58 protein-coding genes and 1 riboswitch (2 of these 59 cut by a window edge) are annotated in these 57,671 nt (G+C 46.8%); of the genes, 52 read left to right on the forward strand and 6 right to left on the reverse strand.

Annotated elements, in window-relative coordinates; genetic code table 11:
• On the reverse strand, positions 1 to 214 hold the start of the coding sequence (locus tag ACIFO6_RS21515) for an amino acid permease (protein WP_430043725.1). Its footprint begins 1,097 nt before the window's first position; only the first 214 of its 1,311 coding nucleotides appear in the window; it begins with the start codon at positions 212 to 214; its stop codon lies off the left edge, out of view.
• Between the two features lie 115 nt (positions 215 to 329).
• On the opposite strand from ACIFO6_RS21515, the gene ACIFO6_RS21520 reads away from it, so the two are divergent.
• The 21 genes from ACIFO6_RS21520 (at position 330) to ACIFO6_RS21620 (ending at position 23,105) form a co-directional block, all read left to right on the forward strand.
• A complete protein-coding gene (locus ACIFO6_RS21520) occupies positions 330 to 1,226 on the forward strand; it encodes a LysR family transcriptional regulator (RefSeq protein WP_430043727.1) in 897 nt (298 codons plus the stop codon).
• Positions 1,227 to 1,356: 130 nt separating this feature from the next.
• On the forward strand, positions 1,357 to 1,914 hold the full coding sequence (locus ACIFO6_RS21525) for an outer spore coat protein CotE (protein WP_014281435.1): 558 nt from the start codon (positions 1,357 to 1,359) through the stop codon (positions 1,912 to 1,914).
• A gap of 132 nt (positions 1,915 to 2,046) precedes the next feature.
• The gene (locus ACIFO6_RS21530; RefSeq protein WP_430043730.1) at positions 2,047 to 3,282 is read left to right on the forward strand and encodes a putative amidoligase domain-containing protein; all 1,236 of its coding nucleotides are present in this window, start codon (positions 2,047 to 2,049) and stop codon (positions 3,280 to 3,282) included.
• A 108-nt stretch (positions 3,283 to 3,390) separates the two neighbouring features.
• Entirely contained in the window at positions 3,391 to 6,174 is a 2,784-nt protein-coding gene (gene mutS / locus ACIFO6_RS21535) for a DNA mismatch repair protein MutS (protein ID WP_430043732.1), read from the forward strand.
• A gap of 73 nt (positions 6,175 to 6,247) precedes the next feature.
• The gene (gene mutL / locus ACIFO6_RS21540; protein WP_430043734.1) at positions 6,248 to 8,359 is read left to right on the forward strand and encodes a DNA mismatch repair endonuclease MutL; all 2,112 of its coding nucleotides are present in this window, start codon (positions 6,248 to 6,250) and stop codon (positions 8,357 to 8,359) included.
• Positions 8,360 to 8,371: 12 nt separating this feature from the next.
• Positions 8,372 to 9,223 (forward strand): class I SAM-dependent methyltransferase, encoded by an 852-nt coding sequence (locus tag ACIFO6_RS21545; RefSeq protein ID WP_430043737.1) that lies wholly within the window; start codon positions 8,372 to 8,374, stop codon positions 9,221 to 9,223.
• The gene (miaA, locus tag ACIFO6_RS21550) at positions 9,207 to 10,187 is read left to right on the forward strand and encodes a tRNA (adenosine(37)-N6)-dimethylallyltransferase MiaA (RefSeq protein ID WP_430043739.1); all 981 of its coding nucleotides are present in this window, start codon (positions 9,207 to 9,209) and stop codon (positions 10,185 to 10,187) included. The genes ACIFO6_RS21545 and miaA overlap by 17 nt, the downstream gene beginning before the upstream one ends.
• Positions 10,188 to 10,207: 20 nt before the next feature.
• Positions 10,208 to 10,453: an RNA chaperone Hfq gene (hfq, locus tag ACIFO6_RS21555; RefSeq protein ID WP_023989043.1), complete on the forward strand. Its 246-nt coding sequence runs from the start codon at positions 10,208 to 10,210 to the stop codon at positions 10,451 to 10,453.
• Positions 10,454 to 10,641: 188 nt separating this feature from the next.
• A complete protein-coding gene (locus tag ACIFO6_RS21560; protein ID WP_430043741.1) occupies positions 10,642 to 13,302 on the forward strand; it encodes a PBP1A family penicillin-binding protein in 2,661 nt (886 codons plus the stop codon).
• Between the two features lie 164 nt (positions 13,303 to 13,466).
• Positions 13,467 to 14,024 carry a DUF402 domain-containing protein gene (locus tag ACIFO6_RS21565; protein ID WP_430043743.1) on the forward strand — a complete coding sequence of 186 codons (558 nt, stop codon included), beginning with the start codon at positions 13,467 to 13,469 and terminating at the stop codon, positions 14,022 to 14,024.
• Positions 14,021 to 14,716 (forward strand): YdcF family protein, encoded by a 696-nt coding sequence (locus ACIFO6_RS21570; protein ID WP_430043745.1) that lies wholly within the window; start codon positions 14,021 to 14,023, stop codon positions 14,714 to 14,716. The genes ACIFO6_RS21565 and ACIFO6_RS21570 overlap by 4 nt, the downstream gene beginning before the upstream one ends.
• A gap of 149 nt (positions 14,717 to 14,865) precedes the next feature.
• Complete coding sequence (locus ACIFO6_RS21575; RefSeq protein WP_430043747.1) at positions 14,866 to 15,849, forward strand: AAA family ATPase; 984 nt, start codon at positions 14,866 to 14,868, stop codon at positions 15,847 to 15,849.
• Positions 15,850 to 15,963: 114 nt separating this feature from the next.
• A complete protein-coding gene (gene hflX, locus ACIFO6_RS21580) occupies positions 15,964 to 17,250 on the forward strand; it encodes a GTPase HflX (RefSeq protein WP_430043749.1) in 1,287 nt (428 codons plus the stop codon).
• A 114-nt stretch (positions 17,251 to 17,364) separates the two neighbouring features.
• The gene (locus ACIFO6_RS21585) at positions 17,365 to 18,618 is read left to right on the forward strand and encodes an aminotransferase class I/II-fold pyridoxal phosphate-dependent enzyme (RefSeq protein WP_430043751.1); all 1,254 of its coding nucleotides are present in this window, start codon (positions 17,365 to 17,367) and stop codon (positions 18,616 to 18,618) included.
• A gap of 83 nt (positions 18,619 to 18,701) precedes the next feature.
• Complete coding sequence (locus ACIFO6_RS21590) at positions 18,702 to 19,115, forward strand: MerR family transcriptional regulator (RefSeq protein ID WP_007430683.1); 414 nt, start codon at positions 18,702 to 18,704, stop codon at positions 19,113 to 19,115.
• Between the two features lie 115 nt (positions 19,116 to 19,230).
• On the forward strand, positions 19,231 to 20,559 hold the full coding sequence (gene glnA / locus ACIFO6_RS21595; RefSeq protein WP_430043752.1) for a type I glutamate--ammonia ligase: 1,329 nt from the start codon (positions 19,231 to 19,233) through the stop codon (positions 20,557 to 20,559).
• Between the two features lie 534 nt (positions 20,560 to 21,093).
• Positions 21,094 to 21,726: a hypothetical protein gene (locus ACIFO6_RS21600; protein ID WP_430043754.1), complete on the forward strand. Its 633-nt coding sequence runs from the start codon at positions 21,094 to 21,096 to the stop codon at positions 21,724 to 21,726.
• Entirely contained in the window at positions 21,704 to 22,240 is a 537-nt protein-coding gene (locus tag ACIFO6_RS21605; RefSeq protein WP_430043756.1) for an accessory gene regulator ArgB-like protein, read from the forward strand. The genes ACIFO6_RS21600 and ACIFO6_RS21605 overlap by 23 nt, the downstream gene beginning before the upstream one ends.
• A complete protein-coding gene (locus ACIFO6_RS21610; protein ID WP_014281452.1) occupies positions 22,237 to 22,383 on the forward strand; it encodes a cyclic lactone autoinducer peptide in 147 nt (48 codons plus the stop codon). Before ACIFO6_RS21605 ends, ACIFO6_RS21610 begins: the two co-directional genes overlap by 4 nt.
• Before the next feature lie 56 nt (positions 22,384 to 22,439).
• Positions 22,440 to 22,799: a LytTR family transcriptional regulator DNA-binding domain-containing protein gene (locus tag ACIFO6_RS21615; protein WP_430043826.1), complete on the forward strand. Its 360-nt coding sequence runs from the start codon at positions 22,440 to 22,442 to the stop codon at positions 22,797 to 22,799.
• Positions 22,800 to 22,934: 135 nt separating this feature from the next.
• The gene (locus tag ACIFO6_RS21620; RefSeq protein ID WP_430043758.1) at positions 22,935 to 23,105 is read left to right on the forward strand and encodes a hypothetical protein; all 171 of its coding nucleotides are present in this window, start codon (positions 22,935 to 22,937) and stop codon (positions 23,103 to 23,105) included.
• Between the two features lie 151 nt (positions 23,106 to 23,256).
• Here ACIFO6_RS21620 and ACIFO6_RS21625 read toward each other — a convergent pair whose 3' ends face one another.
• Together ACIFO6_RS21625 and lexA are read right to left on the reverse strand one after the other, a co-directional pair.
• On the reverse strand, positions 23,257 to 23,427 hold the full coding sequence (locus ACIFO6_RS21625; protein WP_430043760.1) for a hypothetical protein: 171 nt from the start codon (positions 23,425 to 23,427) through the stop codon (positions 23,257 to 23,259).
• A 394-nt stretch (positions 23,428 to 23,821) separates the two neighbouring features.
• A complete protein-coding gene (lexA, locus tag ACIFO6_RS21630) occupies positions 23,822 to 24,448 on the reverse strand; it encodes a transcriptional repressor LexA (protein ID WP_013310545.1) in 627 nt (208 codons plus the stop codon).
• Between the two features lie 190 nt (positions 24,449 to 24,638).
• Here lexA and ACIFO6_RS21635 point away from each other — a divergent pair, with 190 nt between their 5' ends.
• From ACIFO6_RS21635 to ACIFO6_RS21650, 4 genes are all read left to right on the forward strand, one after another.
• Positions 24,639 to 25,007, forward strand: a complete 369-nt coding sequence (locus tag ACIFO6_RS21635) for a LysM peptidoglycan-binding domain-containing protein (protein ID WP_430043828.1) — start codon at positions 24,639 to 24,641, stop codon at positions 25,005 to 25,007.
• Positions 25,008 to 25,118: 111 nt separating this feature from the next.
• A complete protein-coding gene (locus tag ACIFO6_RS21640; RefSeq protein WP_044648282.1) occupies positions 25,119 to 25,325 on the forward strand; it encodes a DUF896 domain-containing protein in 207 nt (68 codons plus the stop codon).
• 128 nt (positions 25,326 to 25,453) lie between these two features.
• On the forward strand, positions 25,454 to 25,963 hold the full coding sequence (locus ACIFO6_RS21645; protein WP_430043762.1) for a hypothetical protein: 510 nt from the start codon (positions 25,454 to 25,456) through the stop codon (positions 25,961 to 25,963).
• A gap of 193 nt (positions 25,964 to 26,156) precedes the next feature.
• Positions 26,157 to 26,951, forward strand: coding sequence for an HAD family hydrolase (locus ACIFO6_RS21650; RefSeq protein ID WP_430043765.1), 795 nt, complete (start codon positions 26,157 to 26,159; stop codon positions 26,949 to 26,951).
• Positions 26,952 to 27,061: 110 nt separating this feature from the next.
• Here ACIFO6_RS21650 and ACIFO6_RS21655 read toward each other — a convergent pair whose 3' ends face one another.
• Positions 27,062 to 27,604 (reverse strand): cupin domain-containing protein, encoded by a 543-nt coding sequence (locus tag ACIFO6_RS21655; protein WP_430043767.1) that lies wholly within the window; start codon positions 27,602 to 27,604, stop codon positions 27,062 to 27,064.
• 294 nt (positions 27,605 to 27,898) lie between these two features.
• Here ACIFO6_RS21655 and metH point away from each other — a divergent pair, with 294 nt between their 5' ends.
• The 26 genes from metH (at position 27,899) to ACIFO6_RS21785 (ending at position 55,578) form a co-directional block, all read left to right on the forward strand.
• The gene (gene metH, locus ACIFO6_RS21660; RefSeq protein ID WP_430043769.1) at positions 27,899 to 31,339 is read left to right on the forward strand and encodes a methionine synthase; all 3,441 of its coding nucleotides are present in this window, start codon (positions 27,899 to 27,901) and stop codon (positions 31,337 to 31,339) included.
• Positions 31,340 to 31,418: 79 nt separating this feature from the next.
• Positions 31,419 to 32,351, forward strand: coding sequence for a ribonuclease Z (gene rnz / locus ACIFO6_RS21665; protein WP_430043771.1), 933 nt, complete (start codon positions 31,419 to 31,421; stop codon positions 32,349 to 32,351).
• A gap of 506 nt (positions 32,352 to 32,857) precedes the next feature.
• Positions 32,858 to 33,664: a TIGR01457 family HAD-type hydrolase gene (locus ACIFO6_RS21670; RefSeq protein ID WP_430043774.1), complete on the forward strand. Its 807-nt coding sequence runs from the start codon at positions 32,858 to 32,860 to the stop codon at positions 33,662 to 33,664.
• A gap of 73 nt (positions 33,665 to 33,737) precedes the next feature.
• The gene (locus ACIFO6_RS21675; RefSeq protein WP_430043776.1) at positions 33,738 to 34,556 is read left to right on the forward strand and encodes an Fpg/Nei family DNA glycosylase; all 819 of its coding nucleotides are present in this window, start codon (positions 33,738 to 33,740) and stop codon (positions 34,554 to 34,556) included.
• Positions 34,546 to 35,424, forward strand: a complete 879-nt coding sequence (locus tag ACIFO6_RS21680) for a deoxyribonuclease IV (protein WP_430043831.1) — start codon at positions 34,546 to 34,548, stop codon at positions 35,422 to 35,424. Before ACIFO6_RS21675 ends, ACIFO6_RS21680 begins: the two co-directional genes overlap by 11 nt.
• A 43-nt stretch (positions 35,425 to 35,467) precedes the next feature.
• On the forward strand, positions 35,468 to 35,806 hold the full coding sequence (locus ACIFO6_RS21685; protein ID WP_430043778.1) for a cyclic-phosphate processing receiver domain-containing protein: 339 nt from the start codon (positions 35,468 to 35,470) through the stop codon (positions 35,804 to 35,806).
• Positions 35,803 to 36,117 carry a thioredoxin family protein gene (locus ACIFO6_RS21690; protein WP_430043780.1) on the forward strand — a complete coding sequence of 105 codons (315 nt, stop codon included), beginning with the start codon at positions 35,803 to 35,805 and terminating at the stop codon, positions 36,115 to 36,117. The genes ACIFO6_RS21685 and ACIFO6_RS21690 overlap by 4 nt, the downstream gene beginning before the upstream one ends.
• Positions 36,114 to 36,887, forward strand: a complete 774-nt coding sequence (locus ACIFO6_RS21695; protein ID WP_430043781.1) for an ABC transporter ATP-binding protein — start codon at positions 36,114 to 36,116, stop codon at positions 36,885 to 36,887. The genes ACIFO6_RS21690 and ACIFO6_RS21695 overlap by 4 nt, the downstream gene beginning before the upstream one ends.
• A 22-nt stretch (positions 36,888 to 36,909) precedes the next feature.
• Positions 36,910 to 37,968 carry an SAM-dependent methyltransferase gene (locus tag ACIFO6_RS21700; RefSeq protein WP_430043783.1) on the forward strand — a complete coding sequence of 353 codons (1,059 nt, stop codon included), beginning with the start codon at positions 36,910 to 36,912 and terminating at the stop codon, positions 37,966 to 37,968.
• 188 nt (positions 37,969 to 38,156) lie between these two features.
• Positions 38,157 to 39,650, forward strand: a complete 1,494-nt coding sequence (locus ACIFO6_RS21705; protein WP_430043785.1) for a serine/threonine protein kinase — start codon at positions 38,157 to 38,159, stop codon at positions 39,648 to 39,650.
• A 38-nt stretch (positions 39,651 to 39,688) separates the two neighbouring features.
• On the forward strand, positions 39,689 to 40,675 hold the full coding sequence (locus ACIFO6_RS21710) for an SAF domain-containing protein (protein ID WP_430043787.1): 987 nt from the start codon (positions 39,689 to 39,691) through the stop codon (positions 40,673 to 40,675).
• A 22-nt stretch (positions 40,676 to 40,697) separates the two neighbouring features.
• On the forward strand, positions 40,698 to 41,411 hold the full coding sequence (locus ACIFO6_RS21715) for a hypothetical protein (protein ID WP_430043788.1): 714 nt from the start codon (positions 40,698 to 40,700) through the stop codon (positions 41,409 to 41,411).
• Positions 41,408 to 42,265 (forward strand): hypothetical protein, encoded by an 858-nt coding sequence (locus ACIFO6_RS21720; RefSeq protein WP_430043790.1) that lies wholly within the window; start codon positions 41,408 to 41,410, stop codon positions 42,263 to 42,265. The genes ACIFO6_RS21715 and ACIFO6_RS21720 overlap by 4 nt, the downstream gene beginning before the upstream one ends.
• Complete coding sequence (locus ACIFO6_RS21725; protein ID WP_430043792.1) at positions 42,266 to 44,101, forward strand: ATPase, T2SS/T4P/T4SS family; 1,836 nt, start codon at positions 42,266 to 42,268, stop codon at positions 44,099 to 44,101.
• Positions 44,091 to 46,175 carry a hypothetical protein gene (locus ACIFO6_RS21730; protein WP_430043794.1) on the forward strand — a complete coding sequence of 695 codons (2,085 nt, stop codon included), beginning with the start codon at positions 44,091 to 44,093 and terminating at the stop codon, positions 46,173 to 46,175. The genes ACIFO6_RS21725 and ACIFO6_RS21730 overlap by 11 nt, the downstream gene beginning before the upstream one ends.
• A gap of 40 nt (positions 46,176 to 46,215) precedes the next feature.
• Complete coding sequence (locus ACIFO6_RS21735) at positions 46,216 to 46,695, forward strand: ABC transporter permease (RefSeq protein WP_137063305.1); 480 nt, start codon at positions 46,216 to 46,218, stop codon at positions 46,693 to 46,695.
• Positions 46,696 to 46,736: 41 nt separating this feature from the next.
• The gene (locus tag ACIFO6_RS21740; RefSeq protein ID WP_430043796.1) at positions 46,737 to 47,132 is read left to right on the forward strand and encodes a hypothetical protein; all 396 of its coding nucleotides are present in this window, start codon (positions 46,737 to 46,739) and stop codon (positions 47,130 to 47,132) included.
• A 1-nt stretch (position 47,133) separates the two neighbouring features.
• Positions 47,134 to 47,688 carry a hypothetical protein gene (locus ACIFO6_RS21745; RefSeq protein ID WP_430043798.1) on the forward strand — a complete coding sequence of 185 codons (555 nt, stop codon included), beginning with the start codon at positions 47,134 to 47,136 and terminating at the stop codon, positions 47,686 to 47,688.
• Complete coding sequence (locus tag ACIFO6_RS21750; protein ID WP_430043800.1) at positions 47,675 to 48,664, forward strand: hypothetical protein; 990 nt, start codon at positions 47,675 to 47,677, stop codon at positions 48,662 to 48,664. Before ACIFO6_RS21745 ends, ACIFO6_RS21750 begins: the two co-directional genes overlap by 14 nt.
• A gap of 204 nt (positions 48,665 to 48,868) precedes the next feature.
• Positions 48,869 to 50,422: a ribosomal protection-like ABC-F family protein gene (gene abc-f, locus ACIFO6_RS21755; protein WP_430043801.1), complete on the forward strand. Its 1,554-nt coding sequence runs from the start codon at positions 48,869 to 48,871 to the stop codon at positions 50,420 to 50,422.
• Positions 50,423 to 50,510: 88 nt separating this feature from the next.
• A riboswitch (TPP riboswitch) is annotated at positions 50,511 to 50,619 on the forward strand.
• 267 nt (positions 50,620 to 50,886) lie between these two features.
• The gene (locus ACIFO6_RS21760) at positions 50,887 to 51,501 is read left to right on the forward strand and encodes a thiamine phosphate synthase (protein WP_430043803.1); all 615 of its coding nucleotides are present in this window, start codon (positions 50,887 to 50,889) and stop codon (positions 51,499 to 51,501) included.
• A gap of 64 nt (positions 51,502 to 51,565) precedes the next feature.
• Positions 51,566 to 52,714, forward strand: coding sequence for a glycine oxidase ThiO (thiO, locus tag ACIFO6_RS21765; RefSeq protein ID WP_430043805.1), 1,149 nt, complete (start codon positions 51,566 to 51,568; stop codon positions 52,712 to 52,714).
• A complete protein-coding gene (thiS, locus tag ACIFO6_RS21770) occupies positions 52,711 to 52,914 on the forward strand; it encodes a sulfur carrier protein ThiS (RefSeq protein ID WP_430043806.1) in 204 nt (67 codons plus the stop codon). Before thiO ends, thiS begins: the two co-directional genes overlap by 4 nt.
• Positions 52,915 to 52,916: 2 nt before the next feature.
• Entirely contained in the window at positions 52,917 to 53,684 is a 768-nt protein-coding gene (locus ACIFO6_RS21775) for a thiazole synthase (RefSeq protein WP_430043833.1), read from the forward strand.
• Positions 53,681 to 54,739 carry a ThiF family adenylyltransferase gene (locus ACIFO6_RS21780; RefSeq protein WP_430043808.1) on the forward strand — a complete coding sequence of 353 codons (1,059 nt, stop codon included), beginning with the start codon at positions 53,681 to 53,683 and terminating at the stop codon, positions 54,737 to 54,739. The genes ACIFO6_RS21775 and ACIFO6_RS21780 overlap by 4 nt, the downstream gene beginning before the upstream one ends.
• A gap of 143 nt (positions 54,740 to 54,882) precedes the next feature.
• The gene (locus tag ACIFO6_RS21785) at positions 54,883 to 55,578 is read left to right on the forward strand and encodes a response regulator transcription factor (protein WP_430043810.1); all 696 of its coding nucleotides are present in this window, start codon (positions 54,883 to 54,885) and stop codon (positions 55,576 to 55,578) included.
• 70 nt (positions 55,579 to 55,648) lie between these two features.
• Here the strand turns inward: ACIFO6_RS21785 and ACIFO6_RS21790 are convergent, their stop codons facing one another.
• Both ACIFO6_RS21790 and ACIFO6_RS21795 read right to left on the reverse strand, forming a co-directional pair.
• Positions 55,649 to 56,149 (reverse strand): C40 family peptidase, encoded by a 501-nt coding sequence (locus ACIFO6_RS21790; protein ID WP_430043812.1) that lies wholly within the window; start codon positions 56,147 to 56,149, stop codon positions 55,649 to 55,651.
• Positions 56,150 to 56,429: 280 nt separating this feature from the next.
• Positions 56,430 to 57,071 carry a thiamine diphosphokinase gene (locus tag ACIFO6_RS21795; RefSeq protein ID WP_430043814.1) on the reverse strand — a complete coding sequence of 214 codons (642 nt, stop codon included), beginning with the start codon at positions 57,069 to 57,071 and terminating at the stop codon, positions 56,430 to 56,432.
• Between the two features lie 149 nt (positions 57,072 to 57,220).
• Between ACIFO6_RS21795 and ACIFO6_RS21800 the strand changes: the two genes are divergently transcribed.
• Positions 57,221 to 57,671: the 5' portion of a low molecular weight protein-tyrosine-phosphatase gene (locus tag ACIFO6_RS21800; RefSeq protein WP_430043815.1), read on the forward strand. It continues 14 nt past the right edge of the window; 451 of the gene's 465 nt are visible here — the first part of the coding sequence; the start codon lies at positions 57,221 to 57,223; its stop codon lies beyond the right edge, outside the window.

Consider the following 57,671-nt stretch of genomic DNA (forward strand, 5'->3'; position numbering starts at 1 on the left):
CGTTCGGGAATTTGGCGGACAGCAGTCCCATGGACAGGGCCATTGGCAAGATGAGCAGGGTCATAAAGCCCCACGCCAGTAGTGATGCCGGACCCGCCATTTCGGCAGCAAGACCGGGCACAATCAATATTCCCGAACCCAGCACCGCCCCGATATATAGTGCAATGGCCTGTGGAAGACCAATGGTGGATTGTAGTTTATGTTCATTTGTCATGCAGGTAAGCCTTCTTTCTCTTGTCATTTCTTTCAGCTTATCAGATAATCAATCTATCGGAAAAACGGAATATAACGATGGCTTGCATCGAAAAAAACGATTGAAGGAGCAACTTATGGAATCACGGCATTTGTTTACGTTTTTAAATGTGGTTGAGGCAGGCAGTTTTACCCGGGCGGCGCGTATACTGGACTATGCACAATCAAGTATAACTGCTCAAATTCAGACGCTGGAGACAGAGCTGGGCACACCTCTTTTTGACCGCATAGGTAAGAAAATCATGCTCACAGATGCCGGACGACGCTTGTTGCCCTATGCGCAGGAGATTTCCAAGATGCACGCCCTTGCCAAGGATGCGCTACGTTCAGAAACGGTGCTGACGGGCACACTGAAAATCGGAGCGCCAGAGTCGCTGGCCGCTTTCCGCCTGCCGAGCCTGATCCGTGAGTACAGGGAGCGATATCCGAAGGTAAAAATCGTGCTTAAACCCGGTGAATGCTGGGAATTGCGTGATATGACCCGCTCAGGTGAGCTGGATTTGGCTTTTTTGCTTCAGCCGGAAACAGAGGATAGAGAACTGCATGTTACTACGCTCATTCATGAGCCGATGGCATTGGTCGCACCATTGGGTCATCGACTGGCTTCCTATAATAAAGTAGAGCCAGCTGATTTGAAGGACGAAACCATTTTGCACACAGAGACGGGCTGCACCTATCGTATCCTTTTTGAACGGTATTTGAACAGACACGGAATTTTTGCAGACCCAAGTCTGGAGTTTTGGAGTATTGAAGCGATCAAGCAATGTGTCATGGTCGGATTGGGCGTTGCGCTGCTTCCGCTGGTTACGGTGCAAAATGAGCTGCGTGAAGGGAAGATGATGCGTTTAAGCTGGGATGACAGCGAACAGCAGGTGGCTACCCAGGTCGCCTATCACACGAAAAAGTGGAAATCCCCGGCGCTCAGCGAATTTTTACGGATTGTCGAGCAGCATGTAATACATTGGCGTGCATGAGTTCAAGCCATTAGGGCATAAGCTTATACAAATAATATTTTTTCCTTTTCGCCTATTCACTCAACATTCGCCCACAACCTGCATACATATGTATGGAATGATTGATTGATTGTATGGAGGAGGTTCAAGTATGGCATTAAGTCATAAAAATCGTAGAGAGATTATTACAAAAGCGATCTGCGGTAAAGGTCGCAAATTCTCTACCGTAACCCATACCGTAACTCCGCCTAATAATCCGACCAGCATTTTGGGGGCGTGGATTATTAACCACCAGTATGAGGCTGTGGCGGCTGGAGACGGCATTGAGGTCGTGGGGACGTATGATATCAATATCTGGTACTCATACGATAAAAACTCGCAGACCGATGTGGCTAAGGAAACGGTGTCGTACGTGGAAAATGTGCCGCTCTCGTATCTTGATCCGAAACATCGGGCGTCTACAGTGGAAGTATCCGCCGAGGCGACACAGGAGCCAAGCTGCGTTGAGGCCAGTGTGTCTTCAGGGGGCGGCAGCGTAATTATCCGGGTCGAGCGGGAATTTGCGGTGGAACTGGTGGCAGAAACGAAGATTGTTGTAGAAGTATTCCCGAATGGCAGCAGTGACGATTTTGACAAGGACTATGATTTTGGAGCGGAAGAAGGGGACTATGAGGAGCTCGACCCCGACCTCATCGACGACGAGCTCTGACGGAAGTAACCCAAAAGAGGGCCGCTTTACTCTTTGCGCCGGCTGAGACTGCGCAGGGGCAAAGGCCCTCCTTTTTGTTGTGTAGGGAAGGGAAATCGTTCAATCTTCCGTAATCTGGTAGGGAGGGGGAAGATGATGCAGCAGGCGGGACAGGCGCTTAGACGCTTCAGACAGATGTCGGATGATGAAAAGCAGCGCAGGCTGGAACGCTCCGGCATATTGGTTCGCTGGACTGACGATAACACAGCAGATTTTGCGGTAGGCTATGCGGTGCAGATCCATCAGCTACGAATGCTGGAAATTCGAAGACGCACGATTGAAGGACACTCCAAAGTCCGCGCGTATAATCCGTCTGCGTTGGATAGCAGCTCTCAGCTGTCCGTCCGAATGGAGCGTCTGGCTGTACGCACTTTGTACACACTCGGCCTCGACAGTGGCGAGGTGACGCTGACACTGCTGGGCGAGCGCATTTGTCAGGTGCGTGAAGTCGTGGCCCAGCCATGGCTAAATGATAGACGCCTAGACACGCTATTTGAAGACGCCGCTCGCGAAGAGGATGTTCAGGGGCAGGGCCTTCAAGCGGGACAAGGGGATAAACAGCTGCTAATCGGAATGGACCCTGAGTTTGTACTGGTCCGCATGCCGGAAGGTCGGGTCGTACCGGCTTCGCGATATTTGGGCCGCTTTGGCGTGGCGGGATGCGATGCGGTTACGCGCCGGGGTCGGACGTTGTACCCGGTTGCTGAGCTTCGGCCCGCACCAAGTGGCGATCCGGCTCTTTTGCTGACCCATTTACGCCGTGCCTTTGCGGCAGCAGCCCGGCGAATTGCCGATCGTACGCTAATTTGGCAAGCAGGCGGAATGCCGCAGTCCGGTTTTCCGCTGGGAGGGCATCTGCATTTTAGCGGAATTCCGCTGAACGGGTCTCTGCTACGTGCGCTGGACAATTATTTAGCGCTGCCTTTGGCGTTGTTAGAAGATGAACGCGCAGCCCGGCGCAGACCGCATTACGGCAATTTGGGCGATTTTCGCCGCCAACCGTATGGAGGTTTTGAATACCGTACACTACCCAGCTTTCTTGTTTCGCCGCAGCTCGCTAAAGGCGTGATTGGAATGGCTTTTCTCATCGCGTCTCAATATCCGCGCTTGCAGGGTAGGCCACTGGATGAGGAAAAGGCCCATAGAGCTTTTTATGAAGGAAATCGGATTGTGCTGGGGGAATATATGGAGCCTCTTATTTTGGATATCGTTTCACTGGATGTTTATCCACAATATAAAGCTTATGTAGGGCCTTTACTGGACAGCCTGCGTCAAGGGAAACAATGGGATGAATCGCGGGATTTGCGTCCGTTTTGGAAGCTTTCGTAAAATCTGTGATGTTGTCTGCGATACTTGCATGTTATCGACTGTCATTTTTGCTATAATGAAAGGTAATGTAAGTTTAAACGGAACAATGTGTGGGGGTTAGTAAAGGGTATGACTAAATATACACCGATGATTGAGCAATATTTATCCATAAAAGACCAGGCGCAGGATGCATTTTTGTTTTTTCGCCTGGGGGATTTTTACGAGATGTTTTTTGATGATGCGATTCTTGCATCCAAGGAACTGGAGATTACACTTACCGGACGCGAGGGTGGCGGCACGGAAAAAATTCCAATGTGCGGTGTGCCTTATCATTCGGCGGAAAATTACATACAGCGCCTTATCGAAAAGGGTTATAAGGTTGCCATCTGTGAACAGATGGAGGAAGCCTCGGCTACGAAGGGGATGGTACGGCGGGATATTGTCCGTGTCGTCACTCCGGGTACGGTGATGGAAGGCAAGGTGCTGGGTGACAAATCCAACAACTACATGGTATGTGTCACCGAGACGAACGGGATGCTGGCACTGGCGGCCTGCGATTTGTCAACAGGTGAGCTGTATGTGACCTCTGTACCTAATTCGAAAGAATGGCTATTGGATGAAATTAATATTTATGAGCCGTCAGAAATGCTGGGGGATGGTCATCTGCTCGATTTCGTAACCTCCCGAATGTCACCCGTTGGGCGTCGTGTTGTATACACAGCCTGGGACAAGTCTAAGGATGATCTTGTGCGTGGTCAATTTGGTGAAGCAACGTGGGCAAGGCTCAACGAGGAACGTAGGCAGTGTGTATCGCGTCTGATTGCTTATTTGAATGAAACGCAAAAAAGATCGTTAGGCCAGTTGACCCAGATTTCCGTTTATGAGCCAAACCATTTTATGATTCTTGATCCATTTACCCGCCGTAATCTGGAACTGGTGGAGACGGTTCGTGAACGCTCCAAGAAGGGATCGTTGCTGTGGTTGCTGGATCGGACGGAGACGTCGATGGGAGCGCGGTTGCTGCGACGCTGGATCGACAAGCCGCTGCTTAGCAGCCATCTGATCGAGGAACGGCTGGAGGCGGTTGACAAGCTGTACCACCAGTTTATTTTTCGTGAGGATGTGCGTGCACAGCTTAAAGAAATTTACGACCTGGAGCGCTTGGTTGGGCGAATTGCCTTTGGCAGCGCCAATGCACGCGACCTGATTGCACTCAAGCTGTCATTGACCCGAATTCCGGCTTTGCGTGAGCTATGCGCAGAATCGGAATCGGAGACACTGCGCCGAGTTGCCCAGACGCTGGATAGCTGTACAGACTTGTGCTCGTTGATTGAGGAAGCCGTGGCGGACGAGCCGCCTATTTCTGTAAGGGATGGGGGTCTCATTAAGGAAGGCTACCATCAGCGTCTGGACGAACTGCGGGAGGCAAGTGTGAACGGCAAACGCTGGATCGCCGAGCTGGAGGCCAAGGAACGTGTAGCGACTGGCATTCGGTCGCTCAAAATCGGGTACAACAAAGTATTTGGCTATTATATTGAGGTAACCAAATCCAATCTGGCTTCATTGCCGGAAGGACGATATGAACGCAAGCAAACGCTGGCGAATGCAGAACGATATATTACACCGGAGCTGAAGGAAAAGGAATCTCTGATTTTGGAAGCCGAGGATAAGATGGTAGATCTGGAGTACTCTCTCTTCTCTGAGCTTCGCAGTAAACTAAATACTGAAATTCCACGACTGCAAAAGCTGGCAGAGCGGGTGGCTGAAATTGATGTGTACCAGTCTCTAGCATCGGTCAGCGCAGAGCGTGGCTTCGTGAAGCCTGAACTGACAACGGGATATGATCTCGTAGTGGAGCAGGGGCGGCATCCCGTTGTGGAAGCCGTGATGAAGGATGGCAGCTTTATCGCCAATGGTACGGCGCTGGAGGAAGCAGATGCGCATATTTTGCTAATCACCGGTCCGAATATGGCCGGGAAAAGCACGTATATGCGTCAGGTTGCGCTGATCGCAATTATGGCGCAGATCGGTTGCTTCGTTCCGGCTGCACATGCGAAAGTGCCGATGCTGGATCGCATTTTCACGCGCATCGGTGCGGCGGATGACCTGATCGGCGGGCAGAGTACGTTCATGGTGGAAATGGCTGATATTCAGGTCATGACAGACAAAGCGACTCCGCGAAGCCTGATCATTATTGACGAGTTGGGACGCGGTACGTCCACCAGTGAGGGGATGGCGATTGCTCAAGCTGTGATTGAATTTGTCCATGACACAATCGGCTGTAAGGCGCTGGTGTCTACGCATTTTCATGAGCTGGCTCATTTGGAGCAAAGCCTGTCCTCGCTGCGGAATTACTCTATGGCAGTACAGGAAAGCGGCGACAAGGTGAATTTCCTGCGTAAGCTCATACCGGGCGCGGCCAGCAGCAGTTATGGTATTTATTGTGCCCGCCTTGCGGGTTTGCCGGATAATATCATTGAACGTGCGAACGGACTGTTGCATGGCTTTGAGCACGCGGCTGCCCAAGTGACGGCTGGCACCGAGACTGTTGCAGCAGCAAGGAAAAACGTTGTTTCGGACAACACCCATTCAGACCAGACGCTAGGGGAAAGCAGAGAAGCGGCGTTGCAGGCTCCCCTTGTGTCACAGCAAGCCACCGTTGTAAAAGAAAACACTCAGCAGGCGGTGAAAGACTCCGGTGTGCTGTACCATTCGGCTACCGGAGTCGTGCAGCTGTCCATTTTCGGAGAGCAAGACCTTGCTCCTGCCGAGCCGCAGTTGGAGACGGCCGAGGTTAATCCGATTGTGCGCCAGATTTTACGCAAGGTGAAAAACGCTGATGTCATGAATATGACACCTTTGCAGGCGATGCAGTTGTTAAATGAACTGAAAAACAAGGCCAATGGCCTGTAGTACCGATATCTGCAGTTAACGATATTATATTTCTATTTTCATCACACTTTGAAGTTAGGGGGAGGTAAAAAGGATGTCTAAAATTCGGGTACTGGATGAGCATATTGCCAACCAGATTGCTGCTGGTGAGGTTGTAGAACGTCCAGCCTCCGTCGTGAAGGAACTGGTGGAAAATGCGATTGATGCGGGCGGTACGCGTGTCGACGTATGGGTTGAGGAAGGCGGACTGCAAAGCATCCGGGTGACGGATAACGGTAGTGGCATCGAGCCTGAAGATGTCGAAACGGCGTTCTATCGGCATGCCACCAGCAAAATCGGGCATGGACGCGATCTGTTCCAGATCACGAGCCTGGGCTTCCGTGGAGAAGCGCTGCCGAGTATTGCGGCTGTATCGAAAGTGGAGCTGCTAACAGCAGCCGGAGATGACGGACGTGCCCGCAAATTGGTTATTGAGGGCGGCAAGCTGGTGCTGCACGAGGATGCAGCCGCTCGGCAAGGGACGGATTTTACCGTCCGGGAGCTGTTTTATAACACGCCTGCAAGGCTGAAATATATGAAAACGATCCAGACGGAGCTGGGGCACATTTCGGATGTACTTTACCGAATGGCGCTTTCACACCCCGAAGTTGCCTTCACACTGCGGCATAACGGGAATACACTGCTTCAAACGCTGGGTAATGGTGATTTGCTTCAAGTGATTGCCGCTGTTTATGGAACCTCGGCAGCGAAATCCATGCTGCTGCTGGAAGGGGAGAGTCTGGATTACCGTATTAGCGGCTATGTCAGCCGCCCGGAGTGGACAAGATCGAATCGGAATGCCATCTCGACGGTGGTGAACGGACGCTTTGTGCGCAGCTATGGGCTGAATCAGGCGTTGCTCAAAGCGTATCATACCTTGCTGCCGATCAATCGTTTTCCACTGGCTGTGATCCAATTGGAAATGCATCCTTCACTGGTGGATGTTAACGTTCATCCCGCCAAGCTGGAGGTGCGGTTCAGCAAAGAAGCCGAGCTGTTTCAGCTGGTTGAGAACTCGATAAAAGCTGTTTTAGGACAGCAGGTGCTGATTCCGAAGGCAGTCAAGCGTGAAATCGGCGGCAAGGATAGCGGCTCGTTCGTGCAGGAGCAGTTTCATTTCTCGAAGGGAAACGGTATGGAAGGAAATTCTTCTGCTGGCGAGAGCCGAGGAGAGGCACAGCCGCTTGGCGGACCTTTCTCGGAGGGTCGTGACCCGCGCCAATCCATTCGCTTGGACGGAAATGAGGAGCACAAGCTTGGCACGGAGCGTGTGCAACGCCAGGATAGGGAGAGGCTCCTTGTCTCTGGTCGGGGGAACCCTTCTTCTGGGCAACGTGTCAGTGACGAGGAATTGGACGCAGATTTTGTGGATGGAAACGATGGGAATAAAGCCGAATCCGGTTCATCCCCTTTGTACAGCGGCAGAGTACAGGAAGCGGCTGCTTCTGTAGCTTATCGGCCTTCTGCTTCACCGGGTGGAGGAAAAGCCGAGGATTCCCGCTATTTCACGGATCAAAAGCCACGTCAGTCACGGCTGAATGCAGAGCAGTTGGCAGTGGTGTCGGGCGAGGCTCCCGAGATGCCCGCTTTTCCTGAGCTAAATTTGATTGGTCAGCACCATGGAACCTATTTGATTGCGCAGAACGATCAGGGGCTGTATTTAATTGACCAGCATGCTGCGCATGAACGGGTTAACTACGAATTTTATTATGAAAAATTCGGCAATCCCGAGGCGGTATCTCAGGAGCTACTCCTGCCGATTACATTAGAATTTACGCCCTCGGAGACGGAAAAGCTGAAAACAAGGCTGCAATGGTTTGAGCAGGCGGGAGTGTATTTGGAGCATTTTGGCGGTCAAACCTTCCGCGTTAGCTCTTATCCTTATTGGCTTCCTCAAGGAGAAGAAGCGGATGTTATTGAGGAAATGGCAGGATGGGTGCTGGATGAAAAAGCAATAGATCTGGCTAAGCTGCGGGAAGCAGCCTCGATCATGTGCTCCTGCCGGGCTTCAATTAAAGCGAACCAGAAGCTGACTGACCGACAGGCTGTCGTACTGCTGGAGCGTTTGGCGGCGTGCAGACAGCCATACACCTGCCCGCATGGGCGGCCCATCGTTGTATCCTTTTCCACATATGATTTGGAGAAGCTGTTTAAGAGAGTAATGTAAGGGAGTTTATATATGTTGCAGGATCGGGAAAACCGTGAAGAAGAAAAGCTGGCAAGGCTTCGGGAGGAACAAGCCCATTTATTGGTGACGACAGGGGATTCTCCCACCGCTGAGGTCGTGCAGCGGGCGGAACTGCTTGCAGCCGAGCTGGGGGTGCTGTATGCCCCCCGTCGTGGTATATCGGTAGCAAGGCTGACTGCTGCTCATAAAGTTCGTCAGGCGCTGGTGCTCGTACAGGGTGGGGTGAGGCTGATTAGCCCGGAGCAACCGCCGATGACTTTTCACCCGAGCATGGGCTTCATCCGCGCCAAGCGGGTGTTGAAGGGCGAGCCTGATCCGATGCTGACTGCCGCTCGGCTCGTTCCGGGGGACACCGTGCTGGATTGTACCGCAGGACTCGGAACGGATTCCCTCCTGTTTTCAATTGGAACAGGAAATTCTGGACAAGTAACTGCTGTGGAAAGTTCTTTTCCTGTCTATGCTTTAATCAAGGATGGAATGAGGCATTACCGTTCCGGCAACGCTGCGGTAGATGAGGCATTTTCCGGCATTGATGTCCGCTTTGGTCATCATTTGGATTATTTGCGAAGCTTGCCGGATCGTAGTGTGGATATTATCTATTTTGACCCGATGTTCCGTGATCCGTTGCTCGATTCTAGTGCAATCGGTCCATTGAGAGGATTGGCTAACCCGGATGCTCTGGATGAGGAAAGTATTGTTCAGGCAAAACGTATTGCAAGGAAAACAATTGTATTGAAGGAAAAACGGGGCAGCAGGGAATTTGCCCGCCTCGGCTTCCATGTGGAGCAACGGGGCACAACGAAAACAGTGTACGGAGTGATTGATATTGATAGCGGCATCTAAGCCTAAACTACTTGTTCTTGTCGGCCCGACTGCGGTCGGCAAGACGAAATTAAGCATCGAGATGGCACGGCAATTTGGCGGGGAAATTATTTCCGGAGATTCCATGCAGGTGTACCGTCATATGGATATTGGAACTGCCAAAATTTCCGAACAGGAAATGGAAGGAATCAAGCACCATTTGATTGATATTCATGAGCCGGAATACCCATATTCGGTAGCTGCTTTTCAGGAAGACTGCCGTCGTCTCATACCGGATATTCATGCCAGAGGGAAACTGCCGTTTATCGTAGGGGGGACAGGTTTATATGTGGAGTCTGTCTGCTATGAATACCAGTTTTCCGAGGTGGGAGCTGATGAAGATTTTCGTCAGGAACAGCTTGATTATGCCGAACAATTTGGAGCCGAGGCGCTTCATGCGCGACTTCAGGCGGTTGATCCCGAAAGTGCGCGTCGTCTGCATCCCAATGACCGGCGTCGAGTCGTTCGAGCGTTGGAAATATATCATGTTAGCGGAACGACGCTCAGCTCGCAATTGGCCAGTCAAAAAAAGGAATCTCCCTATCAGCTTTGCATCGTAGGTTTGACAATGGATAGGCAAATGCTATATAAACGTATTGAAGACCGAATTGACGGGATGCTCGATCAAGGGCTTGTTGCTGAGGTAACCTCCTTAATGGAACGGGGAGTGCGAAGCGATGCCATCTCCATGCAAGGTCTAGGCTATAAAGAGATATCCTCCTACCTGCGAGGAGAGGTGTCTTTGGAAGAGGCGGTGACTTGGCTGAAACGGGATACGCGTCATTTTGCGAAGCGGCAGCTCTCGTGGTTTCGCCACATGAAGGATATCCAGTGGGTAGATGTCACCGATTTCGGAAATTTTTCTGCTCATGCAGCCCGATTACACGAAATTATAGCAGGAAAGTTCCGGACAGACCTTGAATATACTTCAAAACAATCCAAATGATTATTGGGGGTACGGCTAAAATGAACAAGTCCATTAATATCCAAGATACGTTTCTGAATCAATTGCGCAAGGATTCTATACCGGTAACGGTATACCTGATCAATGGATTTCAGGTGCGGGGGACCATTAAAGCATTTGACAACTTCACAATTGTTATCGACTCGGATGGAAAGCAACAGCTGATCTACAAGCATGCTATTTCCACCTTTACACCGCAACGTAATGTGTCGCTTGTACAGCAACAGGATAACGCCAGCGATAACTGATTACGGCTTGACGGTCGCTTGGATTGATGAAACTTTTTAAGCGACCGTCTCGTCTAACCGTATAGGAATGAGACCCGGAGCAACCTGAACAGGGTTGTTCTTTTCATTCCATTTGCTTTCATGCTGCCGACAGCAAGCTATATATAGGTTCGGCAACATGTGATTATTCGCGAAAGGGAGTCAGGGTAATGCCAAACGATTCATTGTCCAGATCCGGCAATCGCAACAGAAACACGCCTAAAGAGAAGCCGAAGGGCAAGAAAAAGAAGATTACAGGTAAGCAAGTTGGATGGACGCTGTTTATTACGGCGGCGTTGGCTATATTTTGCGCGCTTGGTGGATATTTGTTTGTCATGGTAAATGGCGAACAAATTTACAAAGCCAACAAGGATAAAATTACAGTGAACGAGACATCAAAGGTTTACGATCGTAATGGTGTGCTTATGGGCGAGCTGTCCGTACAAAAAAGTGATCCTGTCAAAAGTGAAGAAATTCCACCATTGCTCAAAAAAGCTTTTATAGCAACAGAGGATAAGCGATTTATGGAGCACCAGGGGGTTGATATTTGGTCTATCGGGCGGGCGGCCGTAAAAGATATCGTAGCCCGTTCGGCTGTGGAGGGTGGCAGTACGCTGACCCAGCAGTTGGCCAAAAACCTGTTTTTGTCGCGTGACAAGACCTTTTTCCGTAAAGCGACCGAGGTATCTATAGCAATGGCGCTAGAACGGAATTTGACTAAAGATGAGATTATTACGTTGTATTTGAACCGGATTTGGTTTGGACGCTCCTACTCAGGAATCAAGGCAGCTTCTGTGGGGTACTTTGGGCAATCGAACTTAAAAGAATTAAAGCTTTGGCAGATCGCCACGCTGGCAGCTATTCCAAAAGGGCCTTCCAAATATAATCCAATCAGTAATCCGGAAAAATCAAAGGAACGACGTGCTGTGGTTCTCCAGCTGATGTTTGAGCAGGGAATGATTGGAAAGCAGGAAATGGAAGAGGCCAAGGCTGTAGATTATGATTACAAGCAGCCGGAAAAAGTTCAAAAGTATCAAAGTTTTATGGAGTATGTGATGAATGAGGCGGAGGATGCTTTGCCGGGAGTCAGCGGAAACGATCTGATCGTTGGCGGCTACAAAATTCATACGACGATGGATGCTCAGTCCCAAAATGCGCTGGATCAGGCGATGGCAGATGATAGTATGTTCGAAAAGAGCCCGGATGATCAGCCTGTTCAAGGCTCCATGGTTATCATTAACAACCAGACGGGCGGAATTGCTGCGATGGCACCCGGACGGGATTACAAAAAGGGAACCTTTAACCGCGCAACACAAAGCCGCAGGCAGCCAGGTTCGGCCTTTAAACCTATTGCGGCGTATGCGCCGGCTCTCGAATCCGGTAAATTTACAATGGATACACCTTTGAGTAATGAGCGACAGAGCTTTAACGGGTATAGCCCGAAAAACTTGCACGGTTATTCTTCGACCATCAGTATGACCGATGCCATTACCAAGTCTGAAAATATCCCGCCAGTATGGTTGCTCAACCAGATCGGTGTGGAAAGAGGGGTCCAATTCTCGGAAAGCGTAGGCATCCCGATGGACAAAAATGATCACTCGCTCGCTATCGCATTGGGTGGTTTAAGTAAAGGAACGAACACGCTCGAAATGGCACAGGCATACAGTGCTTTTGCCAATAACGGACAGTTCCAAAAAGCTTACTCCATCAAGCAAATTAATGATAGTGATGACAAAACGGTTTACACTCACAAAGAAGAATTTAAAACCGTAATGAGCGAGAAAACAGCTTATGAAATGACGCAAATGATGCAAAATGTAGTCAATAGCGGTACAGGCCGCAAGGCCCGTATTGATTGGCCTGTAGCGGGTAAAACGGGTACAACCCAGAGTGGAATTAGAGGGAACAATGGCAACCGTGATATCTGGTTTGTCGGTTATACGCCGGAATATACTGGTGCGGTATGGATGGGCTATGACAAGCCAGACAGCAAACATATGCTGAGAAACTACAGTGGGCAGTCGGCAGCCTTTTTCGGAAGGGTCATGGGTGAAGCTCTCAAGGGGCACCCGGTTACGCAATTCAGCCATCCAAAAGGATATGAACCACCAGTTGAGCAGAAGCCAGACGTGCCAGTCCAGGCTACCGCTCCAAGCGGACTGAGCGGGTCTTATAGTCAGGATACCCAAATTGTATCGTTGTCCTGGACTGCGGCGGCGGGAGATAATGTGCAATACCGTGTGTATCGCAAAGAGGCTTCCGAAGGGGGCTTTACGGTGATTATGGAGGCGATGAAAGGCACGAGTGGTGAAGATACGTCTCCATTAGCCGGAGCCGCGTATGAATATTATGTAACGGCTTATGGAGCGGATGGTAAGGAATCTGGACCATCCAATACAATCCGTGTGGAAATTCCGACAGAGACCACTCCGGTAGATCCACAGCAGGGAACTGAGCCGAATCAGGATGGAACATTACCGGATAACAGTGGGACTACAGACGGTCAGAACGGCACCGATCAGGGGAATACAGTCCCTGGAGGTACGGATAATAGCACCAGCCCAGGGCAGGTTCCGACGATTCCTGGAGACACTGACGGAAATGGCACTGGCAGTACAGGCAATCATAGTGGCAACTCTGGCACCGGTAGTGACACGAATCAGGGGAATGGCCAGACAACAACACCGGATGCAGGTACCTTTAATAGTGATACCACGGTAAATCCAGTTACCACGGATCCATCTACCACAGGAACCACACCGGATGGAAATCAGGAAACCAACTCCAACGGTCAGTCGAGCTCCAATCGTGGGCATCGCAACCGAGATTAGAAGAAGTATGCTGTGGGTGATTTGAATTTTTTATACTAGAGGTGTTTTCGGACCATATTATGGTCTGGGAATACCTTTTTTGTTGTGATAAAGGGTGTTATTTTTGAGTGTACAGATTAAATATGGTAAGCTGGTTTTACCAATGTTGGAGAGGAACATCATTTATGAAGCGCAAATTCGGAGATCGGGCCAACTGGCGCAGAATAACGAGCCGCAAGTTTGCTTGCCGGTATGTGGAAAGTGACGTGTTTACAGGATATGTGACCTTGTATACCATTTTGAGTCTCAAAGAGCCGTTATGGAAAAGCTACGGCAATCATACGTTTTGCATAGCGGACAAAGGATATTCCTGGTTGCAATACTATCCGAAGGGTGAGCATTATGTAGTAACTGCTATGTTCGACAATCGGGAGCAGATTGTGGAATGGTATATTGATACCTGCCGAAATCAGGGAGTGACCGATCAGGGAGTGCCCTGGTTTGACGATTTGTATTTGGATGTTGTTGTACTTAAAAATGGCGAAATCTTTTTAGTGGATGAGGATGAGTTGGAGGATGCGTTACAGCGCGGGCATATATCGACACAGGAGGCAGAACTGGCTAATCGTACTGCGGCTGAGGTTTTACGACGGATAGATGCCCATATATTCCCCTATTTTAAAATGTCGCTGAAACACCGGGCAGAATGGTTTCACAACGGTGATTTTAAGAGGGAACGATGAAGGTATTGCAGAGGATTAGAGGCACTGGGCCTAAAGATTTTGAATCAAAAAGCAGGCTGAACCGCCCAGAGAAAAAGTTTTCAGCAGCCAAACGTCTTATGCTTTGTCTGCTGGTTATCATCATAATCGGTTTGGTATGGGGAGGTATTCGATTTTGGGATATGAATAACGCTGCCTCTACCACTCCGCTTCAGCAAGCACAGGTAGGAATTGTACTTGGGGCTTCCATGTGGGGAGCAGAACCAAGTCCGGGGCTAAAGGAGAGGCTGAACGAGGCCCTGCAGCTATACCGTAACGGTACAGTAAAGCGTCTGATTGTAAGCGGAGGGCTGGACAAACCAACTTACCCGTATACAGAGGCTGAGGGGATGCAACGCTATTTGGTTGACAGAGGTATTCCAGCGCAGCATATTGTGTTGGAAAACCATGCGACCAGCACCTACGAAAATCTGTTGTATAGCCAGCGTATCATGCAGGAGTATGGTTGGACCTCGACTGTGATTATCACACATAGTTATCATGGCCCACGGGCGCTTGAGATTGCCCGATTTTTGAATTTGGAGCATCCCCAGATGGCTCTGGCGGAATCTAAAGTACTGAATATGCCGCTTCATCAATCGAGAGAGGTACTGGCTTACGCCAAATGGACGCTGCAAAAGTGGTGGCTCAGTGCCCAAACCTGGGTGTCCTGAAACGTACAACGTTTTCTCATAAAGGCATCTTCTCTATATACAAAATGCTTTGCACAAGCTCCTGTTGCTTTTATGCTAATAAGGACATGCCGGGCCGAATACATTAATAGGGTAAGCTGTGCCTGAAGAAATGTTGAGGTGATGGATGCATGAACGGACGGGGAATCGCTGCGGGCAAGCGGACGGAGGAAAGACCTTCCAGACAAATCAATGTCGTGCTGCGTAGCCCGGAGCCGATAGCTTCGGTAAATGTTGATGAGACGGATGCAGTAACTTCGACCAAGTCGCAGGCGTTACCGCAGTATCTTAGTCTCTATCAGGAAATTCAGAAGGAACTCGATCATCTCGTCGGCTTGGATAACATCAAAGACCTGGTATTTGAAGTATATGCTTTTTTGCAAATTGCCCATATGCGTACTGATGCGGGGCTGTTGAGTAACGCGCACGTATATCACATGATTTTCAAAGGGAACCCAGGTACAGGGAAAACGACGGTGGCCCGCATTATCGCTAAAATGCTGCAAAAAATGGGGGTACTGAGCAAGGGCCATCTGATTGAGGTGGAGAGGGCTGATTTGGTAGGCGAGTATATCGGACATACAGCGCAAAAAACGCGGGATCTGGTCAAGAAGTCTCTGGGTGGAGTGCTGTTTATTGATGAAGCCTACAGTTTGGCGCGGGGAGGGGAAAAGGATTTTGGAAAGGAAGCTATTGATACCTTAGTAAAATCCATGGAGGATCAGAAAAATCAATTTATTTTGATTCTCGCTGGATACTCGGGAGAGATGGACTTCTTTTTGCGTACGAATCCTGGATTGCCTTCCCGTTTTCCCATCCAGCTGGATTTTCCGGACTATACCGTGGATCAGCTTATCCAAATTTCCGAAATGATGGCCAAAGAACGGGATTATATTCTTATGCCTCAGTCCATACTCAAAATGAAAGAGTATCTGTTGAATGAACGCAACGACAGTATTCATGCATTTAGCAACGCACGTTATGTCCGCAATGTGATTGAAAAAGCGATTCGGCATCAGGCTGTCAGGTTGCTCAATCAGTACAGAAGCGGGCAGCCGGGAAAGCAGGAGTTGATGACGCTGCGTCCAGAGGATTTGAAAATGGACAAAAGATAGGCGATAATAGAAATCTGAATCACATCGAATTGTATAACGTCGAACGGGGGCCGGCCTGAATATCAGGTCGGTCTCTGTGCGAGAGTTAATATGGAAAATAAAGGAGCAAACAATATGGCGAACTCCACTTATGATACACAAACCGAAATGCAGGATAAAGCGGTACTTGTCAGTCTGATTACGGATGAAGTCAAACGTTCTGGGATTAATACAGAATACTCTCTGAATGAACTCGTGAAGCTGGCCGAGACCGCTGGTGTTGAAGTGCTTAGTGTTTTGACCCAGAACAAGGAAGCAAAGGATTCCAAATGGTTTATCGGTAAAGGTAAGGTAGAGGAACTGCGTGCGGCAGCCGAGGAATTGGGTGCGAATACGGCTATTTTTGATCAGGAGCTTTCGGGGGCTCAGGTGCGAAATCTGGAAGAAAGTCTGGATCTCAAAATTATCGACCGTACGCAGCTTATTCTGGATATTTTTGCTCAGCGTGCGAAAACACGGGAGGGCATTATTCAGGTTGAACTGGCGCAGCTGTCCTATTTGTTGCCCCGCTTGTCTGGACACGGCAAAAATCTGTCACGACTTGGTGGCGGTATTGGAACACGTGGTCCCGGTGAAAGCAAGCTGGAGACAGATCGTCGTCACATCCGTGATCGTATCAGCGATTTAAAACGTCAGTTGGAGGAAGTGACCCGTCATCGGTATTTACATAGAGAGCGCAGACAAAAGAGTGGTATTGTGCAGGTAGCGCTTGTTGGCTATACCAATGCGGGGAAATCGACGCTGCTAAAGCAATTGACGGCGGCTGATGTATATATTGAGAACCAACTGTTTGCGACGCTGGACCCTACCTCCAGAACGATGGAACTGCCGAGCGGCAAAGAGATTATTCTTACGGATACCGTTGGTTTTATTCAAAATCTGCCTCATGATTTGGTTGCTTCTTTCCGTGCTACTCTGGAGGAAGCTAATGAGGCTCATCTTATTTTGCATGTGGTAGACGCTTCTTCGGATATGCGTGACGAACAGATGAAGGTCGTGGAAACGATTTTGGAGCAACTGGGAGCGGCGGACAAGCCGCAGATCGTATTGTTTAATAAAAAAGATGCTTGTACTCCTGACCAACTGGAAATGCTTCCTTCCGGCGAGGGATATTTGAAAATCAGTTCATTTGACGAAAGTGATCTGCTGCGTCTTCGTGAGCTGATTCAGGAGCATCTGAGCGGAGATACGCTGAGATTCCGTATTCCGGCGGAACGTGGGGACTTGACATCGGTGCTTTACCGGATTGGGGATGTACTTCTGACCGAGTATGATGGTAATGATGTCATTTATGAGGTAGAAGTTCAGCGAGGCGAGTATGAAAAATATGGTCATGTCCTCAAGGACTTCACAGAAGGATAACTTCTGATGACGTTTTTAGGTCAATTCAATGATAAATGCACACCATTCCGAGGGAAAGATGTTATAACAACAATAGCCTAAGGCTGCGTAAAGAGAGAGGGTCACGAAGGTAAAATGGTAGTTTTTAGTCCGGAAATCCAACAAATACAAGAAACAGCAGAACGCAAAATACAGGAACGGCTACAGCGCATAGATCATATTGTAGATGCAAATCAGTGGAAGGTTATTCAGGCATTCCAGCGGAAGCAAGTGAGCGATTTTCATTTTGCCGGCTCTACGGGATATGCGTACAATGACCGAGGGCGTGAGGTACTGGAGGAGGTCTATGCCGATGTGTTCGGTGCGGAGGCGGCATTGGTCCGCCCGCATTTTGCCTCGGGAACTCATACGATTTCCACTGCTTTATTCGGCGTTCTACGTCCAGGTGATGAGCTGTTGTATATTACGGGGCAACCGTATGATACGCTTCACAAAGTGATCGGCAAGCCCGGCGATGGGACCGGGTCATTGCAGGATTTTGGCATTACTTATGGAGAAACAGCGCTGACAGCAGAAGGTAAGGTAGATTGGAAAGCAGTGGAGGCTACAATCCATGCCAATACGAAGGTGATCGGCATCCAGCGTTCACGCGGCTATGATTGGAGAGCTTCCTTTAGTGTGGCAGATATCGAGGAAATGACAGCCCGTGTAAAGGCGATTAAACCTGACGTTATTGTCTTTGTGGACAATTGTTATGGTGAATTTACCGAAAAGCTGGAGCCTACGCAGGTCGGTGTCGATTTGATGGCAGGTTCACTGATTAAAAATCCCGGCGGCGGCATTGCCGAAACGGGAGGATATATTTGCGGTAAACAGGAGTATGTTGAGCTGGCAGCCTACCGCTTAACTGCGCCTGGAATCGGTGGTGAAGTAGGGGCCATGTTAGGTACCACGAGAGGTATCTTTCAGGGCTTATTTCTTGCTCCAACACTGGTTGGGCAAGCGGTTAAAGGAAGTATATTCGCAGCTGCGGTCTTTGAAGACATGGGATTTGAAACGAAACCTGCCTGGCATGAGGAACGCACCGATTTGATTCAGGCCATTTCTTTTAACGGACCGGAGCATTTAATTGCTTTTGTCCAAGGAATTCAGCGTGCTGCCGCTGTGGATAGTCATGTGGTACCGGAGCCGTGGGATATGCCGGGCTACGAGCATCCGGTTATTATGGCTGCAGGCACTTTTATACAAGGAGGAAGTCTGGAATTATCTGCAGATGCTCCGATTCGTGAACCCTATATTGGTTACATGCAAGGGGGGTTAACCTACTCTCATGTGAAATATGGAGTGCTGATGGCCCTACAAACCATGAAAGATCGTAAATTATTGTGAGTTTTTCTAACATGTCATTGACACTTTGCATCAGCTAAATGTACAATAAGGTGAATAATAGATCACTGGAAGGTTGATGACAAATGGGCGACGAAATTCGCAGAAACATGGCCTTATTTCCAATAGGTATTGTCATGAAGCTAACGGACTTGTCAGCACGTCAGATTCGTTATTATGAACAACATAACTTGATAGTTCCTGCCCGCACGTCGGGTAACCAACGTCTTTTTTCCTTTAATGATGTAGAGCGTTTGCTTGAAATCAAGGCGTTGATTGAGAAGGGTGTTAACATTGCGGGAATTAAACAAGTCATGAATCCGGTCACCAAGGAATCGGAAGAAGCAACAGTTATTACTGCAGATACGGAAGTTAAACGTCGTGAAATGTCCGATACCCAGCTTCACCGCTTGCTGAAACAACAGCTTGTGGCAGGTAAAAGACCGGGACAGGTATCCCTGATCCAAGGTGAATTATCACGTTTTTTCAATAAGAGATAATATATTGCCTGCATTTTGGCATACTACCGCTTTACTTGCAGACCAGGCCTCATTATTTAAAAGGATTATGGAACAGCTGATTTGTAATACTCGTTACAGAAAGGGAGAGGTTAGTGTGAGTTATACCAGAGAAGATATTCTTCGGATTGCCAAAGAAGAAAATGTTCGTTTTATTCGTTTGCAGTTTACAGATTTGCTTGGTACGATCAAGAACGTAGAAATTCCGGTTAGTCAACTGCCAAAAGCGCTGGATAACAAAATGATGTTTGACGGTTCTTCCATTGAAGGTTATGTGCGCATTGAAGAATCTGACATGTACTTATACCCTGATCTGGATACATGGGTAGTTTTCCCTTGGGTAACCTCGGATCGTGTAGCTCGTCTGATCTGCGATATTTATAAGCCGGACGGAGTTCCATTTGCCGGCGACCCGCGCGGTATCTTGAAACGTGTACTCAAGGAAGCAGAAGAAATGGGTTATACTTCGATGAATGTCGGACCGGAGCCTGAATTCTTTCTGTTCAAAACCGATGAAAAAGGCGAACCGACTACAGAATTGAATGACCAAGGTGGATATTTTGACTTGGCACCGATGGATCTGGGTGAAAACTGCCGTCGGGAAATTGTTCTTAAGCTTGAAGAGATGGGCTTTGAAATTGAAGCGTCCCATCATGAAGTTGCACCTGGACAGCATGAGATTGACTTTAAATATGCGGATGCAGTTAAGGCTGCCGATCAGATCCAAACGTTCAAGCTCGTTGTTAAGACGATTGCACGCCAGCATGGTCTGCACGCCACCTTTATGCCAAAACCTTTGTTTGGCGTGAATGGCTCCGGTATGCACTGTAACCAATCGTTGTTCAAGGACAATGAAAACGTATTTTATGATGAATCAGACGAACTCGGATTGAGCAAGACGGCCCGCCATTATATGGCTGGTATTCTTAAGCACGCACGTGCGATGGCAGCAATCACGAATCCAACGGTGAATTCATATAAACGTCTTGTACCAGGTTATGAAGCTCCTTGTTATGTTGCCTGGTCTGCCAGTAACCGTAGTCCGATGATTCGAATTCCGGCATCTCGTGGCTTGAGTACCCGCGTCGAAGTTCGTAATCCTGACCCGGCTGCGAATCCTTATTTGGCACTGGCTGTGATGCTGAGAGCCGGTTTGGATGGTATCAAACGTCAAATGGCTCTGCCAACTCCGATTGATCGTAACATCTATGTTATGTCTGAGGAAGAGCGGATTGAAGAAGGGATTCCAAGCCTGCCAGCAGACTTGAAAGAAGCTTTGTCCGAGCTTATTCGAAGCGAAGTTATCTCTGACGCTCTGGGTGACCATGCGCTGGCTTACTTCTATGAGCTTAAGGAAATTGAATGGGATATGTACCGGACCCAAGTGCATCAATGGGAACGTGATCAATATCTGACGCTTTACTAAAATGTGGAATCCCTTGGCGCTCTAAGCGTTGAGGGATTTTTAGTTTGGGGGCAGTGAGTAAAATTATATGGCGGGAAACCGCATTTTTCAATTGGAGGTACTAAAAGAATTGCAAGGAAGAGTTTGCGAGTTGGATCGAAGCCCGTAAGCAAGAACATCGTGTATTAATACTATGTTGTCCTGTCTCTTTTGGCTGATTGTATTTTATGATTTTTTTGATCGTTTGTATCATCCTAAATAATTAAAGAAGAGAACCTGTATGAATTGGAATGAAATTCTAGATACATTTTTCCATGATCCGGGACTTATCAACGAAAAGTGGGAGGAAGATGGTATTTTCCAACTCGTGAAATATGAGTTTTTTTGAAATATGGCTCTTAGAGCAATAAACATATTGTAAGGAAACGTGCGAAAAATATTTACCCAGCATAATACATAAAATATTCCAAATAAACAGGTAATTGTATTTCTATACTGTTATAGCAAATATAGAATTATAGTGTTGGTTACAATGGTGAGAAGGGGATATGTGTTATGTGGGAGCCTATACGGTTCTTGCTTTTTTCTAATGTTGAAACATTTGCGGCGTTTGTTTTAATGCTTACTATTTTCAGAATCCGAGCTTTAGATTTTATCTGGCCTGCATTGTTTATCGGCCTGATCATGAATTTGCAAAGTCTGGTGTTAAGAGAAGAAATGTCGTTGTCTTTTTTTGCTCCGAGTATAAACATTATATTATTCACATTATTGATAACTACTGTTGTAAGGATGCCTATTATTTGGTCAGCTATTATATCCATTACAGGTACGTTTTTGTATACGCTGCTCCAAGCAATAATTATAGTAATGCTCTTTGGTACATTGACATCAGACATGGAGACCTCTCCAGAGGGATCGTTAGCTCAAGCGGTAACCAGTGCATGGGTATTAGCTATATCATGGTTAGTATTTAAATTCAAAATAGGCTTTACAGCAGATTATGAAAGCTTGCGTTTTAGGTGGGAACATGTACTTGTTGTTATTTTAATAATTGGGGTACTAGGCGCTAGTACATTTATGTTCTACGTCAATAATTTTCCTCTGAGTATTTTATTTATAGGTTTGGCATCTGGAATGTTCCTGTACTATGCGCTAAAAACGGAGCGTGATTATTATAAAAAATCTTGATTCTATTGCTCTTGATATTGCAACTCATATCAAAACAGTTGTACCGGATCATCCATCTTCTATTGCGGTTTTAAAACATGGAGTAGCCGTTGTGATTAATACAGTTTCCATCATTTTGTTAACTATTGGTATTTCATTTATTACGGGGAAGGTGCAGGAAACTGTACTGGCAATGATATCTTTTTCTATACTGCGTCAAGTTGTAGGAGGAATACATTTAAAGAGCAATATAGTATGCATTGTTGTCTCTACAGCTTTACTTACTGCCCTGTCCTTTGTGAATTTAAACTATAATTGGATAGTTATTACTTCGATATTAAGTATAATACTTGTCTTAGTTTATGCTCCGTCTAGAATAGACGGGAAGACTCGTATATCTAAACGGCACTACCCATTGTTAAAAATTTGCGGAGTTGCAATAATAACACTTAATTTGTGGCTGGCTTTTCCGGTGGTAGCGGCTAGTTTTTTTGTTCAGAGCTTAACATTAATAGAGAGGAGGTGCGAAAAATGAAAAGTCCTAAATTTAGTAAATTTAAGATTGGCATGTACTACAATGCTGCCATATTACTTACTTCACTTGCAGTTGTATCAGTGAGTACAGCGAGTTTGTCTTGGATTCACAGTCCCGAACCACCTGAAGAACTGTTGAAATAAAGTGGGAGATATATGAAATGCTAAACTTAACCGTCTCAGCTGATGATTCTCGAGGTATGAACAAGGGCGAAAACATACCAGTGGACAAGGTTCTTTTTATATCTAAAGGACGTAAGAGGGATCAGATTCTAGTTCACACATTCGAAAAAACATATTACATGATCGGCACCCTAAAGCATTGGGAAAGCTTTCTAAATAATAATGGGTTCCATTTCTTGAATGTGGATAGAAGTAATACACTGAATGTGGAGAAGGTGAAAATTGTTAATGGCATTTTCAAAGACGCTTACTTTGAATGTGAGATAACAAAAACGTCGAAGAGGTGTCCGATCTCTTATCACCGATTTGGCGAGGTTATAGAGGAAATGGGTTTCATAAATTCGAACATAATCTTCACTGGAGTTGCTACTAGATAGCGGCTCTTTTTTTCAAAACACTCGACTTATTCGAATCATAAGAGACATTCAGCACCCTGATTTTTGTTCAGAATCTAAAGGATAATGATCATACAGTAAAGATAAAGACACAATAGTTCAAGGAGGAGAATAGACATGAAAAAAGCTTTTATTGAATTTTCTCAGGGCTGGGATTTAAAGTGCCACTTATTATTGTACAACTTCCGTTTTACACTAGAATGTGGCACAAAAAAGAGGGAAGAAATCCTTCCCACTTTTCGCTTAAAAACAATCATTATCGTCTGCGTTGTCTATCATTTACACTAAACAGATTAACAGCCAATGCGTTACCTCTAGCACGTGCAATAGCTCTCTGATTTGAACGGATGGATAATCCTCTTCCTCTCACGTGACGTTTGAAATGTCTTTTACACATGATATCACCTCCCTTCACAAGAAATGAAGGTACGGATGAATTTTAGAAGTGTTTATGCTTACGGTTACGTTTGGAAATTTTGATGTTCAATGCATTGGTGGCTAGTGCGTTACCGCTTCTTGTTTCGGCGGATGCGGCCTGAAAGACTTTTACGACCAGAAATTTGTTCTTGCCGATACGATGCTTATACGTTTTGACTCGATTTTTGATCATATGCTTATCTCCTTTGCTAAGGTCTACTTTATTCATATGCCAGTAGCGCTAGCATGTATCGGCATAAATCTATTAAAAGCAAAAAGAAGCTATCACCTATGATTCTAATATTCAGAAACTAATAAAGTATGGAGATACAGAATGTAAAAAAACTTATGCTTACCTGTCTTATCTTTTCCCACTTTATATTGTAGGAGAAAGTTCCAGCAGATTAGCATAAGCAGAATAGTAAAGAATGAAGTTAGTAGGTATAAACCGTCTATCTATGGGCTATCAAAGGAAAAAGAATAGCTGTGAGAAACATTTTGTGTACATAATATCAATACAAAACCGGCTTGCCATGGGCAGCCGGTTTTGTTGTAGCGGAAGAATAACGGGGCTGAAAAATGAAAAATTAGTGGAAGTCCCGGAAGAGTCCTACAACCTTACCCAAAATACTGACGTGCGTCAGACGAAGCGGTTCAAAGGCCGGATTTTCCGGTTGAAGTCGAATATGATCTTTTTCCTTGTAAAAAGTTTTAACAGTAGCCTCGTCCTCGTCTGTCATGGCCACGACAATATCGCCATTATCGGCTGTCTGCTGTTGACGTACGATGACATAATCTCCGTTGGCAATACCAGCTTCAATCATGCTTTCTCCTACAACAGATAACATGAATATTTTATCCTCACCAACAAAATGCTGGGGAAGAGGAAAGTAATCTTCAATATTTTCTGTTGCTGTAATAGGCAGACCAGCTGTAACTTTGCCGACGACCGGAACACGACTAATTGAGTAATTAATCAAGTTGCTGTTATCCGATTCGTCTTGGCCGAGTAACTCGATGGCCCGCGGTTTCGTTGGATCACGACGAATCAGTCCCTTTTTCTCCAGACGATCCAAATGACCGTGAACCGTAGAACTGGAGGCCAATCCAACAGCCTCACCTATTTCGCGTACAGAAGGGGGATAACCCTTTAGACGCACTTCATTGCGGATAAATTCAAGAATGGCCTGCTGGCGGCTTGAAATCTTAGACATACCGTATCAACCCCATTTAGTAACGTTTGGGAAAATTATAGCATAGAACCTCCGTTCGTACAAACGTAAGTTCTAAATAATCCCTAAAAAACAATCGCGAACTTTTGTTCTCTTTTCTATTGAACAAAACAGATGTTCGTGTTATATTGTGAAAAACATAGGAACAAACGTTTGGAGGACGTAGACAATGATGAAATATAGCACATATCAAAGTATTTTTCCAATGAATTTAGAAAAGATGCAAAATGTCCGTAATGAGAGAGAGGCACAGCTTGTACGGCCCATTTCTAATAGTCTTCTGTCCAAACTTCTTATTCTGGTTACCGTTTTCTGGATTGCGGATGCAGGTGTGCTGACGGTATTCGCGGCCCCTTCGGTTTCTAATGAAGAGGTAACCAAACTTATTGTACAACCTGGGGATACATTGTGGCAGATTGCCTCCAATCATAAACCGGAACGAATGGATACAAGGGTATATATAGATGGAATTGTTCGGATTAACGGACTGGAAGATCGGGGAGTGCAGGCAGGCCAGCTTTTAAAGCTTCCGCATTTCTGATCTGTCACGATTGATTAGAGCTTGTCAGAGGACGTAATGAGGGAACCTTGACAAGCTCTTTTCTACATGTCAAAGTGTATTATATCTTTGCTTATATGGAGGGGACAGAATTTGGATATAGACAGCTTGGTACAGCGCATCAATGAATTGGCTCGCAAAGCAAAAGCCGAAGGATTGACTGAAGAGGAAACAACAGAGCGCGCCAATCTTCGGGAAATTTATTTGGATAACATTCGCCGTAATTTCCGGCAGCAACTTGATACGATTGAAATTGTGGACGAAGATACGTCGAAGGGAAATGGTGGGCTGACGCATTAATGTCGCTAAAGCGGCTTAGCCCGCGTAATTTGCTTTTCGTTTTTTTAAGGTATCTATTTTGGTATCTATATAGATTAGGATGGGTGGCAATTGTTTTTAAGCAATATATTTGGGAAGGGAATTGAGAGATGGCCCGATCATTTGAAAGAAAAGTACGCAAAAACACAGCGCATTTGAATAAATCGCGCAAAAAACAAGGCATCCAAACCATTAGTGGTGCCGGTTCTGCAATGGATATTTTCCGTGGACGTAATATTACCGTGCCAATCATGTTGGCTGGACTTGCAGTTCTGTACATGCTCATGAGTTATTTTTTGACTAAGACTGGCATGCGCGGCATGGACTGGCTTGTATTTGGCTTGTATTTGATGCTGGCAGTTATCTTTTTCATACGCCGTCCTTATTTGAAGGTTGGAAAGAGCACGCTGTATATGTTGAAGGGTGGCAGAGAGCGTCCAATGACGACAGAGGATATGAAAGCCATCAAGATTGAAAAGGGTTACGTAACGGTTGAAAGAAAAGGTAAGGGTGGCAACTTTATTTTTACAAAATCACTGGGCCGTTATGATACGGATGCCATTGCAGAGCGGCTTGAGAAGTTTGCGCTATCTAATCAGGTTCAAGTAGACAAAAAATAGCGACTTCTGTTGGTACGAATCGTTTAAATTGTTTGTGGACCTGTAGCCTCTGTAAATAAGGTCGCATGATGTTATTTCATATAACACATTGCGGCCTATTGATTAATATGGGCACATAATAATTGGAATGCTTGTAGGCTCAACATGGGAGAACAAGCGTACATATAAAGTGGAAAGAGAGTGGATAATTCAGATGACGATTCAGGCGGTAATGTTCGATCTTGATGATACACTTCTGTGGGATGAGCGTAGTGTAGAAGAGGCATTTGACGCGACGTGCCAGACAGGTTCCCTGGAAGCAGACGTTGATCCGAAGGCTTTGGAAGAAGCAGTCCGCAAGGAAGCGCGTGCTTTGTATGAGTCTTATGAAACCTTTAGTTTTACTCAATTGATTGGCATTAATCCGTTTGAGGGATTGTGGGCGAATTTTAAGTCAGGAGAGCAGCCTGAGTTCCGGCAATTGGAACAGTTGGCCCCTGCTTATCGAAAGGAATCTTGGCGTAGAGGTCTGCAACAGTTGGGGATAGATAATGAAGAGTTAGCGCAAAAACTGGCAACGCAATTTGCCTTGGAAAGACGCACCCGTCCCCATGTTTATGAAGAAACATTTGAGATTCTGGAGCAATTAAAGGGGAAGTATAAGCTTCTTTTGTTGACAAACGGCTCCCCTGATCTACAGCAGGAAAAGCTGGATGGGGTTCCGCAGCTAGCTCCATTTTTTGATGACGTTGTTATTTCAGGTTCGTTTGGTAAAGGTAAGCCGGACCCGTCTATTTTTCTACATGCTTTGGGGCTTCTCGGTATTGAGCCTGAACATGCTTTAATGGTGGGGGATAAGCTGACGACTGATATTCAAGGCGCTCTGGCGGCAGGTGTGCACTCCGTGTGGGTGAACCGCAACGCCAAAACCAATACTACAGAAATCAAGCCAAAGTTTGAAATTAAGCATCTTTCTGAATTGGATGGAATTATTCAATCGTTTAAGTAAGTGCTTTTCGGATCTTATTATAGTAACAAGCCCAAAAAACTCCCTCCGCTCAGGTATCTCAGAGCAGAGGGAGTTGCTTTATCCACTTTGGATGGATTCGTAATGTAGTATTATGCTTTAATAAACGATGGATCTTCAAACGGTTCGGCAATCCACCCATTTTCTTCGATGAACAAACGTACTGCGACGATCTTCTGATTTTCCATTAAGGTAAAGAAGTGAGGAATATTTTCTGGTACGGAAATAACGTCACCAGGTGAAAGCTCGACATTAAAATATCCGATTTCTTCAGGACCTTTAATGATGAAAATGCCTTTGCCTGCTACAATAGCACGGATTTCATCTTCGGTATGAGTATGAATTTGCTCAAACTTGGCAAGCAGCTCGTCTAAATTCGGCGTTGCTTCGGACAAGGTGATAACGTCCCATATTTTATACCCACGGCGGGCGGCTAAGTCCTTGATTTCGGCTTCAAAAGTGTTTAGAACAGCTACTTTTTGCTCATCTGTCAGGGTGAAATTTTCTTGCAGCACCCCGGATAGCTTGGAATCATCCCAATGCTCGTACAATACCTCTTGACTCTCCAAAAATTCACGGACCTTGTCTTCATCGCTAATTCGTACATTCGTATTGCGTATTAAGATTTCAGCCATAGGTTATCCCTCTTTTCCACTTGGTTTAATGTTGTATACAGAATATCATGTCTTGAATCGTTGTACAATATAGGTTTGAAACATTTTATGTTGCAAATGACGGTTCGTCCTATTCCAATATAAAAGAACACCGACCTAAGTGCGTCTCATTATGCTGCAAACTGTAAAAATGAATATCGAGAGTCGTTTTTGTGCAGAAGAGGCTGTATAAAACGTATGTTTTTACTTCAATCTATCTAAATGATACGGTTTCTGCTAAACTAGGATTTAACGTTTTGCGGGGGTGAAGAGATTTTGGATAAAGTTAGCTTACAGGATGCATTACAACGAAGAATACTCATTCTTGACGGGGCCATGGGCACCATGATCCAGCAAGAGGATCTTTCCCCCGACGATTTTGGCGGGGAAGAGCTGGAGGGCTGCAACGAGATGTTGGTCTTAACCAGACCGGATGTCATTCAAGGGATACATGAAGCATACTTGGAGGCCGGATCAGACCTGATTGAAACGAACACTTTTGGAGCGACATCCGTTGTTTTGGCGGATTACGATATACCGGAGCGCGCCCGTGAAATTAACCTGGTTGCCGCTAAACTGGCGCGTAACGCGGCAGATAAGTATAGTACTGCGGACAAGCCTCGTTTTGTTGTAGGAGCTATGGGACCGACAACGAAAACATTATCCGTGACAGGTGGTGTTACGTTTGCGGAGCTAATTGAGAGCTATGAAGAGCAAGCCTTGGCGCTAATTGAAGGCGGCGTGGATGCCCTGCTTTTGGAGACCTCGCAGGATACGCTTAACGTCAAAGCCGGAAGTATTGGAATTCGGCAGGCTTTTGAGAAGACGGGTATCGAGCTTCCCATAATGATTTCGGGAACGATTGAACCCATGGGAACGACTTTGGCAGGGCAAAATATCGAATCCTTCTGCATTTCGCTGGAACACTTGCACCCGGTGTCGATCGGGCTGAATTGTGCTACAGGACCGGAGTTTATGCGGGATCACATTCGCTCTCTCTCCGATATGTCCTCAGCAGCCATTAGCTGTTATCCGAATGCAGGTTTGCCTGATGAAAACGGTCAATATCATGAATCACCTGATTCATTGGCCCGTAAAATGGCCGCTTTTGCCGAAAAAGGTTGGCTGAATATTGCAGGAGGCTGCTGTGGTACCACGCCTGAGCATATCCGGGTTATGAGTGAACGTATGGCGCAGTTTGAGCCGCGTCCGCTGGAAGGCCATCACCCACCGGCTGTATCGGGTATTGAGCCTGTATATATTGAACAGGAGAATCGTCCCTATATGGTTGGTGAACGAACGAATGTTCTTGGCTCCCGCAAATTTAAGCGTTTGATCGTGGAGGGCAAATATGAAGAGGCATCTGAAATTGCCCGTGCTCAGGTAAAGAGTGGGGCACATGTCATTGATATTTGTGTACAGGACCCGGACCGCGATGAAATGACGGATATGGAAGCCTTTTTGAAGCTGGTTGTGAATAAGGTAAAAGTCCCTCTCGTGATTGATACCACGGATATCGAGGTTATTGATACCGCCTTGCAATATTCGCAAGGGAAGGCGATCATTAACTCCATTAATTTGGAGGATGGCGAAGAGAAATTTGAGAAAATGGCACCTCTTATTCATAAATACGGCGCGGCTGTTGTTGTTGGAACCATTGATGAACGTGGTCAGGCTATTTCTCGTGAGGATAAGCTTGAAGTGGCCAAACGCTCTTATGATCTGCTGGTGAACCGTTACGGTCTGGCACCCGAGGATCTTATTTTTGATACCCTCGTATTTCCCGTGGGAACAGGTGATGAGCAGTACATCGGTTCAGCCAAGGAAACGATTGAGGGGATTCGGATTATTAAAGAGGCACTTCCAGGGGTTCACACCATTCTGGGTATCAGTAACGTGTCCTTTGGCTTACCGGAGGCGGGTCGTGAAGTGCTCAATTCCGTTTATCTATACGAATGTACCAAAGCAGGCTTGGACTATGCGATTGTAAATACGGAGAAGCTCGAACGTTATGCTTCGATACCCGAGCATGAACGGAAGCTCGCCGAAGACCTGATTTATAAAACGAACGACGATACTTTATCCGCTTTTGTAGCTGCTTTCCGTAATAAGAAAGTGGAGAAAAAAGAGAAGGTGTCCAATCTCTCGCTCGAAGAGCGGCTGGCTTCCTATGTAGTAGAGGGTAGTAAGGAGGGCCTGATTCCGGATCTGGAGCAAGCGCTTGCCAAATATTCTTCGCTGGAGATTATTAATGGACCGCTGATGAAGGGGATGGAAGAGGTAGGACGTCTCTTTAACAACAACGAATTGATCGTTGCAGAGGTGCTGCAAAGCGCTGAAGTCATGAAGGCGTCGGTTACTTTCTTGGAACCGTATATGGAAAAAAATGAATCCTCGGTCAAAGGTAAGATTTTGCTGGCTACGGTCAAAGGTGATGTGCATGACATCGGTAAAAACCTGGTGGAGATTATTCTATCCAACAATGGTTACCATATTGTAAATCTGGGTATAAAAGTACCACCAGAACGCATTATTGAGGCTTACCGTGAAGAAAAGGCCGACGCGATTGGCTTATCCGGTTTGCTTGTTAAATCCGCTCAACAAATGGTGTTGACTGCACAGGATTTGAAAAATGCGAATATTGATATCCCGATTATGGTTGGCGGAGCTGCTTTGACGCGTAAGTTTACGAAAAACCGTATCCGTCCCGAGTATGACGGCATGGTTGTCTATGCGAAGGATGCAATGGATGGTTTGGACATAGCTAACAAGCTGATGAATCCTGAGTCCCGCAAGAAAATGGCTGAGGAAATGGAAGCTGAACGGGAAGCGGAAGCCGCAACGGTTGTGGAAGCCAAGCCGTTGCCTAAACTTACCCGGGCTGTTCGCTCTAAAATCGCTCAGGATTTGCCCGTCTATATTCCGCCAGATACGGACCGTCATGTACTGCGTAACTATCCGCTCAATTATATTTTGCCTTATGTGAATATGCAGATGCTGATGGGGCACCATCTTGGATTAAAAGGAAATGTAGAGCAATTGCTGGCTTCGGGGAATCCGAAAGCGACTCAGTTGAAGGAAACCGTAGATAGCATCATGTTTGAAGCCGTTACGGATGGAATTATTCAGGCACATGCTGTATACCGTTTCTTCCCGGCGCAGTCACAGGGAGATCAGATTTTGGTTTATGATCCATCAGATGTGAGCAAGGTACTGCACACATTTACGTTTCCGCGTCAACAAGTAGAGCCTTATTTATGTCTGGCTGACTACTTGAAATCGGTGGAATTCGGAGTTATGGATTATGTAGGTTTTATGGTCGTTACGGCGGGTCATGGTATTCAGCAGCTTTCCACGCAATGGAAAGAAAAAGGGGATTATTTACGCTCTCATGCACTTCAGTCGGTAGCGCTGGAAGTGGCAGAAGGACTCGCCGAGCGACTTCATCATATTATAAGGGACAGCTGGGGTTTCCCGGACTCGGCAGACATGACGATGAAACAGCGGCATGGGGCTAGATATCAGGGCATACGGGTATCTTTTGGCTATCCGGCATGTCCTGATCTGGAGGATCAGGGGCCATTGTTCCAACTGTTGAAACCTGAGGATATTGGCGTTGAGCTGACGGAAGGGTTTATGATGGAACCGGAGGCTTCTGTATCAGCCATGGTGTTCAGTCACCCTCAGGCGCAGTATTTTAACGTCGAAAAGGTATAACACCTTTATCAGATGGGATAGCAAAGACCCTCCGAGCTTCGGAGGTTTTTTGCTGGTCAACAGGAAGAAGGTTAAAGTCATGGAATTTTATTTTCTTGGCACGAATGCAGGTGTGCCTACGATCCAGCGAAACGTGACGTCCATCGCACTCCGTTTGCTGGAGGAACGAAGAAGCATGTGGTTGTTTGATTGCGGCGAAGGAACTCAGCAGGAGATACTGCGTTCGCCGCTTAAGCTAAGCAGGCTTGAAAAAATATTCATTACCCATTTGCATGGAGATCATCTCTTTGGTCTGCCGGGCCTGCTGTCGAGCAGGGCGTATCAGGGAGGTACGACACCGTTAACTGTATATGGGCCGCCTGGCCTCAAGCAGTACATCGAATTATCTCTGGGCATCAGCCAATCCCGTATCAACTACCAACTACATATTGTGGAGCATACGGGGGGGCAGTTGTTTGATGACGGGCAATTCCGTGTGGAGTCGGCTCTGCTGGATCATCGTATTGACAGCTACGGTTATCGTATTGTAGAGATGGATAAGCCCGGCAAGCTCAATCAGGAACTGCTGGAGCGATACGGAATCAAGCCCGGCCCGGTGTATGGTAAGCTGAAACGTGGAGAAAGCGTAGAGGTGGAGGGTGGAGTCATGCTTCATCCCCAGGATGTATTGGGTGCACCGAAAAAGGGACGTATCATCACCATTCTCGGTGACACTCGACCTTGCCTGAATACCGTAGTACTAGCTCAGGATGCAACGGTTGTCGTTCATGAAGCCACTTTTCTGCATGAGCTGGCAGATACGGCGTATGAATATCATCATAGTACAGCGCTCCAGGCAGCGGAAGCAGCAAAAGCGGCAGGTGCGGGTCAGTTGATCATGACACATTTTAGTTCCAGATATAAAGATCAGGAGCAGCTCCAGCCTTTGCTGGAGGAAGCACGGATTGCATTCCCTAATTCATTGCTGGCGGAGCAGCATGTATTGTTACCAGTGCCCGATATTGGTTCATAAACGGTAGTTATAGAAGATAGACGTGTATGGGTGCCGGGGCTTGCTCCGGCGCCCTTGTTTTTCCTGTGAAATTATTTTCCGGGAAAGCGCAGGATGCGACAAGAGATGAGGACGACATATGGGTGAGACCGAATGAATATGTAATACCACATATGGAGACATGTCATATTTGGTTTTCTATATATCGAATTTTAAGGGGTTTGTATTTTGAGCAGGCTCAGGAAATACAGGAGATTTCCTTAGAAGACTAGGCATCTTCGATGGATTTCGACGGAGATGCAGCTTATTCCCTGGGAAAGCGACGGCTTTTAGCGAGGAATGGCACTATTTTGCACCGTTTACCAGCAATTCATGGACTTCATATGTATTTTTGACTTAAGATAGATAAAGTGAAATGGGGAGGCCGACTTATTTTATGACCTGAATGATTAAGGTGGTTAAATGAGAAGGTGAACATCATTCATGGGATGAATTATAATTTCAATGTTATGATGAATTGATTTGAAGTGCGGGAGGGAATTACGATAAAATCGTTACTGATTGATCTGGATGGAACATTGTATCATGGGGAACGGATGATCAAGGGTGCGGATCTGCTCATATCCCAATTGCGCACGAACCAGATACCTTACGCTTATGTTACGAACAATGCTTCACGCACACCCGAGTCGGTGGCGGAGCATTTGGTCGGTATGGGAATTGATGCAGTTAGCAATGAAGTATGTACTTCGGCGCTGGCGGCTGCACAATATGTTGCACAGCAAAGCCCTGGAGCACGTGTATATTGTATTGGTGAAACGGGATTACGTCAGGCTCTTACGGATGCCGGATTGCAGCTTGTGGAGGATCACCCTGATTATGTGGTGCAGGGGATAGATCGCCAATTTACATATGATAAGCTGGTTGCTGCTATGCGATGGATTCGGGAAGGAGCCACTTATATTTTGACAAACCCTGATCTTCAATTACCTTCACAAGATGGACTCATGCCGGGGGCAGGAACGATTGGAGCTGCGATTGAGGCGGCATCACAGGTAAAGCCCGTCGTCATCGGCAAGCCTTCAAGCGTGTTAATGAGCTATGCGCTGGATCGCTTGAACATTAGAGCGGATGAAGCTCTGGTTGTGGGCGATAATATGCTTACCGATATTGCGGCAGGTGCGGCGGCAGGTTGCAAAACAGCTCTCATACTATCGGGTGTTTCGACCCGCGCTAATATGGACGGACATATGCGTGCCGTTGGAGTAAAACCTGACCTGATATTTGACAATCTGGATGAATTGCAGGATTGGCTCCGGGAAGAGTTTAAGTAATAGTAAATATACATTTTAAAAAAATCTGCAAGAATCAAAAGTGATTTGCAGCTACGAAAGGAAAGATGTTGACATGCCGGAACTTCCTGAGATGGAGAACTACAGAACGCTATTGTCAAAACAAATTTTGGACATTCCGATTACCGGAGTGACGGTTAACCGTGTGAAATCCATTAATACCGAAGTGGAAACGTTTGAGAAGCAATTGCTGGGAACTACCGTTGTATATATGGAGCGTCGAGGCAAGCACTTGATTTTTCATCTGAACACGGGTGGGCGGCTCGTGCTGCATCTGATGCTGGGAGGACTGTTGTATCTGGGAACGGAGGAGCAGCGTCCTGATCGCACGGTTCAAATTGAACTGGATTTTAGTGGAGTAAAGCTTTATTTTATCGGGCTGCGCTTGGGTTACCTGCACCTGCTGACGGCTAAAGAAACAGAAGAGGCGATGTCTGAACTCGGACCTGACCCGCTGGATCGTCGTATGACATTAGAAAAGTTTACAGCATGTCTAAAGGGACGTCGGGGTATTTTGAAAACAACGCTGGTGAATCAGCATGTTTTTTCCGGTATTGGAAATTGTTATTCGGACGAAATTGCTTATATTGCCGGATTTACACCAGGTTCCAAAGTACAGAGCATCGTACAGTCACCGGAAAAAGTGGAAAAGCTGTATCATGCTACGCAATCCGTGCTTCGTGAAGCTACTGCGGAAGGCGGTTATATGGATATGCCTCTGATGGAGGGGGATACGCTAACGGGCGGCTTTGATCATCAGTGCCGGGTGTATGACCGTGAAGGAGAAGAATCTCCAAGTGGCGGGAAAATTGTGCGGGTTGAGCTGGCGGGAAAAAAAGCATTTTATTGCCCGGTACAGCAGCATGATGCCTAAACTGCTGATCGGCTCTCATGTTAGTACGCGAGGTGGTTTTTCCAAAGCCGCTGTACGTGCACGAGAGCAGGGTGGACGTTCTTTTCAATATTTTCCGAAAAATCCACGTAGTCTTAGAGTGAAGGAATGGAATGCTGCTGATGCGGCTGTCTGCAAAGCTTACTGTGTAAAGCATGAAATCCAATCTATTGGCCACTCCCCATATCCCGTTAATCCAGCTCACGGGCGCGAACGCGGACAGGAGCTTTATGAGCTGACAGTTGCTTCATTGCGAAACGATCTGGATATCGCTGAAGCCTGTGGCTCAAAGGGGATTGTCGTTCATTTTGGGCATACCCATGCGTCTGAACCGCTGGAGGGTTATCGAAATATCATTGTTTGTCTTGATGATGTGCTGGAAGGATGGCAGGGAAAGGCTAGAATACTGATTGAAAATCAGGCAGGGGATCACGGTCTGATGGGAACCACGTTGGAGGAAATGGTACAAATTCGCCAGTTGTGTCAATATCCTGATAGCATCGGCTTTTGTCTGGATACCTGTCATGCGTATGCGGCAGGATTGTGGAACGGTGGACGTGATGAGGCGTTGATCGAAAAAGGGGATCGTCTGGGCTATTGGCCAGCCCTGTGTGGAGTTCATTTGAACGATTCCAAATACCCGTATGGCTCTAAAAAAGACAGACATGCGCGTGTCGGGCAGGGTTGTATTGGTCTGGAGGGCATGTGTTGGATGACGGAACAGGAGCCAGTAAGGGGCATTCCTGTCGTTTTGGAAAGCGAAACGGGACCTGATGGGACACATCGCGAAGATATTCAAATGATCCAAAGCTGGCAGTTAAACGGTCTGAAGGATGATCTTCATCTTTGAGGCTTAAGAAGCTTGCATCGATGGGAAAAAGGAGGAGATGTTGATGCATTTGTTTATGGACGATTTTCGGCCTTGTCCTCCGGGCTTTAAGCTGGCAAGGGATGCGGAGGAGTGTTTGTTACTGCTTCAAGAATACCCGATTTCGGTGCTATCGCTGGATTATGATTTGGGACCGGGTCAGCCAACGGGGAAAGATGTGGCTGCTGCCATTGCAGGGCAGCAGTTGTATCCGCGTGAAATTTATTTGCATTCCTCCAGTGCGGAGGGCCGACGAGCCATGTATGAGCTGCTGTATGCCAATAAGCCGGAAGGAGTCACCGTGCATAACGGGCCGGTACCGGAGGAGCGCATGCACGAGATCCAAAAAGAGTCGGAACGATGAAGGAGCTGGGACAAAAGGAGGTGCGTCGCGCCATATGGGAGGGATGCAAGCTGGCTTTGTTTGTGTACACTCCCATGTGTGGAACCTGCGCGGCTACCCGGCGGATGCTGGAAGTGGCAGAGCATTTGCTCCCCGAAGGAGTCGTGGTGCAAAGCAACATTAACTATATTCCCGAACTGGTACAGGAGCACCGGATTTCCAGTGTTCCTGCGCTTCTTTTATATAACGGTGAGAACGGAAGTCCTGAAATCATTTACAAAATGGAATCTGTGGAACACTTGCTGAGCAGGATAAGGAGCGTGGTGGAATGATATCCATGAAGAACATCACATTGCAGCGGGATGAAAGCCGAATATTGGACGATGTGAATCTTGAAATACGGAAAAATGAGCACTGGGCCATTCTGGGGCGTAACGGCTCTGGTAAAACAACATTGCTGGAAATGATGACTGGGTATATGTTTCCGAGTCGTGGAACGGTCAAAGTGCTTGGGCAAACATATGGTCAATGTGACGTACGGGAAGTACGCAAGCAGATTGGATATATCAGCCAGACGTTGCTGGAAAAATTGGCTTTAAAAGATCCGGTATGGGAAGTAGTTGCTACTGGAGCGTATGCTTTTTTGCGTTTTTATCAGGAGATCCCTACAGAGACAAAGGAAAAAGCCGTATCTCTGCTGGAGGGGATGAATTTAGGTGCGCTGATGAATCATCCGTTGGGTACTTTATCTCAGGGGGAACGCAAAAAGGTTATGCTGGCCCGTTCACTGATGGCGGAGCCTCGTTTGCTGATTATGGATGAGCCTTGCGCCGGACTGGATCTATTTGAGCGGGAAAAAATGCTGGTTGAAATTGATCGGCTTCGCAAACGGGATTTGTCAGTGGTCTATGTAACCCATCATATTGAGGAGATAGTCCCCCTCTTTACCCATGTGGCGCTAATCCGTGATGGCAAGGTGGCAGCAGCCGGACCGAAAAAAGAGGTTTTAACGAAAGAATTGATTATGCACACTTATGAAGTTCCAGTTGAGCTGGATTGGGATGGCGAACGTCCCTGGATTCGGGTGTGCACTGGAGGGTAACGTTATTTTGGAGGAACTATACATGAGTAAAGATGTACAGGGTGGAACCGCTTTGTCATCGTCAAGATTTGTTTGCACTGCCAACCATGGGTTTGCACCTTATGCCCAGGAAGAGCTTAGAAGAATGTTTGGTTCTGTGAAAAGCACTATCCTTTTACCAGGTGAAATTTTTCTGGCTACATTACAATCGGATGCCAGTGAGGCAGTTGGGGCGATTACGGGTCAGCCGCCCATGTTTTTGCGTCACTTATTTCCTGTGCATTTTCAGGAGGAAGGTGCGGATTTGGCTCAGGTGCTGGAGCGTTTGGTTGCTTTTATCCGTAACCGCAGAGAACTGATAGACCAGCGTGTTGCTTTGCAGGTGCGTAAAGGAGCTGGCAGCAGTTGGACTGAAAACGCAGGTGCGCTCAAGCAGGCTTTGAGTGAGCAATTAAGTGATCTTCCTATGGAGCTTACGGTGCAGGGGGCAGAGGTTATTGTGTCCGTTTTTGCGGATATGGATACATGGTATGCAGGTGTGTCGCATCCACAGGACAATCTATCGGATTGGAGCGGAGGCGCAGTTCGTTTTCAGAAGGAGGACGGACAAATCTCTCGTGCCAAATTCAAGCTGCTGGAAGCAGAAGCAACGTTTGGCATTGATTTTAGCGCTTTTCATCAAGGGCTGGATATCGGGGCAGCACCAGGTGGGTGGACTTCCTTTTTGCTGGAGCGTGGACTCAAAGTAACTGCGGTTGATCCGGCAAAGATGGAGCCTTCGTTGATGAAGTATGCCAATCTGACTTTTTTACGTAAAAATGCGAGTGAGGTCAAATTCAAAGAAAATACATTCGATCTGCTGGTCTGTGATATGAGTTGGAGTCCCAAACAAATGGCGAGGCTCGTCACCGAATTGCTGTATAGTTTACGCAGTGGAGGTACTGCCATCGTAACGGTCAAGCTAATGCATAAAAAGCCTTTGGCGCTTATTCATGATGTGATCGCTTCGTTCGAGCAGTCCGGCATGCAGATTCAGCGGGCCAAGCAGCTATTCCATAACCGGGATGAGATCACACTGTATATGATCAAGTATGGAAAATAATGCTTTACAATCGATATAGGTGTGCTATATAATAAACCCAAATTGTTTCTTAAAAATAGTATAACCACGTATAAATAAAGGGAAAGCATCCCGCGAACATCATTTTCATGGTGACATGAAGATTGTGTTTTTGCGGTAGGCTTTCCCTTTTTTGTGTTGTTTGCTTATAGAAGGGAGGTAGGAGAGAAATGAAAAAACAATCGAATTTGGAATACGGTTCGATCGTGGGTGAGCGTTACCGGATTGTCCGCACGTTGGGTACGGGAGGTATGAGCAGCGTGTTTATGGCAGAGGATTTGAAGCTGCCAGGTAAGCAATGGGCTGTGAAGGAGTCCATTGCGGACCCGCAAATGATGAAGCTTGTACGTGCGGAGGCAGAGATGCTGATTTCGCTGAGTCATCCACGATTACCGAGAATTGTTGACTTCTTCGAGCATCCGCCATCCGGGGCGGTATATCTGGTTATGGACTATATTGAAGGGATTACGCTGGAAGCGTACATGAAGGGTTACCAAGGCCATATTCCGCAGGAGCAAATGGTTCCATTCGCTTTGCAGTTGCTGGATGTGCTGGATTACTTGCACACTCGCCAGTCGCCTGTTATTTATCGGGATCTGAAACCGACGAATATTATGCTGACACCAGAAATGGAATTTAAGCTGATTGATTTTGGCATAGCACGGAGCTATAAGGCTGAACTGGATCAGGATACGGTAAAGCTGGGCACGGTGGGATTCGCAGCCCCGGAGCAATATGGAGCAGGCCAAACGGATGCCCGTTCGGACTTGTACAGCTTGGGAGCGTTGTTGTTGTATCTCTGTACAGGTGGCAAATATAGCGAGTGGACGGCCGGAGTAGAAGGATATATTCGTGGGGAACTACCTCGTCATTTGATCCCGGTGATTCGCAAGCTGCTGCGTCATCATCCAGGGGAGCGATTTCAGTCTGCCGGAGAGGTGATCGGGGAGCTTCGACGTAGTGCAGATTTTCAACCTGCTCAACAAGGAGTGTCTGTTAGCGATGCTTCTATCGAATATGGAGGTACTAGGGTTGTAGCTGTGCTGGGCGTGTCTTCTGGTTCCGGTGCAACGCACACGGCGATTGTAGTGAGCCACTATCTGGCACGAAGGTCTCGTTCAGTGGCTTTGGTCGAACTGCATAGTACAGCCAAAGCATTTGCTAGGCTTCAAGAAGTGGTAGACGGAGTACCTGTTGGGCGAGCGAGTTCAAGTCGGCGCTTTGAGGTAGATGGAGTACATTATTGGCGGCAAACATCCCGTGCGGATGTCATTGCGTTACTGGGTGGCTCTTACCAATTTATCGTACTTGATTTGGGGAGTGGGCAGGACAATGAGCGGCTGGAAGAATTTTTGAGAGCGGATTACCCGCTAGTGGTCGGTTCTGGAGCCGAGTGGAGAATTCAGGATATAGCCGGGCTGTCCCGCTCACTTCAGCGCCACCCACAGCATAAATGGAATTACTGCTTGCCGCTGGCAGCATCGGAGGCTGTGCGCAGGCTACGTAAGGAATTAGATCACGATCAAGTATTTGCTTTACCGTTCCATTCCGATCCATTTGAGCAGGAAGAAGAGATGGATCAGGTGCTGGATGAGATATTTCGTGGAGCCATTCCCGATACCCGAAAGAGACGCTTCGGATTCCTCAAACGCAGTCACCGCTAGATAAAAGGTATATATCAAAAAGGCAGGGGAGAAGTTGTGTGTCCAAGCTAAGAAAAAGCAGTAAGCAAAAGCTTTACGCTGGTTGTATTGGTGCGGGTATTGTTGGCGTTGTCTTCGCGAGCTACCTTATAATTAACACCCATCAATTAAATGATGTCAGGAAACAGGCCGAAGTAGAAGCAGCACAAAAATGGAAAGGTTATGAGCAAGAACAACGAACCGCGAAAAAGGGTTGGGTTGTTGTTCGTGACATTTCTCCGGGTGAACAAATTACACCTAGTGATTTGAAGGGAATCACGGTTCCTGGCTCTCAGGCTCCAGCCAATTTGGTTGCGGGTAAAAATGAAGCTTCCGGCACCACGGCTAAAATTGAGCTGAAAAAAGGGTCCGTGCTTACATCAGCTATGATTACCACCGATGAACCCACTCCTAAAGACCTGCGTAACAGGGAGCTGAAGGTGGTGGTCCTCCCAAATAGCCTACAAGCCGGAAATGAAGTGGATATCCGCATTCAATTTCCAACGGGTCAGGATTATATTTTGTTATCCAAAAAGCGAATTTCCAAACTTGAAGGTCCGGTCATCTGGGTTACTTTGAATGAGCAGGAGATATTATCACTTTCGAGCGGAATTGTTGATGCCTATCTGCATAAAGCATCTATCTATGCATTAACGTATGTCGATCCGCAGTTCCAGCCGAGGGCGATCCCGACCTATCCACCTAATTCGAAGGTGTTAGAGTTAATGAACAGTGATCCTAATTTGATCCGCGTTGCTGAACAAAAGCTGTCCAAGCAGTTGCGGGAATCTCTTGAAAATGCAATTAGTGCATCAAACAATGTAATATCGACATCTGTAGAGAGAAGCCTGAGTGAGGAAGTTGCAGCACAGCATGCGGGAGCGAATGCAGATGGAGCTTTGAGCGAGCGTACTAATACAGGGGACGGATATGGAAACGGGCAGGATGCCAAAGAACAAGCAGATATCTTAACGCAGAGCGGTAGCTCTGATCTATATGGTAAATAAATCAGAGAAAAGGGACAAACGTATGAAAACTTGGATATTTGCCGGGCTATGTGATAAAAGCGATACCTTGTTATATATCAGCAGTATATTGGCAGCATCCGGTCAACGAGTGTTGCTTGTGGATGCTACGCTGCGGGGACAGTATCGATATAGCATAGGGATGCTCGACAAACCCCTCCCCATTGTGCAGTTTGGCGATTTTGATGTGGCCATGGGTTTTACATCTTGGGAGGATCTGCATATTGGTATGATGGCTGATCGGAAAGCAGGTTTGGCTTATGACATCGTTATTCTGGATGTAGAGTCGCCGGATTTCTGTCCGATATCTGCTTGGCAAGAGGCAGAACAGCGGATTTGGGTCAGTGACTATAGCCGGATGTTAATGGATAACGGACGGGTGTGGCTTGAGCGTTTGTTCAGTCAACCTGAATTTCCCAAAAATCTCGTATTTCACAAATTATTTATACAGGCTGTAGATTGTGGCGTGGAGGAGCCGTATTTGTGGGAATACATGAACCACTTCCCTGCCTCTTGGCAGCAGGAACCGTATGTCTTGCCATGGGATGAAGGGCATTTTGCCCTAAAGCTTGAAAATGAGCACAAACAACAGCTCAAGCTTAAGCCATTGTCTAGAGTGTACAAGAAAGAGCTGAGTCGTTGTATTGGAGAATTAATGGATTGGGAACCCAAAGAGAGCCGTCGTGCGTTAAAGCATGCGGAGAGGAGGAAAGCATGAGTACCATTTTGTTTTGGAGTCCGGTTAAGGGAGCGAGTGGAAGCAGTTCCTTAGCGGCTGCCATAGCCGTCACCATAGGTAATCTTTATAGAGGACGACTGCTGCTGACCCATTTGGGGCGCAGACATACCGGTATAGAGTCGGGATTTCCTATACAAGAACATCGTATGGACGATCCAAGCTTACAGCTTCAGGAGGGAGGTTGGGATGCTCTTGCACGATTAGCTCTGCGAGGGACATTGTCTAGAGAAAATATTCGTAATTATACGACGCCTGTACTGGAGCAGACTCTCGATGTGCTTGAGGGAACCTCAAGCTTTGGAGCCGCGCCGCCCCTGTTATCCTCTGCTCTTGTACGAGCAGTGATGGATACAGCGGATCAGTATTATGATTTGACGCTGGTTGATGCAGGGAGTGGAGCAGGATGGGGAGCTGTACAGCATGAAGCATGTGTGCGATCCAAGCTGGCGGTTCTTTCGCTAACTCAAAATATGAGAGAACTGGATGCCTACTTTGAATCAGTGTCTCCATTATCTATTTACTCGGAATTGCCACTATTGATCGTGCTTGGGAAATATGATGTGCATTCTCAAGCAAATGTGACGAATATTCGCAGGAGGTATGGCTACAAGGGAGCACTCCATACTGTTCCTTACAGCACCGAATTTATGGATGCGTGGAACCGCAGAGACATGATAGGTCATGTGCAACGGGATGTACGAAGCGGGAAAGAGAAGGACCGTAAGCTTTTTATGCCAGTAGGATGGGCACAGAGCATACGGCAGATTAGCAAGGCTATTCTGGAGGCGGCAGAGTCCGATCTTCGGCTCAAGGCTTTGGAGAGGGGCGCTTAAATGCTGTCCCCTCAAATGATCAACGTGCTAATTCTTACTTGCATCATTCTGTTGTGTATCATACTGGTTATCGTTAAATACCGAGGGAGCCTTCGCTTGCGGCATTCAACTACTCGAGTAGCTCCAGAGAGTGAAGATGCCACATTGGAGACGCTGATGGAGTACATCAAAAATGCGCTGCATGAGCTAAGTCATAGCCAGATGGCGGATGCCGGATTACATGAAGAGGAATACAGGCGGCGTATCCATCAAAGGGCCGAGCTGCGCAGGGCGTTAAAGGACTGCGCCAATGGCAGTAGTGGAGACAAACGGTTTGTTAAAAACCTGATGGCTGAGCTGCTGATTAACGGTTACGGCTTGAACGAAAAGATCGTCGATAGTGTTATGCCATTCTCCAGACCAGAGCTGTTTAGCGTACAGGACCAATTCGAAATTGTATTTTACCAATATCAGCAAAAGTTTGGTGTTGATGCTCTTTCACGCTTACTCGATACTTATGATTTGGCGGAAATGAGGTATTCGCAGCAAGGTGAAGAGGATGGAAGTTATCATATCACGGCGGAGGATATTCGCTATATCTATGACTGTGAGCATCGCCCTCTCTCCTTTCTGGAGAAGGTAGATATTATTGTACAGCGGATTTATCAGCACTATAAAGGCTTTTCCGTCATTGATGATATTCGTGACCAGCGGATCGACGGTGTCAGTGGGGGCGTTAGCGGTGTACCGGAAGGCGGAATACCTGTATCGGCGGATTGGCCTTCTGATCATTATACATCCGAACAAGTATCTGAACCGATAGCTAATGGCTATGAGAGCGTGTGGATTTTTTATAAAGGCAAGACCATTCACCTTTCGTTCCTTTCCTTCGGTTCAGAGCGGGAGCTTAAAAGGGTGTGCCAAAATATTTACAAATACAATTACCCCGGACAGCTTTCCGAAGCAAATGGATATAAGGTGAACGAAATGAAAGATGGGTCACGGGTCGTTGTAGTAAGACCTCCTTTTTCAGAATCGTGGGCTTTCTTTGTCCGTAAATTTGATATTCAAAGCGCATCGCTCGAGCAATTAATTAAGGGGGAAAATGCTGAGTTTCCGATACAGTTACTTTCTTATTTAATGAAAGGCAGCCGGATCACAGCAATCACCGGGGCGCAAGGCTCAGGTAAAACGACGCTTCTGATGGCGATGGTCAAGCATATTTACGCTTCGTATACGCTTCGTGTGCAGGAAATGGCCTTTGAGTTGCATCTGCGTAGCATTTACAGCCGCCGTAACATTCTGACCTTTCGGGAAACGGATCATATTTCAGGGCAACAAGGGCTTGATTTGCAGAAAAAGACAGATGGAACCGTCAATATCCTTGGTGAAGTAGCGAGTGACGAAGTAGCCGCATGGATGATTCAAATGTCGCAGGTTGCCAGTCTGTTCACCATTTTTACCCATCATGCCAAAACCTTTCGCGATCTTGTGTTCTCTCTTCGTAATTCACTGCTTAAAACAGGAGTGTTTCAGCATGAAGGTATTGCCGAGGAACAGGTCGTTCATGTCATTAACTTTGATGTGCATCTCAAGCGTGATGCTGAGGGACGGCGATATATTGAACGGATTACGGAATGTGTGCCGCACGATTCTGATCATATAGATTCAGGCTCCAACTCTGCGTCGAGCTATAGCTATCGTCATGTTATGGAATATCGGAATGGGAGATATATGGCGATCGAGCCTCTAACAGTCAAAAGTGCAGAAGAAATGTGTGAACAAATGAACGTCAAGGATGCCGGAGATTTTCGCAGATTCCTGACTCGCTATTGGGAGGAAGCCTATGAGTCTTAAAGTAATTTTACTGTGGGTTTTGCTCATTTCCGGTGGATGCTTTGCGCTCCTCTATGTGGCTTTGTGGTGGCTGCGTAAGCGCAATGGTCATGCAATCCGCGGAGGGCGAATTCATTCTGTGCGAGAGGGACGCAAGGGAAAAGCAGTACTGCAACGGCAAATGCAATCTGCAATGCACAAGTTGTACACGCTAGGCATGAGATACCCTATTACATCCGGGTACATCACGAGTGTACGCAAACGATTATCCGGTTTGCACGCCTATGATGAATATAAGCTTCGCCTTGAAACGATGAAAATGACGTTGTTCATCTGGGTGGCTTTTGCTTGTAGCGGCGTTGTGTTGCTTATGATGAAACCTGGGCTAGAGTTTGCCGTGCTGGCTTTGTTATGCGGAGTGGTGATTAATAGTCTCATTTTGGATATGGCGATTAGCCGGATGGAAAAAAGGCTGCTTGCACAGATGATCGAATTGTTCGACAATGTACGCCATCATTATCATCAGCACGGCATGGTGGAAGAGGCAATATCTGAGGCGGCCGATTTGGCAGGATCTGAGGCTGGAAGGCATGCGCGACTTATTCATGAGGCGCTGACGGACGCTGATCCGCACGAAGCGTTGGAAAGATACTATGAGTCTGCTCCTAATCGGTTTTTAAAAGCATTTGCCGGTATTTCATATATGGTAATGGAATTTGGTGACCGGATTGAAGAGGGAGGCTCCATTTATTTAAAGGGACTTGGCAGTCTTGCGCGCGAAATCCAACTGGAGCTACTGCGGAGAAATAAACTGGACTACCTGCTTAAAAGTTTAAATGTGATCGCACTTGCACCTGTTTTCTTTACAATGCCGATCGAAAGATGGGCAAGGTCCAGCTTTCCATCTATGGATGAGTTTTATCAGGGGAAATGGGGCTTTATCACAAAATTGTCTGTCTATATTGTAATTATTGTATCTTACTTCCTGCTACAAAAGCTGCAACAGACTGACGAGACTGGATATCGTGCGGGCAAAGGACGGCGGGTCTGGGAGCAAAAGCTGTACCGTTTCCCCATTATTCGTAATGTGGTGGATGCTTTAATTCCGCAGCAGCATATGCCCTCTTATTTCCAACTGACCCGGCTGCTAAAGGAAAGCGGTGCAGAGGTCAAACTGGAGTGGCTGTACATACGCAGAATCACTCTTTTTATCGCAGGATTGGTGCTCAGCATTAGCATGGTATTTATTTTACATGAAGCTGAGAAAACACATATTCTCCACGCTCCGGTTCAATCGGGACAAATGTTTGGGCGTTTGGGTCCAGCGGAGGAAAAAGAAGCTTTCAAGCAGAGTGAGATTGACCGCAAAATGATGCATGCGCTAAACATGAGGGCAGACAGCACCTATGAGCAGACGTATGCAGCATTGAAGCAGGTTTCTGGTAGCAGATATACTCCGGAGCAGCTATCCGAAAATACGCGTCGTATTCTGCAAAAGCTGGGAGCGTGGAACGCGGAATATATCAAGTGGTGGGAAGTGCTGATTAGTATGGTTGCTGGGTATGCAGCCTATCAGATGCCTATACTCTTGTTGTATGTGCAGCGAAAAATGCGGCGCTTGGATATGAGGCATGAGGTTTACCAGTTTCAAACGGTCATTTCGATTTTGCGAGCCATGGAACGAATGTCTGTGGAGGAAATATTGGAATGGCTGAACCGATTTTCGGTTATTTTCAAAAGACCTTTACAAAAATGCTTGCTTCATTATGAGCACGGGCCTGAGGCAGCACTTGACTTGTTGAAAGAAGAAGCGCCACTCCCCGAATTTCAACGCCTAGTGGACAAGCTGCATCTGTCTTTGGGCAAAATTACGATTCGAGAGGCCTTCGACGATTTGGATTCCCATATGTCTTACTATTTTGAACAAAGAAAACAGGAGTATGAAAAAATTATAGACAGTAAGGCCATCTGGGGAAGGATGATTGGTTTTGCTCCGATGTACGGTCTTATCTTTTTGTATTTGGTCATCCCTTTGATTGGTATGAGCTTTGTCCAAATGGATAGCTATTATGAGCAAATACAAAAAATTCAGTAAGTAGTTCTATTACGATATCACAGCTAAGGAGAGAAAAATAATGAATAACGCATCAACAGCCTTAAAAGTAGCTGCTGGCATATTTTTGACCATTGCACTGATCACAATTGTAGTTATTTTGTTTATTTCGGCACAGGAGGCAACCAAAACAGCACAAAACAATTTTGCCGATATCCAGACCGAGTTGTCTCAAGCCTCTTTTACGGTGTATGACGGTACAACGATCAGCGGGTCCCAGGTGACTAATGCACTGCGAAAATTTCAGGGTAAGGACCAATTTGGTATTCAGATTAAAACTGGAAAAAACATGGCAGGTCAGTGGTACGGTAATGCTCTGAACATTAGCACAGACAGTGAACAGTATGGAGCGGTGAATGGTGGAAGTGATAAGACAGGAAAAATAACGAATACGCTGAGTGAGAAAGAAAACGAATATGTAAATCCAAGTGGTAAATTCAAGGCGGAAATCGTCAAGGATAAATCAAACGTTGTACGTGGGTTGTTGTTCACCCAATCCTAGGAAGAAGAATAAGGATATTAATTGTAAGGGAGATGGGTAGCATGTCTGATCACGCTTCAAGTATGCTGCGGCTTGGTGTGTCAGTTACGCTGTTTATAACCGCATGTGCAACGGCCGCAGAGCTGTCCAGTCAGATGGGTACTGCACTGGAATTAAGATCGCAGCAGGAGGAGCATTCCGAGGGGCGTATCAATCGTACTTTAAAGGTGAGTATGCCAGAACGGGTCAAAGGAACTCAAGTTATGCAGGCAATCCGCATGAACTTGCAGGAAGGCATTTCTGTTCAAGTCGATGGTACAGTATACGATATGTATTCCGAACCGTTTGAGCCCGATGTATCAGCCCTTGATGCTTCCTCTTTATATTCCATGCATCCACAGCGTGATCAGTATGGAGAAATACAATCCATACGTTTTGAGAAATTGGGGGAGGACTGAAGTGGTTCAATCTATATCCAAGCTGTTAGGGGCATTGCTCGCTATACTGCTTTTGTACATAGTACCCGCAGCTCAAGCCGCTGAACGACAGGACGATATATCCGGGTTAAATACGTATCATTCAACCGTACGTTTTGTTGATATGGTGAGAACCAAGGGATATATTACACCGACGATGTATAACGATTTTATGCGTGAGCTAGAGCTGACGGGTAATACGTATGAGGTTGAATTGGAGCATATGCACAAAAAATATGTACCGGACTATGCAGATGCGGCGAGGCCGGATAGCTTTCTCGGCTACTATTCCTCCGTATATGACGGTTACTATAACCCGCAAATCTTGCCTGTACTGTTTCCAGACAATCAGCAGCCAAAGTCAGATCAAACACGTCGGTATACCATGATGTCAGGAGATTATTTTACAGTGAGGGTACACAATACGAATCGAACTCCTGCGGACTTGTACAAATCATGGCTCCTTGGTGGGGCAAATAGCGGCAAACCTGCGGTTACAGCTTCTTACGGAGGCATGGTTCTGAATGAAGATTACTGATTTTGCAGTTATATTTATCGTGTTGTTTTTGCCCTTTGGCGTAGTTAGTGACCTGCGGGTGCAGAATCAGCGCGAAGTACAGCAATTGGAAATGAAATATACCTCTGCCCTCCGTACCGCAATTCAGGATGCAGGTGTCGTGCTTTCACAGAATGAGCGTCAGGAACGAGAGGCCGGGTATGGATCGGACAAGTTTTTTCGTGTAGATAAAGAAGAAGCGCTGCACACGTTCCTGCGTACCCTATTTCTTAATATGGGAATTGATGGGGATACAGTGGCACAACGCGCATTATTGGATTATATGCCTGCACTTACGATTCTGGACTATGACGGCTATTATGTGTTCGCTTCCGAATCTTACACAGATGAGCATGGACAAGCTGTCCAGGAACCCAAATGGAGTGAAAAAAAACCTTATGCCTACGTTGATTCGGCAGGTAACAGTGTAGGGTTTACTTTGGATAATTATGTACATGCCTACGATGCTAGGAATCACAGGTGGGTAGAGGGCTTTCAGAAGGAGCTTCAGGGACAGACAACGATCTCGTTGCTGAATGACCCGGAAGCTTTTGAGCAAGCACGACGTTCCACCATTGTCCACAGCATTCAGGAGGATCTGGGCCGACTTATTAATCTCTATAACGAGAAAGCAGTACATAATGGTATATCGTATACATTCACGCTGCCGCTTATCTCGCAAGAGGAATGGTATAACACGGTAGATGATGTGGGGCTGATGGCGTTTATCCAGGGAATCCCGGTTGGAGACAGATACTACAATAACTATGGGTTTGGTGGGGGGAGAGTCGTCAGGAAACAAGCCATGATCGGCGGCGTAGAGCCGGATACCGGAATGAAATATTTTTACAGAGATTCCTGCCCTGCTCCCTTTAAAGCGACAGAGCGTTTTACAGATGAAAAATCTGCGGCAGCCGCAGGGTATTTTGAATACAAATGTGATAATGATAATAGATAAAATCTTTAAACAATCTTTAAATAAATCACTCCTACGAGTGGTTTTCTTTTTTTATAAGCAGACAATATCAAAATCCTTCAAATTCACCCATTTTCAATATTCCGATAAGGCTACTGGATGTGCTACAATAAGGCTTTGAAAGAAATGCATATGAAATAAGAACAGTCGGCATCGCCGATGATAATAAGGAGCCAAAAACAGCTTATGAGTTTATTGACTGTAGAAAATGTATCCCATAATTTTGGGGACCGCACATTGTTTAAAAATGTATCCTTTCGATTGCTCGGAGGGGAACGTGTAGGTTTGGTGGGAGCCAATGGTGTAGGTAAATCGACACTGATGAACATCCTGACCGGAAAATTGCTTAAGGATGAAGGCAAAGTGGAATGGACTCCACGTGTACGTTATGGGTATTTGGATCAGCACACCAAGCTTACACCTGGTAAAACGGTGCGGGATGTACTGAAGGACGCCTTTCTCCCGTTGTTGGAATTGGAAAAGGAAATGATGCAGATCACTGACAAGATGGGGGAAGCTTCTCCCGAAGAACTGGAAGTGCTGCTGGAAGAGATGGGTGAAATTCAGGAACAACTGGATATGGGGGATTTTTACCTCATTGATGTGAAGGTTGAAGAAATGGCGAATGGATTGGGCCTTTCCGCAATAGGACTGGAGCGGGATGTTTCCGCACTTAGTGGTGGACAACGAACGAAGGTCCTACTTGCCAAGCTGCTATTGGAAAAGCCAAATGTGTTACTGCTGGATGAGCCTACCAACTATTTGGATGTAGAGCATATTGAATGGCTTACACGTTATCTGAGGGATTATCCATATGCGTTTATTCTTATTTCTCATGATACTGAATTTATGAATCAGGTCGTTAATGTCATCTATCATCTTGAATTTGCCAAGCTGACCCGTTATTCAGCCAACTATGAAAAGTTCCTTGAAATGGCAGACCTGAACAAAAGCCAGCATATTGAAGCTTATGAGAAGCAGCAGGATTTTATTAAGAAGCAGGAAGATTTCATTCAACGCAATAAGGCGCGCGCCTCTACGTCAGGTCGGGCGAAGAGTCGTGAGAAGCAGCTTGATCGAATCGAGCGCATTGATAAACCGGAAGAAGCGGCTAAGCCAACATTCCAATTTAAAGAAGCGCGTGCGAGTGGGAAAACGGTGTTTGAGGGTATTGATTTTGAAATTGGCTACACCCATGCTCTGTTGCCTAGAATGTCCATGACGATTGAACGTGGCGATAAAATTGCGATTGTGGGCTATAATGGTGTCGGTAAATCGACATTGCTCAAAACCATTCTGGGAAAAATTCCGCCGATCAGCGGCAAGACCTATCAAGGGGATTTCTTGCAGTCAGCTTATTTTGAGCAAGAGGTACGAGCAGAGAAAGTTACACCGATTGAGGATGTGTGGAATGAATTCCCGCACTTGAACCAGCATGAAGTACGGGCGCATTTGGCGCGTTGCGGTTTGAAAAATGAGCATATCACCCGTCCGCTATCCGCGCTCAGTGGTGGTGAGCAGGCCAAAGTCCGCCTATGCAAACTGTTAATGCGGGAAAGCAATTGGGTGCTTTTCGATGAGCCTACCAATCACTTGGACATCAAAGCGAAGGATGAGCTGAAGCGTGCCTTGAAGGAGTACAAAGGAACGGTGCTGCTCGTATCTCACGAACCGGACTTTTATGAGGATTGGGTAACCAAAACGTGGAATGTGGAAGAATGGACAAGTAAAGTCAACTAAATATCCAGTTCTGTACCAAGCTTCACAAGAAGCAGGGTTTGCAGGATTAGGAAATTATGCTAAGCTATCTTTAGCTGATACAATAAAATAGTTACACTAGGGGAGCCGCCCATGCGGCTGAGACGGAATAACCGGATTTCGGACCCTTTGCACCTGATCTGGGTTATGCCAGCGTAGGGAAGTGAGCGCCATACAAACGAGGTAACGAATTTATTACTTTGTTTGTATGTGGGACGATATACGTATACGGATATAATGATCCGTTTGGTTATTGGACGTACGTTAAACCACTTCCTTCGGGAAGTGGTTTTTTTGCGTTTTCGTTCGTATTCATATACCGTACCCCTTCATTTTTTTGCTGGTAAACGTGGTTAGTCCATAACGTATAGCACGATATGAGACTGTAAAGATACAGGGTCAGCTTACAACCATTTAGTCCATTGTGAGGTGAGAATAAGATCGAATTGCACGTAATTACGATGGAAGGCGACTCCAGTGCACATGCACATACTGCCCAGGTGGCTGCTGCTATTCATCCGTATGTTCATTATGTACATGTGCGCTTGAAGCAGAAGAGCGCATCTGAATTGCTCGATTTAACCCGCAGTATGGTGAATCGAGGAGTTCCTTTACAGCAAATTGCAGTAAATGACCGGGTGGATGTTGCTTTGCTGACCTCCGTTGGAGCTATCCAGCTACCGGCTGACGGATTACCTGTTGCAGCTGTCAAAAGCTTACTCTCAGAGGATATGCGCTGTGGGGTGTCGGTGCATTCCTTGGAGGAGGCACAGGCTGCCGAACGGGCAGGAGCGCATTATGTACTCTATGGACATGTGTATGAGACTCACTGCAAGCCTGGTGTTACTCCGCGAGGTATAGCACAGCTTGAGCGCATAAGCAGGTTGTTGAGCATCCCTGTGATTGCTCTAGGCGGCATACAACCACGCCATATTCACGAGCTGTATACTGCGGGTGCAAGTGGAATTGCCGTAATGTCCGGCATCTGGAAGGCAGAGTTCCCTGTTGCGGCTGCGAGGGCATATAGGCGGATGACAGATCGAGTAGTTCACGGCCTGTAGTGGTGAAACGAAAATAGGAGTTTGCTGCAAGCACAATCGTAAGTGGAGGGGAGAGATGAAACATATGCCAGAGATAAAAACAAAGGCACCAGCTATTGGACACGCTGAATGCTTGATCATTGGTGGAGGTGTTATCGGTAGCTCGATTGCTTATCATATGGCCAAGGAGGGGCGCAGTACGATATTGCTGGAGCGCTTCATTCCGGGCGAGGGAGCCTCAGGAGCTGCGGTCGGGATGCTGGCAGCAGAGAGTGATGATTTCACCGACCCGGAGTTGGCACAGTTCGCTCGCTCAAGCCGGGATGCATTTCCCGAGCTGGTTCGTGACCTAGAGCGTTTGTCCGGTGTTCAGGTAGAATTCCGAACAGAAGGATTTGTGACCCCCTTCCGGTCTGAAGCCGAGGGACAAAGACGCTGGGCTGCGGCTATTGCGCGAGAGGATGATCATCCTGTTTGGTGGGATGCCAAAGAATTGGCCCGCCGAATTCCAGGTTTGGATGGTCAAGCGATCGGGGCTATATACCGCTCAAAGGAGACGCAGATTTCTCCGGTCCAGCTTTGTTGTGCTTATGCAAGGGCAGCTACGGTGCTCGGAGCAACAATATGGACGGGTACACAGGCTGAGTATCTCATAGTACAGCATGGGCGAATTTGTGGCGTACAAACAAACAGAGGCATTTTTTCCTGCGAACAGGTCATTATTGCTGGAGGCTTGGATAGTATGAGGCTGCTGGAGCAGGTTGGTTTTGAATATCCGCTTTATCCGGTCAAGGGTGAGGCTATTGCTATCTCCTTGAAGGATCATCCCTTGGAATATACCATCTACGCCGATGATATTTACTTGGTGCCCAAGCGGAATAACGAGCTTTGGATTGGAGCGACGAGTCTGCCGCATCAGCATGACAAAGAGGTGACCATTGGAAGCCTGGAGGCGCTGCTGGCCCGTGCTTCTGCCTGGCTGCCTCGTGTCCGTGAAGCCTCTTTTTTACGCACTTGGGCGGGCTTGCGTCCGCAGGCAGCGGCGCGGCGTCCTTGTATTGGGCCTGTTCCCGGCGTTGAAGGAGTATATGCCGCAGTCGGGCACTACCGGAACGGCGTGTTGCTGAGCGAAGCTACCGGGTTTGCGATAGCAGCTCTGTTAAAAGGGGTTGGTGTGGCTGAGCTTGGAATAAGCGGCTTTTCTCCTGAACATATAAAGGAGGCGAGTAAATGAAGCTGACGATTAACGGTCAGAGCATGACCTTTTCCAGTCGGATCATTCATGTGGATCAACTGCTGAAGGAGCTGGATTTGAAAGTGAAAACTGTAGTAGTGGAGCTGAATCGTCACATATTGACTCGTGAGGATCATGATGAAGCGATACTGAAAGATGGAGATAGATTGGAAATTATACATTTTGTGGGAGGTGGTTAATGATGTTAACGATTGGTAAAGCATCTTTTACGTCAAGGCTGTTATTGGGTACAGGAAAATTCGTCGATCTGGATATTCAATCCAAAGCTGTGGAAGCTGCGGAGACCGAAATATTAACATTTGCCGTGCGAAGATTAAATCTGGAGGAACGGGATAAGCAACATTTTCTAGATACACTGGATTTGAGTCGTTATGCACTGCTTCCCAATACGGCAGGAGCGACAACGGCGGACGAGGCAGTGCGCATCGCTAAGCTGGCGAGAGCCTCAGGTCTATGCGACATGATTAAGGTGGAGGTCATTGGGGATAGCAAGACATTGCTGCCTGATCCTTTTGAAACACTCAAGGCTAGTGAAAAGCTGCTGGAGGAAGGTTTTATCGTGCTGCCCTACATATCAGATGATGTGATTCTGGCCAAAAGGCTGCAAAAGCTTGGCGTACATGCTGTTATGCCTGGAGCTTCACCTATTGGTACAGGACGCGGCCTGCTAAACCCGTTTTCATTAGAGCTAATAATTGAGCAAGCGGAGGTTCCGGTTATCGTCGATGCCGGCATTCGCTCGCCTGGCGATGCGGCAATGGCGATGCAACTGGGGGCAGATGCCGTACTTTTGAATACAGCTGTATCAGGAGCTCAGGACCCTGTGAAAATGGCTGAGGCGATGAAGCTGGCTGTTTGCGCGGGCAGATATGGTTTTGAAGCGGGCATGATTTCTGTACAGCGTTATGCCTCGGCAAGCAGCCCGACAGAAGGCTTGGTTCAGGCATGAAGGCGACTGAAAAAACGGGTGTGCAAGTACAACCCAATGATCGTTATTCCAGACAAGAAAGATTCGCCCCTTTCGGGCCGGAAGGACAACGCCGGCTGGGTTCGTCCCACGTACTGATCATTGGTGCTGGAGCGCTGGGGACCGGGATTGCGGAAACGCTCGTTCGCGGAGGCGTAGGCACAGTGACCATCGCAGACCGGGATTATGTGGAATGGAGTAACTTGCAGCGCCAGCAGCTTTTTCAGGAGAGTGACGCCGCAGAGAGGTGCCCCAAAGCAGTAGCTGCCCAGCGAAGACTACAGGAAATCAATTCGGAAACGATCATACACGCACAAGTTCTGGATGTCGGGGTAGAGGAATTGGAGGAGCTGATTCAGGGAGTAGACCTCATTATGGATGCCACCGACAACTTTGATACCCGGTTACTTATGAACGATGTGGCACAAAAGCATCGCATTCCCTGGATTTATGGGGGATGTGTTGGCAGCTATGGTGTAACCTATACCATTTTACCAGGGAAAACGCCTTGTCTTCATTGTCTGCTTGGAACTGTACCGCTTGGCGGAGAAACCTGTGATACCGTGGGGATCATTCCACAGGCGGTGCAGATGGTCACGGCCAACCAGACCACGGAAGCCTTCAAGCTACTTGGTGGATACCGTGTTGATCTCAGGGGCAAGCTGCTTTCGTTTGATTTGTGGAAAAATGAGCATGTAGCGATAACAGTGGATAGCGTCAAAAAAACGGATTGTCCTTCTTGCGGTAGCCACCCGACGTATCCGTATTTGTCGGCAGCCCATCGCCAGAAAATAGATGTGCTGTGCGGCCGGGATACCGTTCAAATTAGACCAGCAGAACCGAGACAGGTGAATCTTAAAGAAACAGCAGACAGGCTGGCTTCTTTGGAAGAGGGAACAGTGGAGCAAAATCCGTTTCTGGTTTCTTTTAGTGTTGAGACGCACCGTTTGGTTATTTTTGCAGATGGGAGAGCATTAATACACGGAACAAAAGACGTCACAGAAGCAAGGAAAATCTATCATCGTTATTTAGGCTAAACCATAAAAGCAGGAAGTCTTCCTTTGTGGAATGATTTCACTGCTTTTTTGTTACAATATAATAAATAGGTTCGAATCGTTTGTATCAAATACGTCTGTATCCATATTGCAGTCCTATGTCCAAACACAGGTGGGTGAGAAGAATGAACCCGTTAATTTTACTCGTGGATGGGAATGAAGCATCTGCTACTACGTATACACGTCAGTTGGAGGAGGAAAGCTATCGGGTGGTTAACGCCCGCAATATAGCAGAGGGAAAGTATTATTTAGACGAGAATTCTGTGAATTTGCTGCTTCTGAATATGGATACTGAGCAGCCTGATACACAAGGCTTGATCCGTACCATGCAACAAAATGATCCCACTGTTCCAATATTCGTAATGACCTCATCAGATGATGAGAACCATATTGTTTCCTGTTTTGAGCAGGGAGCACACGATGTGATTGTCCAACCCTTTTCCCCTAGAGTATTTCAAGCCAGAGTGGCTAATTTATTGTGGATTTTTGGTGCTGCACGTGATGTGAAAAGGCCGATACAGGCGGGTGATTTACATATTGATAGTGGAAGCAGACTGGTAAGCAGAGGCGGGCAGAAGCTGGAATTAACTCCAAAGGAATTTGATCTTTTGCTTCATCTGGCTATACATCTTAATCAGGTTTGCAGCAGGCAGCAAATTTTGAAGGATGTTTGGAAGCATGATTATATTGTAGATACGAACGTAGTGGACGTGTATATCAGGCATTTGAGAGTCAAGGTAGACAAAGGGCAAAGATTCAAAATGATTCGCACGCAACGAGGTATAGGCTATTCACTCAGGACACCCCCGGAAGCAGAGTAGTATAGTATTGGAAAATATAAAAAAGCCGAGATCCTGTGTCCCGGCTTAAATACGTTAAATCAAATGAATACTACAGCACGCGGCGTGCTTTGATGTATGTTCTTTTCCAGTTACCGGAATTCAAATCGGAGATGGTAACGCCCGGACTACCGTATGTGTGTAAAATTTTACCTCCGCCTGCATAGACCGCTACATGTGTAATGTTGCGACCCGTGGCGCGACTACCGCTCGAAAAGAACACAAGATCACCCTTTTTCAAATTGGACTTGGATACGGCATGTCCAACATTCGATTGTGCAACAGAGGTACGTGGCAAGTCGATGCCGTATTTCTGAAATATATGTTTCGTAAAGGAAGAGCAATCAAAATTGCGTGTAGTGCTTGTGGAAGCTCCGAATTTGTAGGGAGTTCCCATATAGTTTTCACCGTAGTTAATTATTTTTTGACCTACAGAAGTAGTAGCTGTGGCAGCTTGAGCCGTATTTGTTCCCTCTAACGCAAACGTTCCAAAGCCGATAGTGGCTGTCATTCCTGTGATAATTGCCTTTTTTATGATTTTATGCATGTTCATGTTGTAAGTACCTCCAGAAATTGATTTGTACAATATTTTGCTGAGTTGCTAACTAACTTACAGCGTTGAGTATAACAGCTTTAAAACCGCCTAATAGTTGGAAAAGCACGCTCAAATGCTTGAGGGACAAGGCTTACACGCCAATTATTAAAAAACGATTAAAAATTACAATTTGTAAAAAATATCGAATCTCAAAAATCGGAATACATGATAAAACTCTTGATTAGCAAGGGATTCAAGCAGAAAAAGTTCTTTCGAAAAGATTACAATAATGTCATATTTAATCTTTGCTTTGGATCACAAGCAGCAGTCCGCTTTCAATGGAAATCGTTCCTTTTGGAGCGATCAGCTTGTTACTGACACCGCGTGATTGCCCCATTTTAAGTGTGGCATTGTGCAGTGGATACATAAATCCATCCAGCTCTATACCGGTTACTTCGGCAGTCATAGGAACTAGTGATGTATATGTATAGCCCATAGGCTCAATCTCCAGCGTTGATCCAGTGAGTTCAATATAGTTATGGGCGTCCATAATGGCACAGCCTATATGATGTTGCATTGCACGTACCAATATTTGAATATTAGCCAGCGTATGATCCATCCTTGTACCCGTAACGCCAAGCATAAGCACATGCTCTGCCTGCTCATCCATGGCAATTTCCAGAGCAAGCTCTGTATCTGTCAGATCCTTGAGTACCGGATCGCACGAAAGCATACGTTTACTTGCAGATTCAACCCGTAACTTTTCCTCAGGTGTTACTGAATCAAAGTCTCCTACAGATACGTGTGGCGTAATGCCGTGTTCGATCAGGAATAGGGCACCTTTATCTGCACCAATAATGAAATCCCCGGGTTGTATTTGTTGTAGATCTTCCTCGCCAAGACGACCGCCGGAAAATACAATGGCGCGCTTCTTCGTCATATCCAACATCCTTTCTTCTGCCATACGTCTACATAGCTCATCAGCTTTTAAGTATAACGCCTTAAATATGGCTTGCACAATTTTGGAGGGCATAGCTACAATGGAACAGAAAAAAGGAATTGTAGCGTGTAATTAGGAAGGAGAGCGAAATGATTAACGTTTTGTTTGTGTGTTTGGGTAATATTTGCCGTTCCCCTATGGGGGAGGCGGTACTGAGACATAAAGCGCAGGAACGGGGACTAGGTGCGAAAATCCGGGTAGACTCGGCAGGAACAGGAGACTGGCATATCGGAAATCCACCGCATGAGGGAACGCTAAAGCAGCTCAAGCTGCACGGAATTAGTGAACAAGGTATACAGGCGCGACAGATGAAAGGCCATGATTTTGAAGCGTTTGATTATATTGTGTGTATGGATGATTCCAATGAGCGAAACATACGCAAACTCGCGGGCGGAGCGGAGGCTGACATTTTAAAATTTATGGACCTGCTGCCACAAGAAAAGCTGAGAGAGGTGCCGGACCCGTATTTTACCGGAAATTTTAAAGAAACATACCGATTAATGGACGCGGGCTGCAATGCCTTGCTGGACAAAATCATAG

The sequence above is a fragment of the Paenibacillus sp. NRS-1781 genome, from assembly GCF_050467745.1.
GTDB lineage: Bacteria > Bacillota > Bacilli > Paenibacillales > Paenibacillaceae > Paenibacillus > Paenibacillus terrae_A.

What these genes read in the sequence shown, in the direction of transcription:
- ACIFO6_RS21520 (WP_430043727.1), top strand. Translation starts at nt 330, where the DNA reads ATGGAATCACGGCATTTGTTTACGTTTTTAAATGTGGTTGAGGCAGGC.
- ACIFO6_RS21525 (WP_014281435.1), top strand. Translation starts at nt 1,357, where the DNA reads ATGGCATTAAGTCATAAAAATCGTAGAGAGATTATTACAAAAGCGATC.
- ACIFO6_RS21530 (WP_430043730.1), top strand. Translation starts at nt 2,047, where the DNA reads ATGATGCAGCAGGCGGGACAGGCGCTTAGACGCTTCAGACAGATGTCG.
- mutS (WP_430043732.1), top strand. Translation starts at nt 3,391, where the DNA reads ATGACTAAATATACACCGATGATTGAGCAATATTTATCCATAAAAGAC.
- mutL (WP_430043734.1), top strand. Translation starts at nt 6,248, where the DNA reads ATGTCTAAAATTCGGGTACTGGATGAGCATATTGCCAACCAGATTGCT.
- ACIFO6_RS21545 (WP_430043737.1), top strand. Translation starts at nt 8,372, where the DNA reads ATGTTGCAGGATCGGGAAAACCGTGAAGAAGAAAAGCTGGCAAGGCTT.
- hfq (WP_023989043.1), top strand. Translation starts at nt 10,208, where the DNA reads ATGAACAAGTCCATTAATATCCAAGATACGTTTCTGAATCAATTGCGC.
- ACIFO6_RS21560 (WP_430043741.1), top strand. Translation starts at nt 10,642, where the DNA reads ATGCCAAACGATTCATTGTCCAGATCCGGCAATCGCAACAGAAACACG.
- ACIFO6_RS21565 (WP_430043743.1), top strand. Translation starts at nt 13,467, where the DNA reads ATGAAGCGCAAATTCGGAGATCGGGCCAACTGGCGCAGAATAACGAGC.
- ACIFO6_RS21570 (WP_430043745.1), top strand. Translation starts at nt 14,021, where the DNA reads ATGAAGGTATTGCAGAGGATTAGAGGCACTGGGCCTAAAGATTTTGAA.
- ACIFO6_RS21575 (WP_430043747.1), top strand. Translation starts at nt 14,866, where the DNA reads ATGAACGGACGGGGAATCGCTGCGGGCAAGCGGACGGAGGAAAGACCT.
- hflX (WP_430043749.1), top strand. Translation starts at nt 15,964, where the DNA reads ATGGCGAACTCCACTTATGATACACAAACCGAAATGCAGGATAAAGCG.
- ACIFO6_RS21585 (WP_430043751.1), top strand. Translation starts at nt 17,365, where the DNA reads ATGGTAGTTTTTAGTCCGGAAATCCAACAAATACAAGAAACAGCAGAA.
- ACIFO6_RS21590 (WP_007430683.1), top strand. Translation starts at nt 18,702, where the DNA reads ATGGGCGACGAAATTCGCAGAAACATGGCCTTATTTCCAATAGGTATT.
- ACIFO6_RS21600 (WP_430043754.1), top strand. Translation starts at nt 21,094, where the DNA reads ATGTGGGAGCCTATACGGTTCTTGCTTTTTTCTAATGTTGAAACATTT.
- ACIFO6_RS21610 (WP_014281452.1), top strand. Translation starts at nt 22,237, where the DNA reads ATGAAAAGTCCTAAATTTAGTAAATTTAAGATTGGCATGTACTACAAT.
- ACIFO6_RS21615 (WP_430043826.1), top strand. Translation starts at nt 22,440, where the DNA reads ATGAACAAGGGCGAAAACATACCAGTGGACAAGGTTCTTTTTATATCT.
- ACIFO6_RS21620 (WP_430043758.1), top strand. Translation starts at nt 22,935, where the DNA reads ATGAAAAAAGCTTTTATTGAATTTTCTCAGGGCTGGGATTTAAAGTGC.
- ACIFO6_RS21625 (WP_430043760.1), bottom strand. Translation starts at nt 23,427, where the DNA reads ATGATCAAAAATCGAGTCAAAACGTATAAGCATCGTATCGGCAAGAAC.
- lexA (WP_013310545.1), bottom strand. Translation starts at nt 24,448, where the DNA reads ATGTCTAAGATTTCAAGCCGCCAGCAGGCCATTCTTGAATTTATCCGC.
- ACIFO6_RS21635 (WP_430043828.1), top strand. Translation starts at nt 24,639, where the DNA reads ATGAAATATAGCACATATCAAAGTATTTTTCCAATGAATTTAGAAAAG.
- ACIFO6_RS21645 (WP_430043762.1), top strand. Translation starts at nt 25,454, where the DNA reads ATGGCCCGATCATTTGAAAGAAAAGTACGCAAAAACACAGCGCATTTG.
- ACIFO6_RS21650 (WP_430043765.1), top strand. Translation starts at nt 26,157, where the DNA reads ATGACGATTCAGGCGGTAATGTTCGATCTTGATGATACACTTCTGTGG.
- ACIFO6_RS21655 (WP_430043767.1), bottom strand. Translation starts at nt 27,604, where the DNA reads ATGGCTGAAATCTTAATACGCAATACGAATGTACGAATTAGCGATGAA.
- rnz (WP_430043771.1), top strand. Translation starts at nt 31,419, where the DNA reads ATGGAATTTTATTTTCTTGGCACGAATGCAGGTGTGCCTACGATCCAG.
- ACIFO6_RS21675 (WP_430043776.1), top strand. Translation starts at nt 33,738, where the DNA reads ATGCCGGAACTTCCTGAGATGGAGAACTACAGAACGCTATTGTCAAAA.
- ACIFO6_RS21680 (WP_430043831.1), top strand. Translation starts at nt 34,546, where the DNA reads ATGATGCCTAAACTGCTGATCGGCTCTCATGTTAGTACGCGAGGTGGT.
- ACIFO6_RS21685 (WP_430043778.1), top strand. Translation starts at nt 35,468, where the DNA reads ATGCATTTGTTTATGGACGATTTTCGGCCTTGTCCTCCGGGCTTTAAG.
- ACIFO6_RS21690 (WP_430043780.1), top strand. Translation starts at nt 35,803, where the DNA reads ATGAAGGAGCTGGGACAAAAGGAGGTGCGTCGCGCCATATGGGAGGGA.
- ACIFO6_RS21695 (WP_430043781.1), top strand. Translation starts at nt 36,114, where the DNA reads ATGATATCCATGAAGAACATCACATTGCAGCGGGATGAAAGCCGAATA.
- ACIFO6_RS21700 (WP_430043783.1), top strand. Translation starts at nt 36,910, where the DNA reads ATGAGTAAAGATGTACAGGGTGGAACCGCTTTGTCATCGTCAAGATTT.
- ACIFO6_RS21705 (WP_430043785.1), top strand. Translation starts at nt 38,157, where the DNA reads ATGAAAAAACAATCGAATTTGGAATACGGTTCGATCGTGGGTGAGCGT.
- ACIFO6_RS21715 (WP_430043788.1), top strand. Translation starts at nt 40,698, where the DNA reads ATGAAAACTTGGATATTTGCCGGGCTATGTGATAAAAGCGATACCTTG.
- ACIFO6_RS21720 (WP_430043790.1), top strand. Translation starts at nt 41,408, where the DNA reads ATGAGTACCATTTTGTTTTGGAGTCCGGTTAAGGGAGCGAGTGGAAGC.
- ACIFO6_RS21725 (WP_430043792.1), top strand. Translation starts at nt 42,266, where the DNA reads ATGCTGTCCCCTCAAATGATCAACGTGCTAATTCTTACTTGCATCATT.
- ACIFO6_RS21730 (WP_430043794.1), top strand. Translation starts at nt 44,091, where the DNA reads ATGAGTCTTAAAGTAATTTTACTGTGGGTTTTGCTCATTTCCGGTGGA.
- ACIFO6_RS21735 (WP_137063305.1), top strand. Translation starts at nt 46,216, where the DNA reads ATGAATAACGCATCAACAGCCTTAAAAGTAGCTGCTGGCATATTTTTG.
- ACIFO6_RS21740 (WP_430043796.1), top strand. Translation starts at nt 46,737, where the DNA reads ATGTCTGATCACGCTTCAAGTATGCTGCGGCTTGGTGTGTCAGTTACG.
- ACIFO6_RS21750 (WP_430043800.1), top strand. Translation starts at nt 47,675, where the DNA reads ATGAAGATTACTGATTTTGCAGTTATATTTATCGTGTTGTTTTTGCCC.
- abc-f (WP_430043801.1), top strand. Translation starts at nt 48,869, where the DNA reads ATGAGTTTATTGACTGTAGAAAATGTATCCCATAATTTTGGGGACCGC.
- thiO (WP_430043805.1), top strand. Translation starts at nt 51,566, where the DNA reads ATGCCAGAGATAAAAACAAAGGCACCAGCTATTGGACACGCTGAATGC.
- thiS (WP_430043806.1), top strand. Translation starts at nt 52,711, where the DNA reads ATGAAGCTGACGATTAACGGTCAGAGCATGACCTTTTCCAGTCGGATC.
- ACIFO6_RS21775 (WP_430043833.1), top strand. Translation starts at nt 52,917, where the DNA reads ATGTTAACGATTGGTAAAGCATCTTTTACGTCAAGGCTGTTATTGGGT.
- ACIFO6_RS21780 (WP_430043808.1), top strand. Translation starts at nt 53,681, where the DNA reads ATGAAGGCGACTGAAAAAACGGGTGTGCAAGTACAACCCAATGATCGT.
- ACIFO6_RS21785 (WP_430043810.1), top strand. Translation starts at nt 54,883, where the DNA reads ATGAACCCGTTAATTTTACTCGTGGATGGGAATGAAGCATCTGCTACT.
- ACIFO6_RS21790 (WP_430043812.1), bottom strand. Translation starts at nt 56,149, where the DNA reads ATGAACATGCATAAAATCATAAAAAAGGCAATTATCACAGGAATGACA.
- ACIFO6_RS21795 (WP_430043814.1), bottom strand. Translation starts at nt 57,071, where the DNA reads ATGACGAAGAAGCGCGCCATTGTATTTTCCGGCGGTCGTCTTGGCGAG.